50 protein-coding genes (1 of these 50 running past the window's edge) are annotated in these 57,671 nt (G+C 52.0%); 36 read left to right on the plus strand and 14 right to left on the minus strand.

Translation table 11 applies throughout. From position 1 onward, the window contains the following. From dnaA to gyrB, 4 genes are read left to right on the plus strand one after another with little or no spacing between them, the layout of a single operon-like run. Positions 1-1,398: a chromosomal replication initiator protein DnaA gene (gene dnaA, locus E2566_RS00005; protein WP_107168571.1), complete on the plus strand. Its 1,398-nt coding sequence runs from the start codon at positions 1-3 to the stop codon at positions 1,396-1,398. A gap of 4 nt (positions 1,399-1,402) precedes the next feature. Next, positions 1,403-2,503, plus strand: a complete 1,101-nt coding sequence (gene dnaN, locus E2566_RS00010; RefSeq protein WP_005976672.1) for a DNA polymerase III subunit beta — start codon at positions 1,403-1,405, stop codon at positions 2,501-2,503. 49 nt (positions 2,504-2,552) lie between these two features. Continuing rightward, positions 2,553-3,638, plus strand: coding sequence for a DNA replication/repair protein RecF (gene recF, locus E2566_RS00015; protein WP_107168572.1), 1,086 nt, complete (start codon positions 2,553-2,555; stop codon positions 3,636-3,638). Positions 3,639-3,656: 18 nt separating this feature from the next. Continuing rightward, positions 3,657-6,074 (plus strand): DNA topoisomerase (ATP-hydrolyzing) subunit B, encoded by a 2,418-nt coding sequence (gene gyrB / locus E2566_RS00020; RefSeq protein WP_107168573.1) that lies wholly within the window; start codon positions 3,657-3,659, stop codon positions 6,072-6,074. Between the two features lie 140 nt (positions 6,075-6,214). Here the strand turns inward: gyrB and E2566_RS00025 are convergent, their stop codons facing one another. Continuing rightward, positions 6,215-7,405 carry an MFS transporter gene (locus E2566_RS00025; RefSeq protein ID WP_107168574.1) on the minus strand — a complete coding sequence of 397 codons (1,191 nt, stop codon included), beginning with the start codon at positions 7,403-7,405 and terminating at the stop codon, positions 6,215-6,217. A gap of 155 nt (positions 7,406-7,560) precedes the next feature. Here E2566_RS00025 and E2566_RS00030 point away from each other — a divergent pair, with 155 nt between their 5' ends. Next, the gene (locus E2566_RS00030) at positions 7,561-7,929 is read left to right on the plus strand and encodes a GFA family protein (protein ID WP_107168575.1); all 369 of its coding nucleotides are present in this window, start codon (positions 7,561-7,563) and stop codon (positions 7,927-7,929) included. A gap of 52 nt (positions 7,930-7,981) precedes the next feature. Here the strand turns inward: E2566_RS00030 and E2566_RS00035 are convergent, their stop codons facing one another. Further along, the gene (locus tag E2566_RS00035) at positions 7,982-9,985 is read right to left on the minus strand and encodes a methyl-accepting chemotaxis protein (protein ID WP_107168716.1); all 2,004 of its coding nucleotides are present in this window, start codon (positions 9,983-9,985) and stop codon (positions 7,982-7,984) included. Positions 9,986-10,291: 306 nt separating this feature from the next. Beyond that, complete coding sequence (locus E2566_RS00040; RefSeq protein ID WP_107168576.1) at positions 10,292-11,305, minus strand: LacI family DNA-binding transcriptional regulator; 1,014 nt, start codon at positions 11,303-11,305, stop codon at positions 10,292-10,294. A 214-nt stretch (positions 11,306-11,519) separates the two neighbouring features. Here E2566_RS00040 and E2566_RS00045 point away from each other — a divergent pair, with 214 nt between their 5' ends. From E2566_RS00045 to yidA, 5 genes are all read left to right on the plus strand, one after another. Further along, entirely contained in the window at positions 11,520-11,825 is a 306-nt protein-coding gene (locus E2566_RS00045; protein WP_107168577.1) for a PTS sugar transporter subunit IIB, read from the plus strand. A gap of 16 nt (positions 11,826-11,841) precedes the next feature. Continuing rightward, positions 11,842-13,155, plus strand: coding sequence for a PTS sugar transporter subunit IIC (locus tag E2566_RS00050; protein ID WP_107168578.1), 1,314 nt, complete (start codon positions 11,842-11,844; stop codon positions 13,153-13,155). Continuing rightward, complete coding sequence (locus E2566_RS00055) at positions 13,145-13,477, plus strand: PTS lactose/cellobiose transporter subunit IIA (protein ID WP_107168579.1); 333 nt, start codon at positions 13,145-13,147, stop codon at positions 13,475-13,477. Before E2566_RS00050 ends, E2566_RS00055 begins: the two co-directional genes overlap by 11 nt. 12 nt (positions 13,478-13,489) lie before the next feature. Then, positions 13,490-14,932 carry a 6-phospho-beta-glucosidase gene (locus tag E2566_RS00060; protein WP_107168580.1) on the plus strand — a complete coding sequence of 481 codons (1,443 nt, stop codon included), beginning with the start codon at positions 13,490-13,492 and terminating at the stop codon, positions 14,930-14,932. Between the two features lie 155 nt (positions 14,933-15,087). Further along, on the plus strand, positions 15,088-15,903 hold the full coding sequence (gene yidA, locus E2566_RS00065) for a sugar-phosphatase (protein WP_107168581.1): 816 nt from the start codon (positions 15,088-15,090) through the stop codon (positions 15,901-15,903). Positions 15,904-16,047: 144 nt separating this feature from the next. On the opposite strand, the gene E2566_RS00070 is transcribed toward yidA, so the two are convergent. Continuing rightward, entirely contained in the window at positions 16,048-16,944 is an 897-nt protein-coding gene (locus E2566_RS00070) for a LysR family transcriptional regulator (protein WP_107168582.1), read from the minus strand. Between the two features lie 142 nt (positions 16,945-17,086). On the opposite strand from E2566_RS00070, the gene E2566_RS00075 reads away from it, so the two are divergent. From E2566_RS00075 to E2566_RS00110, 8 genes are all read left to right on the plus strand, one after another. Next, the gene (locus tag E2566_RS00075) at positions 17,087-18,637 is read left to right on the plus strand and encodes an ABC transporter substrate-binding protein (protein ID WP_107168583.1); all 1,551 of its coding nucleotides are present in this window, start codon (positions 17,087-17,089) and stop codon (positions 18,635-18,637) included. A gap of 68 nt (positions 18,638-18,705) precedes the next feature. Continuing rightward, positions 18,706-19,590 (plus strand): dihydrodipicolinate synthase family protein, encoded by an 885-nt coding sequence (locus E2566_RS00080; RefSeq protein ID WP_107168584.1) that lies wholly within the window; start codon positions 18,706-18,708, stop codon positions 19,588-19,590. 130 nt (positions 19,591-19,720) lie between these two features. Beyond that, complete coding sequence (locus E2566_RS00085) at positions 19,721-20,674, plus strand: nucleoside hydrolase (protein ID WP_107168585.1); 954 nt, start codon at positions 19,721-19,723, stop codon at positions 20,672-20,674. 4 nt (positions 20,675-20,678) lie between these two features. Next, a complete protein-coding gene (locus E2566_RS00090) occupies positions 20,679-21,683 on the plus strand; it encodes a nucleoside hydrolase (RefSeq protein ID WP_107168586.1) in 1,005 nt (334 codons plus the stop codon). Then, entirely contained in the window at positions 21,683-22,660 is a 978-nt protein-coding gene (locus tag E2566_RS00095; protein WP_012821879.1) for an ABC transporter permease, read from the plus strand. Before E2566_RS00090 ends, E2566_RS00095 begins: the two co-directional genes overlap by 1 nt. Continuing rightward, positions 22,657-23,565 carry an ABC transporter permease gene (locus E2566_RS00100; protein ID WP_107168587.1) on the plus strand — a complete coding sequence of 303 codons (909 nt, stop codon included), beginning with the start codon at positions 22,657-22,659 and terminating at the stop codon, positions 23,563-23,565. The genes E2566_RS00095 and E2566_RS00100 overlap by 4 nt, the downstream gene beginning before the upstream one ends. A 39-nt stretch (positions 23,566-23,604) precedes the next feature. Beyond that, positions 23,605-25,404 carry an ABC transporter ATP-binding protein gene (locus E2566_RS00105; protein ID WP_107168588.1) on the plus strand — a complete coding sequence of 600 codons (1,800 nt, stop codon included), beginning with the start codon at positions 23,605-23,607 and terminating at the stop codon, positions 25,402-25,404. A 101-nt stretch (positions 25,405-25,505) separates the two neighbouring features. Beyond that, positions 25,506-26,003: a GNAT family N-acetyltransferase gene (locus E2566_RS00110; protein WP_107168589.1), complete on the plus strand. Its 498-nt coding sequence runs from the start codon at positions 25,506-25,508 to the stop codon at positions 26,001-26,003. Positions 26,004-26,202: 199 nt separating this feature from the next. On the opposite strand, the gene bhsA (E2566_RS00115) is transcribed toward E2566_RS00110, so the two are convergent. From bhsA (E2566_RS00115) to E2566_RS00135, 5 genes are all read right to left on the minus strand, one after another. Beyond that, the gene (gene bhsA, locus E2566_RS00115; protein ID WP_107168590.1) at positions 26,203-26,460 is read right to left on the minus strand and encodes a multiple stress resistance protein BhsA; all 258 of its coding nucleotides are present in this window, start codon (positions 26,458-26,460) and stop codon (positions 26,203-26,205) included. Between the two features lie 172 nt (positions 26,461-26,632). Then, entirely contained in the window at positions 26,633-27,433 is an 801-nt protein-coding gene (ssuB, locus tag E2566_RS00120; protein ID WP_107168591.1) for an aliphatic sulfonates ABC transporter ATP-binding protein, read from the minus strand. Continuing rightward, entirely contained in the window at positions 27,430-28,224 is a 795-nt protein-coding gene (gene ssuC, locus E2566_RS00125; RefSeq protein WP_107168592.1) for an aliphatic sulfonate ABC transporter permease SsuC, read from the minus strand. Before ssuC ends, ssuB begins: the two co-directional genes overlap by 4 nt. 10 nt (positions 28,225-28,234) lie before the next feature. Then, a complete protein-coding gene (gene ssuD, locus E2566_RS00130; RefSeq protein ID WP_107168593.1) occupies positions 28,235-29,377 on the minus strand; it encodes an FMNH2-dependent alkanesulfonate monooxygenase in 1,143 nt (380 codons plus the stop codon). Between the two features lie 57 nt (positions 29,378-29,434). After that, positions 29,435-30,445 carry a sulfonate ABC transporter substrate-binding protein gene (locus E2566_RS00135; protein WP_420892588.1) on the minus strand — a complete coding sequence of 337 codons (1,011 nt, stop codon included), beginning with the start codon at positions 30,443-30,445 and terminating at the stop codon, positions 29,435-29,437. Positions 30,446-30,876: 431 nt separating this feature from the next. Between E2566_RS00135 and E2566_RS00140 the strand changes: the two genes are divergently transcribed. The 3 genes from E2566_RS00140 to E2566_RS00150 are packed head-to-tail and all read left to right on the plus strand — an operon-like array spanning position 30,877 to position 33,957. Beyond that, entirely contained in the window at positions 30,877-31,200 is a 324-nt protein-coding gene (locus E2566_RS00140; protein ID WP_107168595.1) for a PTS sugar transporter subunit IIB, read from the plus strand. Next, positions 31,197-32,519 (plus strand): PTS sugar transporter subunit IIC, encoded by a 1,323-nt coding sequence (locus tag E2566_RS00145; RefSeq protein WP_107168596.1) that lies wholly within the window; start codon positions 31,197-31,199, stop codon positions 32,517-32,519. Before E2566_RS00140 ends, E2566_RS00145 begins: the two co-directional genes overlap by 4 nt. A gap of 25 nt (positions 32,520-32,544) precedes the next feature. After that, positions 32,545-33,957: a glycoside hydrolase family 1 protein gene (locus tag E2566_RS00150; RefSeq protein WP_107168597.1), complete on the plus strand. Its 1,413-nt coding sequence runs from the start codon at positions 32,545-32,547 to the stop codon at positions 33,955-33,957. A 183-nt stretch (positions 33,958-34,140) separates the two neighbouring features. Here the strand turns inward: E2566_RS00150 and bhsA (E2566_RS00155) are convergent, their stop codons facing one another. After that, complete coding sequence (bhsA, locus tag E2566_RS00155; protein WP_107168598.1) at positions 34,141-34,398, minus strand: multiple stress resistance protein BhsA; 258 nt, start codon at positions 34,396-34,398, stop codon at positions 34,141-34,143. Positions 34,399-34,634: 236 nt separating this feature from the next. On the opposite strand from bhsA (E2566_RS00155), the gene E2566_RS00160 reads away from it, so the two are divergent. Continuing rightward, a complete protein-coding gene (locus tag E2566_RS00160) occupies positions 34,635-35,921 on the plus strand; it encodes a YidR family protein (RefSeq protein WP_205942458.1) in 1,287 nt (428 codons plus the stop codon). 36 nt (positions 35,922-35,957) lie between these two features. Here E2566_RS00160 and E2566_RS00165 read toward each other — a convergent pair whose 3' ends face one another. Then, entirely contained in the window at positions 35,958-36,314 is a 357-nt protein-coding gene (locus E2566_RS00165) for a YceK/YidQ family lipoprotein (protein WP_107168599.1), read from the minus strand. Positions 36,315-36,700: 386 nt separating this feature from the next. On the opposite strand from E2566_RS00165, the gene ibpA reads away from it, so the two are divergent. The 8 genes from ibpA (at position 36,701) to E2566_RS00205 (ending at position 45,443) form a co-directional block, all read left to right on the plus strand. Continuing rightward, complete coding sequence (gene ibpA, locus E2566_RS00170) at positions 36,701-37,114, plus strand: small heat shock chaperone IbpA (RefSeq protein WP_005976748.1); 414 nt, start codon at positions 36,701-36,703, stop codon at positions 37,112-37,114. Positions 37,115-37,271: 157 nt separating this feature from the next. Beyond that, a complete protein-coding gene (gene ibpB, locus E2566_RS00175) occupies positions 37,272-37,724 on the plus strand; it encodes a small heat shock chaperone IbpB (protein ID WP_107168600.1) in 453 nt (150 codons plus the stop codon). 175 nt (positions 37,725-37,899) lie between these two features. Then, positions 37,900-39,558, plus strand: coding sequence for a putative transporter (locus E2566_RS00180; RefSeq protein ID WP_107168601.1), 1,659 nt, complete (start codon positions 37,900-37,902; stop codon positions 39,556-39,558). Between the two features lie 526 nt (positions 39,559-40,084). Then, positions 40,085-41,497 carry an anion permease gene (locus E2566_RS00185; RefSeq protein WP_107168602.1) on the plus strand — a complete coding sequence of 471 codons (1,413 nt, stop codon included), beginning with the start codon at positions 40,085-40,087 and terminating at the stop codon, positions 41,495-41,497. Positions 41,498-41,690: 193 nt separating this feature from the next. After that, on the plus strand, positions 41,691-43,319 hold the full coding sequence (locus tag E2566_RS00190; RefSeq protein WP_107168603.1) for a sensor histidine kinase: 1,629 nt from the start codon (positions 41,691-41,693) through the stop codon (positions 43,317-43,319). Continuing rightward, positions 43,312-44,034: a two-component system response regulator DcuR gene (gene dcuR / locus E2566_RS00195; RefSeq protein WP_107168604.1), complete on the plus strand. Its 723-nt coding sequence runs from the start codon at positions 43,312-43,314 to the stop codon at positions 44,032-44,034. Before E2566_RS00190 ends, dcuR begins: the two co-directional genes overlap by 8 nt. 555 nt (positions 44,035-44,589) lie before the next feature. Beyond that, positions 44,590-44,931 carry a type II toxin-antitoxin system PrlF family antitoxin gene (locus E2566_RS00200; protein WP_107168605.1) on the plus strand — a complete coding sequence of 114 codons (342 nt, stop codon included), beginning with the start codon at positions 44,590-44,592 and terminating at the stop codon, positions 44,929-44,931. A gap of 23 nt (positions 44,932-44,954) precedes the next feature. Beyond that, the gene (locus E2566_RS00205; RefSeq protein ID WP_107168606.1) at positions 44,955-45,443 is read left to right on the plus strand and encodes a type II toxin-antitoxin system YhaV family toxin; all 489 of its coding nucleotides are present in this window, start codon (positions 44,955-44,957) and stop codon (positions 45,441-45,443) included. Between the two features lie 132 nt (positions 45,444-45,575). Here E2566_RS00205 and E2566_RS00210 read toward each other — a convergent pair whose 3' ends face one another. Then, entirely contained in the window at positions 45,576-46,919 is a 1,344-nt protein-coding gene (locus E2566_RS00210) for a 2-hydroxycarboxylate transporter family protein (protein WP_107168607.1), read from the minus strand. A 606-nt stretch (positions 46,920-47,525) separates the two neighbouring features. Then, positions 47,526-48,209: an SH3 domain-containing protein gene (locus tag E2566_RS00215; protein WP_107168608.1), complete on the minus strand. Its 684-nt coding sequence runs from the start codon at positions 48,207-48,209 to the stop codon at positions 47,526-47,528. A gap of 999 nt (positions 48,210-49,208) precedes the next feature. Between E2566_RS00215 and dppA the strand changes: the two genes are divergently transcribed. The 5 genes from dppA to dppF all read left to right on the plus strand — a co-directional run bounded on the left by dppA (position 49,209) and on the right by dppF (position 54,963). Continuing rightward, entirely contained in the window at positions 49,209-50,816 is a 1,608-nt protein-coding gene (gene dppA, locus E2566_RS00220; protein WP_107168609.1) for a dipeptide ABC transporter periplasmic-binding protein DppA, read from the plus strand. 211 nt (positions 50,817-51,027) lie between these two features. Continuing rightward, positions 51,028-52,047: a dipeptide ABC transporter permease DppB gene (gene dppB / locus E2566_RS00225; RefSeq protein WP_012772789.1), complete on the plus strand. Its 1,020-nt coding sequence runs from the start codon at positions 51,028-51,030 to the stop codon at positions 52,045-52,047. 12 nt (positions 52,048-52,059) lie between these two features. Continuing rightward, positions 52,060-52,962, plus strand: coding sequence for a dipeptide ABC transporter permease DppC (gene dppC, locus E2566_RS00230; RefSeq protein ID WP_107168610.1), 903 nt, complete (start codon positions 52,060-52,062; stop codon positions 52,960-52,962). Between the two features lie 13 nt (positions 52,963-52,975). Further along, positions 52,976-53,956, plus strand: coding sequence for a dipeptide ABC transporter ATP-binding protein (dppD, locus tag E2566_RS00235; protein ID WP_012821905.1), 981 nt, complete (start codon positions 52,976-52,978; stop codon positions 53,954-53,956). Beyond that, positions 53,953-54,963 carry a dipeptide ABC transporter ATP-binding subunit DppF gene (gene dppF, locus E2566_RS00240; protein WP_107168611.1) on the plus strand — a complete coding sequence of 337 codons (1,011 nt, stop codon included), beginning with the start codon at positions 53,953-53,955 and terminating at the stop codon, positions 54,961-54,963. The genes dppD and dppF overlap by 4 nt, the downstream gene beginning before the upstream one ends. Positions 54,964-55,017: 54 nt before the next feature. Here dppF and E2566_RS00245 read toward each other — a convergent pair whose 3' ends face one another. After that, positions 55,018-56,268 (minus strand): valine--pyruvate transaminase, encoded by a 1,251-nt coding sequence (locus E2566_RS00245; protein ID WP_107168612.1) that lies wholly within the window; start codon positions 56,266-56,268, stop codon positions 55,018-55,020. Between the two features lie 392 nt (positions 56,269-56,660). On the opposite strand from E2566_RS00245, the gene E2566_RS00250 reads away from it, so the two are divergent. After that, positions 56,661-57,671, plus strand: the 5' portion of a protein-coding gene (locus E2566_RS00250; protein WP_107168718.1) for an aldose 1-epimerase family protein. Its footprint extends 198 nt past the window's final position; only the first 1,011 of its 1,209 coding nucleotides appear in the window; it begins with the start codon at positions 56,661-56,663; its stop codon lies off the right edge, out of view.

Consider the following 57,671-nt stretch of genomic DNA (forward strand, 5'->3'; position numbering starts at 1 on the left):
GTGTCACTTTCGCTTTGGCAGCAGTGTCTTGCCCGTTTGCAGGATGAGTTACCTGCCACAGAATTCAGTATGTGGATACGCCCGTTGCAGGCGGAGCTGAGTGATAACACTCTGGCGCTCTACGCCCCCAATCGCTTTGTGCTGGATTGGGTTCGTGATAAATACCTAAATAATATCAATGTCCTGTTGAATGATTTTTGCGGGATGGATGCTCCTTTACTGCGTTTTGAAGTGGGCAGTAAGCCGCTGGTTCAGGCCTTAAGCCAGCCAGCGCAGTCGCACCACAATCCTGTCAGCGTTGCGCGGCAACAGCCTGTACGCGCGGCACCGGTACGACCAAGTTGGGATAACTCGCCGGTACAGGCAGAGCATACCTACCGTTCCAATGTGAACCCGAAACATACGTTTGATAACTTCGTTGAAGGTAAATCAAACCAGCTAGCACGCGCAGCGGCACGTCAGGTGGCTGACAACCCCGGCGGCGCGTATAACCCGCTGTTCCTTTATGGCGGCACGGGCTTGGGTAAAACGCACCTGTTGCACGCGGTGGGGAACGGCATCATTGCCCGCAAACCCAACGCGAAGGTGGTTTACATGCACTCCGAGCGTTTTGTGCAGGATATGGTAAAAGCGTTACAGAACAATGCGATTGAAGAGTTCAAACGCTACTATCGCTCTGTTGACGCGTTGCTGATCGATGATATTCAATTCTTTGCTAATAAAGAGCGCTCGCAGGAAGAGTTCTTTCATACCTTCAACGCGCTGCTGGAAGGCAACCAACAAATCATTCTGACGTCTGACCGCTACCCGAAAGAGATCAACGGCGTGGAAGACCGTCTGAAATCCCGCTTCGGTTGGGGGTTAACGGTTGCGATTGAACCGCCAGAGCTGGAAACCCGTGTGGCGATTCTGATGAAAAAGGCTGATGAAAACGACATCCGTCTGCCTGGTGAAGTGGCGTTCTTTATTGCCAAACGTCTGCGTTCTAACGTGCGTGAGCTGGAAGGCGCACTGAACCGTGTTATCGCGAATGCCAATTTTACTGGCCGCTCGATTACCATTGATTTTGTGCGTGAGGCGCTGCGCGATCTGCTGGCGTTGCAGGAAAAACTGGTTACTATCGACAATATTCAAAAGACTGTGGCGGAATACTATAAAATCAAAGTAGCCGACCTGCTGTCTAAACGTCGTTCCCGCTCGGTGGCGCGTCCGCGCCAGATGGCGATGGCGCTGGCGAAAGAACTGACGAATCACAGCCTGCCGGAAATCGGCGATGCTTTTGGCGGGCGCGATCATACGACGGTGTTGCATGCCTGCCGCAAGATTGAGCAGTTGCGTGAAGAAAGCCACGACATCAAAGAAGATTTTTCCAATTTAATCAGAACATTATCTTCATAACACTATGAAATTTATTGTTGAACGCGAACGTCTGTTAAAGCCATTACAACAGGTCAGCAGCCCGCTGGGCGGTCGGCCGACTTTACCGATCCTGGGCAATCTGCTGATTCAGGTGACGGAAGGCGCGCTGTCGTTGACCGGTACCGATCTGGAAATGGAAATGGTGGCGAAAGTGGCGCTGACGCAGCCGCATGAGCCGGGTGCCACGACCGTTCCTGCCCGTAAACTGTTTGATATTTGCCGGGGTCTGCCGGAAGGCGCAGAAATTACCATCATGCTGGATGGCGATCGCATGCTGGTGCGTTCTGGCCGCAGCCGTTTCTCGCTGTCCACGCTGCCCGCAGCGGATTTCCCTAATCTGGACGACTGGCAGAGCGAGGTTGAATTTTCTCTGCCACAGGCGACGATGAAGCGGTTGATCGAAGCGACGCAGTTTTCGATGGCGCATCAGGACGTGCGTTATTACCTCAACGGCATGCTGTTTGAAACCGAAGGCGAAGAGCTGCGCACGGTCGCGACTGATGGCCACCGTTTGGCCGTTTGTTCGATGCCGGTTGGGCAATCTTTACCGTCACATTCGGTGATCGTGCCGCGTAAAGGCGTGATGGAGCTGGTGCGCTTGCTGGATGGTGGGGATACGCCGCTGCAACTGCAAATTGGCAGTAACAACATTCGCGCGCATGTCGGCGACTTTATTTTCACGTCGAAGTTGGTAGACGGTCGTTTCCCTGATTATCGCCGCGTGTTGCCGAAGAACCCGGATAAAACGCTGGAAGCCAGCTGCGACTTGCTCAAGCAGGCTTTCTCTCGTGCAGCGATTTTGTCGAATGAAAAATTCCGCGGCGTTCGCCTGCATCTGATTCAGAATCAGCTCAAAATTACCGCTAACAACCCAGAGCAGGAAGAAGCGGAAGAGATTCTGGATGTGCAGTACGACGGCACCGAGATGGAAATTGGTTTTAACGTCAGCTACGTACTGGATGTGCTTAATGCGCTGAAGTGCGAAGGGGTGCGTTTGCTACTGACCGACTCCGTATCCAGTGTGCAGATCGAAGATAGCGCCAGCCGGGCGGCGGCCTATGTCGTCATGCCAATGCGGTTGTAGAATTATCGGGCAAGTTTACTTGCCCTTTCATCATTAAGATAACTGCAACATGGCCCTCACTCGTCTTCTCATTAAAGATTTCCGCAATATTGAGGCGGCCGATCTGGCGCTGGTTCCCGGCTTTAATTTTTTGGTCGGGGCCAACGGCAGCGGTAAAACCAGCGTGCTGGAAGCGATTTATACGCTAGGGCACGGGCGGGCGTTTCGTAGCATTCAGGCGGGGCGCGTGATTCGTCACGATCAGTCGGAATTTGTGCTGCATGGTCGGATTGACGGCACAGAAACAGAGCGGTCTGTCGGGTTAAGCAAAAACCGTCAGGGCGATAGCAAGGTGCGGATTGACGGCAGCGACGGTCATAAAGTCGCTGAACTGGCGCAATTGCTGCCAATACAGTTGATCACACCTGAAGGGTTTACCTTACTTAACGGTGGCCCGAAATTTCGGCGCGCCTTTCTCGACTGGGGCTGCTTCCATAATGAACCCGGCTTTTTCGCGGCCTGGAGCAACATGAAACGCCTGCTGCGCCAGCGAAATGCGGCGCTACGTCAGGTGAGTCACTATGGGCAGCTCAGGGCTTGGGATCAGGAACTGGTGCCACTGGCGGAACGTATCAGCGAGTGGCGTGCGCAATACGCTAAGGCGATTGCCAATGATATCGCTGCGACCTGTACGCAATTTTTGCCTGAATTTTCTCTCGGTTTCTCTTTCCAGCGTGGCTGGGATAAAGAAAGTGAGTATGCAGAACTGCTGGAACGGCAGTTCGAGCGCGACCGTATGTTAGGTTATACGGCGCTGGGGCCGCATAAAGCCGATTTCCGTATTCGCGCCAGCGGCGTGGCGGTCGAGGATATGCTGTCCCGTGGCCAGCTCAAGCTGCTGATGTGTGCGCTGAGACTGGCTCAGGGTGAATTTCTCACCCGTCAGAATGGACTGCGCTGTCTGTATCTGATCGATGATTTTGCTTCCGAACTGGATAGTACCCGCCGCCGTTTGCTGGCAGAACGGTTAAAAGCCACTCATGCACAGGTGTTTGTCAGTGCGGTTAGCGCTGAACAGATAGAGGACATGATTGGCGAAAAGGGCAAGATGTTCCGCGTAGAACAGGGTAAAATAACGGTTCAATCACAGGACTAAAATGAGCGAGAAACGTTGATGTCGAATTCTTATGACTCCTCAAGTATCAAGGTATTGAAAGGGCTGGATGCGGTACGTAAACGCCCAGGTATGTATATCGGCGATACGGACGACGGTACCGGCCTGCATCACATGGTATTCGAGGTTGTGGACAACGCTATCGACGAAGCACTCGCTGGCTATTGTAAAGACATTATCATCACCATCCATGCCGATAACTCGGTGTCGGTGCAGGATGATGGCCGTGGTATTCCGACCGGCATTCACGAAGAAGAAGGGATCTCCGCGGCTGAAGTCATCATGACCGTGCTGCATGCGGGCGGCAAGTTTGATGATAACTCGTATAAAGTCTCCGGCGGCCTGCACGGCGTAGGGGTTTCCGTGGTTAACGCCCTGTCGGAAAAACTGAAACTGGTTATTCACCGCGACGGAAAACTTCACGAGCAGACCTATAAACACGGCGTGGCACAGGCACCGCTGGCGGTCACGGGTGAAACCAATAGAACGGGTACGACGGTGCGTTTCTGGCCGAGCCACGAAACGTTCACCAACGTGGTGGAATTCGAGTATGAAATTCTGGCTAAGCGTCTGCGCGAGCTGTCGTTCCTGAACTCTGGCGTCTCTATTCGTCTGATCGATGAGCGTGAGAAAGATAAAGCCGATCACTACCATTATGATGGCGGTATCAAGGCATTCGTTGATTACCTGAACCGTAACAAAACCCCAATCCACCCGAACGTGTTTTATTTCTCGACGGTGAAAGATGACATCGGCGTGGAAGTGGCATTGCAGTGGAACGATGGTTTCCAGGAAAACATTTATTGCTTTACCAACAACATTCCGCAGCGTGACGGTGGTACACACTTGGCCGGTTTCCGTGCCGCGATGACCCGTACGCTGAATACCTACATGGATAAAGAAGGCTACAGCAAGAAAGCCAAAGTCAGCGCTACCGGTGACGATGCGCGCGAAGGGCTGATTGCTGTGGTTTCCGTGAAAGTACCCGATCCGAAGTTCTCCTCGCAGACCAAAGACAAGCTGGTTTCTTCCGAAGTGAAAACCGCGGTTGAATCGCTGATGAACGAAAAGCTGGTGGATTACCTGATGGAGAATCCGTCAGACGCCAAAATCGTGGTGGGTAAAATTATTGATGCCGCACGTGCTCGTGAAGCAGCGCGTAAAGCACGCGATATGACCCGTCGTAAAGGTGCGCTCGACCTGGCTGGTTTGCCGGGCAAACTGGCGGACTGTCAGGAACGTGACCCGGCACTGTCTGAACTGTACCTAGTGGAAGGGGACTCAGCGGGCGGCTCTGCCAAGCAGGGGCGTAACCGTAAGAACCAGGCGATTCTGCCGCTGAAAGGTAAAATCCTGAACGTTGAGAAAGCCCGTTTTGACAAGATGCTTTCCTCACAGGAAGTGGCGACGCTGATCACCGCGCTGGGCTGCGGCATTGGCCGTGATGAATATAACCCGGACAAACTGCGCTACCACAACATCATCATCATGACCGATGCTGACGTGGATGGTTCGCACATCCGTACCCTGTTGTTGACTTTCTTCTATCGTCAACTGCCTGAAATCGTTGAGCGTGGTCACGTGTATATTGCGCAGCCGCCGCTGTACAAGGTGAAAAAAGGCAAGCAGGAACAGTACATCAAAGATGATGAAGCGATGGACCAGTACCAGATCGCACTGGCGCTAGACGGCGCGACGCTGCACACCAATGCACAGGCTCCTGCGCTGGCGGGTGAACCGCTGGAGAAACTGGTTTCTGAACATTACGCCGTACAGAAGATGATTGGCCGTATGGAGCGTCGCTTCCCGCGTGCGTTGCTGAATCGTCTGATCTATCAGCCTACGCTGTCCGAAGCGGATTTAGGTGAGCGCGAGAAAGTACAGGCGTGGGCGGAATCACTGGTTAGTGGCTTGAACGCCAACGAATTGCACGGCAGCACATACAGCTTTGTGATTCACCACGATGAAGAGCGTGGCGTATTTGAACCGGCGCTGCGCGTGCGTACGCACGGTGTGGATACCGATTACCCGCTGGGCGCAGGCTTCGTTGCAGGTAGCGAATATCGCAAGCTGAATCAGCTGGGCGAAAAACTGCGTGGCTTGATTGAAGAAGATGCGTACATCGAACGTGGCGAGCGTCGTCAGCCAGTGGCCAGCTTTGAACAGGCGCTGGAATGGCTGGTGAAAGAGTCCCGCCGTGGTTTGAGCGTGCAGCGTTATAAAGGTCTGGGTGAAATGAACCCAGATCAGTTATGGGAAACCACGATGGACCCAACCAGCCGCCGCATGCTGCGCGTGACGGTGAAAGACGCGATTGCTGCTGATGAGCTGTTTACGACGCTGATGGGGGATGCCGTTGAACCGCGTCGTGCGTTTATCGAAGAGAACGCGCTGAAAGCGATGAACATCGATATCTGATTCGGTCTACGGTGTTATCGTTATCTGAGCCAGCTCCCTACGGAGCTGGCTTTTTTTATGGAGAGCTTCCTGCCCGCCACCCTTTGGGCCGTCGCGAGCGACGTTGAAAAACGTTCCCTACGTTTTTTTATATCTTTTTATCAGGCTAATGCCCGGCGTTTGGCGCTGCGCATTTCCTGTAGCAGCGTGATGAACGCGGTGATCAGCATAAAAATAACGGCAGACCAGAAAATCGCGTGAGGGTGACCGTGGTCCAGCATCCAGCCGAACAGCACTGGCCCTGCGGCCCCGCCCAGATTAAAGCCGGTGGATACAATACCAAACACCCGTCCTTCCGCTCCCGGTGGTGAGGCAGCGCGCACCAGCATATCCCGAGACGGAGCGATCATCCCGGAGAGGAAACCCGCAGCAGCCAGCAACGGCACTAGCGCGATGGTAGGCAAGGAATACATAGCAACGATACTGACCAGCACGGCGGTGAGAGCCAACGCCGCCGTCGCCACCAGCCCATGGCGTTTGGTTTTATCTGCTAGTGAGCCGCCAGCCAATACGCCAAAGGCGCTGGCGAACAGGAATGCGGTAAGCGCCACGTTAGCCTGTGAAAGCGACAAATCGTAGCCTGTGACTAACGCCGTAACCGAGAAGTTCTGGATCGATCCCGTACTCAAATTCAGCAGCAGGAACAAAATTAGCAGCGCTAAAATCGGCAACGTGAAAACCGGTGCGCGCAACTTGCCCGGTTGAGCGCTCGTAGCCGCCGCAGGTTTCACCCGGCTAGGTTCATCACGGTCTGTCATAAGTAGTGGGATCGTTAGCAAGCCGATAACGCCAGAAACGATGAATGCGCTGTTGATGCCAGAAAAGGCGGCAACGGACAGCAAAATCCCAGGGGCAATGGCCGTGCCCAAAAAGCCGGAGAACGTATGCACCGAGAAGGCGCGACCCATGCGTTTTTCATCAATTCCGCGCGACAGTAAGGCATAGTCTGCCGGATGATAAACCGCGTTCGCCACCCCTGCGAGCCCCATTGCGGCGACTAACCAGGTGTAGCTTTCTGAAAATCCTAGCGAAAGAAAACAGAGGCTTCCGAGTGCTAAACCTGCGGTTAACGTGCGACGTGCGCCGATGCGGTCTACCATAAAACCAATTGGCGTCTGCACGCAGGCGGAGACTATGTTGAATACGCTGAGTGCAAACCCGAGTTCAACAAAGCTGATATCGCGTTGAGTTGATAGCAACGGAATGAGTGCAGGCAGCACCATCATATGGAGGTGACTCACCAGATGAGCGGACGAAATTTGCGCCAGTAACGGTAGTTTTATGAGTTTCATGTTGTTTTTGCAGCTTACAGGTCTGTAGATTTTATTATCGTGAGAGCCGGCGCAGGAACAGGGCGTCACTCCCTGGTAAATGGATCATAAGGTTAACATATTACTTATATCATCTATGGCGAATATTGATACTGGCAGGATAGGGAGTGCGTGGAATGACGATGAAATCATACTTGGGGGGATGTTTATGTGGCCAGATTCGTTTCCGGGCCACGGGTGAGCCGGGCAATCCCCATGCCTGCTCTTGTACTCATTGCCAGCAACACTCCGGTGCGCCAACGCTGCTGTGGGTTGAGTTCCCCAAAGCGGCGGTTGAGTGGGTTGGTGAAGGCGGCGAGCCCGCACGTTATCGTTCGTCTGATTACTCCAGTCGGGCTTTTTGCCCACGCTGCGGCAGTACGCTGGGGGCGATTGATGACGAACCGACCATTGCACTGACGATTGGGAATTTTGATGAGAAAAACAGCCCAGAGCTGAAGCCAACGTCACATTCGTTCGAGGATTGCTGCCCACGTTGGGAATAACTCACAGGCTGTTGCCAGCCTGTGAGGGACTATCGGTTGTGAAATACGTTGATTACGAGAGCTTGAATACCAGTACGGTTTGTGCGAGCTGTCTGGCCTGCTCTTCCAGCGACGCGGCAGCAGCAGTCGCTTCCTGTACTAGCGCGGCGTTTTGCTGGGTAACACCGTCCATCTCGTGAACGGCCTGCGTGACCTGACTGATACCACGCGATTGTTCGTCCGATGCGGAGACGATCTCATCCATGATGTCTTTTACCGAGGTGACGGCATGCAGCATGTCCTGCATGGTTGAGCCTGCACTCTGAACCAGCGTGACGCCGCTGTCGACACGGCTGGCGGACTCCGTAATGAGTGCGGTGATATCTTTTACGGCACTGGCGCTGCGCTGCGCGAGGTTACGCACTTCGTTGGCAACAACCGCGAAACCGCGCCCTTGTTCGCCCGCTCTGGCGGCTTCTACCGCCGCGTTGAGTGCCAGAATATTGGTCTGGAATGCGATGCTGCTGATGATGCTGGTAATGTCGGCAATCTTCTTCGAACTGTCGTCGATCTCACTCATGATGTGGACAACCTGACCGACTATCTTGTCGCCTTTCTGAGCGATGTGCGCGGCATTCTGCGCCAGTGTTGTTGCATTATGGGCGTTATCCGCATTCTGTTTCACCGTTGCCGTAATCTGTTCCATGCTGGCGGCGGTTTCTTCCAGCGCCGCGGCCTGCTGCTCGGTACGAGAAGCCAGATCGATGTTGCCTGCTGCAATCTCTGTCGCACCATGGCTGACGGATTCACTGGTGTTAATCAACTGCTCGGCGATATCTCTCAGCTGCGCCTGCATCGCGTTCATGGCGTAGAAAATACTGCTGTCGTCCTTCGGCTGTACGGGGATGGTCTGCGTTAAATTTCCCTGCGCGACGGACAGCGCGATTTGGGCTGCCTGAACAGGTTCGCCACCGATAGGACGGGCGACCTTGCGGTTAAAGATGATGCCCAACACACCGGAAACCACCACGATACTCAGCACCATAAGCAGTAGCGCCATGTTGCGCTGCTGTGCGGTTTCCGCCATCACCACATTGACGGGGGCGGATAGACCGAGCATCCAGGGCGTATCGGTATCGCCGATCTTGACCGGTACATACACGGTAAACGCGGGCGTGTTCAGCACGGCGTTGTCACGTTCGATCTGATAAGGCTGACCGGTGGTGACACGCTCAAGCAGCGTCGCATCGTTTTCAATTTTTTTGGTTACCCGCGCTTTTTCAGGATGAGAAATATAGGCGCCAGTATGGGACAGTAACTGCGCGTAGCCCGTGCCTTGATAGGGTTTTATGCGGTTGGTGAGCTGTTGCAGCGTATCCAGTGAGAAATCCGCGGTGACGGAGCCGTAAAACTTATTGTTGATGATGATGGGCACGGCAATGGAGGTCAGCAGGACATCAACGCCGTTGTAAGGGTAGCTGTATGGTTCCAGAATCACTTCTTTCTGGCGCTTCTTCGGCAGCAAATAGTAATCGCCGCTGCCCGGTGTTTCATAGTCCACCAGATTATGCAGAGTAACGTTGCCTGCGGTATCGCGGTCAACATAACGAACAAAGCGACCTTGCGGGTCTTGATCGGGCTGACCGACGTACTCCCGATCTTTGCCGTCAAACGCATCGGGCTCCCATGCCAGCGACATGGAAAGGAAATCGGGGTGACTCTTCAACGCATTTTTCAGCAGTGTTTCTGCGGTTTTCCGATCGGCGTTACCCGCTTCTTGCAGGCTGACCACGCTTTGCACCAGGTTACGCGCCGCATGGAGTGCGACATCCAGCTTTTGCTGAATGAGGTAGCTATTGGTATATGCGGTTTGCTCAAGATACTGCTGGGCGATGGATTTTTGCTGCTGGCCAGATTGCCAGATTAACAGGCCGATAGTGAGAATAAAACCGAGTGCGATAGTGGTGACGCCAGCGAGTAACATCAGCGTACGTGTGCTGAGCTTTTTTTGTGGCGCGGTCGATGAAGAGTGAATCGGTAGATTGCTGTGGCGAACTGGTAACCATGTTGTAGACATATGCGTAATATCCCCTGAGATATAAGCGCTGATACCCGTCATACTTCAAGCTGCATGTGCATCGTTCAAAATGCTAACGTTTTGTCCTGCAACCCGAATTATTTAGAGTACATAGGTGCTTTTTTCATAAAAAAATCAATTGATTGTCTTCCTGTCTGTTTTATGGTCATTCCCTTGCGTGATTCGTCATTTTTTGTGATGCAAATCACAATTAAATTATCGGCGAGAAACCACATCTCTTTAGGGGGTTCACGAAAACGTCATAAAGCGGCGGAAGATGATTACACCACACGCATAAGTGGGGGATCAGGCCGCAGGACCTTTGCTAACGGAATCGCGGATGATTAATGTGCCTTTGAAGGCAGGTGCAGGTACGACGGTTTCCCCCTCTAGCCGACACAGCAGTTTCTCAAGGGTGTAGTTGATCATCTCGGCGACGGGCACGTGCACGGTAGTGAGGGGCGGGTAGAACCATGATGCCATTGGTAAATCATCGAACCCCAGCAGTGAAACATCCTGCGGAATCGCGAGGCCGTGTTCACGCAGCGCTTTTGCCGCACCAATCGCCATGTCGTCATTGCTGGCAACCAGCGCACTGAAGGAGACCGCTCTTTGAAGCAGTGCTTTTGCTGCCGCATAGCCGCTGTCATGGGTCCAGTCGCCTGGCGCAATCAGCCTGTCATTATAGGGAATCTCGTTGTCCACTAACGCCTGTCGATAGCCTGCCAGCCTGCTTGTGCCGGTGGGGGAGTTTGACGATCCACAGATAAACGCGATATCACGGTGACCCTCTGCGATGAGGTAATTGACAGCATCATGACTGTGTTGCTGGTGATCGGTGCAGATACCGTTATCACTGTGTTGATGCAGCGTGCGGTTCACGACCATGATCGGCTGTTCATGCTGTTTGATAATACTTTCCAACGCGTCGATAGAAAGAAAGCGCGGATAGATAATGACGGCATCGCAGCGTAAATCGAGCAGGAACTGGATCGCTTCTTGTTCTTCTTCCGCGCTGTGTTTGCCATCTGCCATGATGAGTTGACGACCATATTTTTCCGTCATGGTTGCCGTTTGGAACAATAATTCGCTGAAATAGGGGCCGCTGTACAGCGTATTGGTTACGACCAAACCAATAATTTGCGATTTGCTTGTGGCGAGCTGGCGGGCCAGTAGGTTGGGTCGATAACCAATCTCTTCAATGGCCTGGAATACCCGATCCCGCGTGGTTTTACTGACATAATTATTCCCAGTCAGCACGCGTGATACGGTTGCCTTGGATACACCGGCTTTTTTCGCTACATCGAGCATGGTTACCATCGTACTTTCCCGTTCTCCTTTTTGCACCGCCCTATCTCGACATTATAGGGATATTTCCTCTTTTTTATCACCAATAGAGAGTATAGGGATAAAAATATGCCTCGGTTGCGCTATTTATGATCGCCTTCAAAAAATAGTAAAAACAATATGAAACCGGTTGCATATTATTTTATGTCTTGCTTGAATAATAAAAAAACGGACGATGAGGTGCAGTATGAATAAGATTTTACTCTGTTGCGCAGCAGGAATGTCTACCAGCATGCTGGTACAGCGAATGGAAAAGGTCGCCGAGCAAAAAGCGATCGCTGTTGAGATAAAAGCCGTGGGTTTTGAAGAGTTTAATGAATTGATTGATGAATATGATTGTTGTCTTTTAGGGCCGCAAATCAAATATAAATTGCCTGAATTCAAGGCGATAGCCGATGAAAAAGAGAAGCCAATCGCGGTAATTAATATGGTTGATTACGGCATGATGAATGGGGAAAAAGTCCTCAACGATGCCTTGGCGATGATTGCATAGCATAGCGGGAGGAATAATGAGTAAATTAAGCGAGTCATTATTCAGCGTTATCGAAAATCGTATTAGCCCGATTGCGGCAAAGCTCTCCAGCCAGCGCCATGTTGTGGCAATTAAGGATGGATTCATTGCATCCATGCCCTTTTTAATTGTCGGTTCTTTTATGATGTTATTCGCCCACCCGCCTTTTAGCCCGAATAGTGAATGGGCTTTCGCGCAGTGGTGGCTGGGAATGGTGGAACGCCACAGCGAACAAATCATGATGCCTTACAATATGACGATGGGCATTATGGCGGTGTATATCACCAGCGCCATCGCTTATAACCTGGCACAGAGCTATAAAATGAACGGTTTTATGGCCGCCAGTCTGGCGCTGATGTCGTTTATGGTGGTGGCCGCGCCGCAAGTCGATAAAAGCCTACCGGTCGGGTCGTTGGGCGGCGAGGGGATTTTCACCGCGATTATCGTGGCGATCTACTCGACGGAGTTGATGCACTTTTTGCAGAAGCGGAATATTGGTATTCGCCTGCCCGAACAGGTGCCGCCGAAAATCCGCCAGTCTTTTGATTTGCTGATCCCGATCCTTGCCATCTTCCTGACGCTTTTCCCGCTTAGCCTGTTTATGCAGAACCAGTTCGGTATGTTGTTACCACAGGCGATTATGGCGATCTTTGCACCGATTATCTCAGCATCCGACTCACTGCCAGCGATCCTGATCGCGGTGCTGCTTTGTCACCTGCTGTGGTTTGCCGGGATTCACGGTGCCGTTATTGTGACGGGGATTTTGCAAGCGTTCTGGCTGACCAACTTAGGCATCAATCAGGAAGCGTTTAACGCAGGCGCACCGATCACCAAAATCTTCATTGAACCCTTCTGGCAGTTCTTCATTACGGTGGGGGGATCGGGGGCGACCATGGGGCTGGTCTTTCTCTATCTGCGCAGCCGCTCTGCCCACCTGCGTTCTATCGGCAAGCTGGCCGTGGTGCCGAGTATGTTCAACATCAACGAGCCGGTGATTTTTGGTTCACCCGTCGTAATGAATCCGCTGCTGTTTATCCCGTTTATTACGGCACCGTTGGTGAACGCCACAATCGCCTATATCGCGTTAAAAACCGATTTGGTGCATCGCGTGATTTCTCTTGCGCCCTGGACAACGCCGGGCCCGATTGGCGCAGCCTGGTCTACGGGGTGGGACTGGCGTGCGGTGGTGCTGGTGGGGGTACTGATTATCGTGTCGTCCTTAATTTATTACCCCTTCTTCAAAATGTATGAACGCCAACTGATCGCACAGGAAGTGGGTACAGCAGAGGAGGCCGTGAGTGATGCTCGATGAAACGACAGTGATGGAACTGATTATCTATGCGGGAGAGGCGCGATCCAGCTCGATGGAAGCGTTGAGCGCCGCCAGAAAATACGACTGGGACAAGGCTGAGGAATTGCTGAACACGGCTTCCGTAGCGGCGCGCAAAGCGCATCAAATCCAGACGGCTTTGATTGGTGCCGATGAGGGCAGCGGAAAAATCCCGGTCAACCTGATTCTGGTTCACGCGCAAGATCACCTAATGAACGCGATGCTATGCCGTGAACTGGTGGAGGAGCTGATTCAACTGCATCGGGAAATCTCCTCCCTGAAACAACATGTTTACCCTAAATAAGAAGGAAATAAGATGTCTATTGAACAATTACCGAAAGACTTTCTGTGGGGCGGCGCGGTAGCGGCGCATCAAGTTGAAGGTGGTTGGGATCAAGGTGGCAAAGGTGCCAGCATTTGCGATGTTCTGTCCGGTGGGGCGCACGGCGTTGATCGTGTGATTACCGATGGCGTACAGCCTGGTGTCAGTTATCCAAACCATCAGGCAGTGGAATTCTATTCACACTATAAGCAGGATATCGCCCTATTCGCCGAGATGGGTTTCAAATGCTTCCGTACTTCGATTGCCTGGACGCGTATTTTCCCCAATGGCGATGAACTGGAGCCGAATGAAGCGGGTCTGCAATTCTATGACGACCTGTTCGATGAACTGTTGAAGTACAACATTGAGCCAGTGATTACGCTGTCTCACTTTGAGATGCCACATCACCTGGTCAAACAGTACGGTGGCTGGCTGAACCGCAAAGTGGTGGATTTTTTTGTGCGCTACAGCGAAGTGGTCATGAAGCGTTATCAGTCCAAAGTGAAATACTGGATGACCTTCAATGAGATCAACAACCAGCGTAACTGGCAGTATCCGCTATTTGGCTACTGCTGTTCCGGTGTGATTTTTACCGATCACGATAAGCCGGAGCAGGCGATGTACCAAACGCTGCACCACCAGTTTGTCGCCAGTGCGAAAGTGGTGAAGCTGGGTCATGAGATTAACCCGAATTTCAAAATTGGCTGCATGCTGGCGCTGGTGCCACTCTACCCGTGGTCATGCCACCCGGATGACGTGATGTTTGCACAGGAAGCGATGCGTGAGCGCCACCTGTTCGGTGACGTGCAACTGCGCGGTTACTATCCGTCTTACATCCTGAAAGAGTGGGCGCGTAAAGGCTATCAGATTGATATGCAGCCGGAAGATGAACAGACGCTGCGCGAGGGTTGCACGGATTATCTGGGCTTCAGCTACTACATGAGCAACGCGGTGCAACTGGCGGCGAAAGGTCGTAAAACGGAAGACGCGATCGCAGGTTTTGACGGTGGCGTGAAAAACCCGCATGTGAAAGCATCGGAATGGGGCTGGCAGATCGACCCGGTCGGCCTGCGCTATACGCTGAACAGTTTCTACGAGCGTTATCAGAAACCGATGTTCATCGTCGAAAACGGCTTTGGTGCGGTAGATAAGGTGGAAGCCGACGGTAGCATTAATGACGATTACCGTATCGAGTACCTCAAAGCGCATATCGATCAGATGAAGAAAGCCGTCGTGGAAGACGGTGTGGAACTGATGGGTTATACCCCATGGGGCTGCATCGACTGTGTGTCGTTCACCACCGGTCAGTACAGTAAACGTTACGGTTTCATCTACGTGGATAAACATGATGATGGTACTGGCACGTTCAATCGCTCGAAGAAAAAGAGCTTTGACTGGTATAAGAAAGTGATCTCCAGCAACGGTGCTGAGCTATAACGGCGATTATAGGAAACGCTAGTCGCAGAGCCGTGCTTAACCGCACGGCTTTTTACGTTGCGCGTCATACGCCTGTCACCCTGCCGTATTTCACTAACGACTTCATCGCTGAATCGCGTTAGCATGAAAACAGATAACTTGATGCTGGAAAAACTATGTCTGTAAAACTGATCGCTATTGATATGGACGGGACGTTGCTGACGCCCCAAAATCAAATTTCACCTGCGGTAAAAGCCGCGATTGCCGCTGCCAGAGAGAAAGGCGTGCAGGTCGTGTTGGCTACCGGTCGCCCCTACATCGGCGTCGAACGCTACCTGATGGAGTTAGATTTACAGCAGGAAGGCTGTTACTGCATCACCAACAACGGTGCGCTGGTGCAGCGTACGGTCAATGGCGACTGTGTGGCACAAACCGCATTGAGCTTCGACGATTATCTCTATTTCGAAGCGCTAGCCTGCAAATTGGGCGTCCATTTCCATGCGCTGGACTTCAATTTCGTCTATACCGCCAATAAAGACATCAGCCCTTACACCATTCACGAATCTCACCTGACCGGGATGCCGCTGAAGTATCGTGCGGTAGAAGAAATGGATCGTAGCCTGACGTTCCCGAAAGTGATGATGATTGATGAGCCGGAGCTATTAGACCGTGCCATCAGCCAACTGCCGGCGGAAGCCTTTGAACGCTACACCATCATGAAGAGCGCCGAATACTATCTGGAAATTCTGGATAAGCGCGTGAACAAAGGTGAAGGCGTGAAAATGCTGGCGGAGCACCTCAACATTCCGCGTGAAAGCGTCATGACGCTGGGCGATCAGCAGAACGATCTGGCAATGATTCGCTATGCGGGCATCGGCGTCGCGATGGGCAACGCCATCGATGAAGTGAAAGAAGCCAGCCAGTTTGTCACCAAAACTAACATGGAAGATGGTGTCGCTTACGCGATTGAAAAATTCGTTCTTAATGCCTGATGAGAAAAATATAATATTAAATAGCCATCATCGATGGCTATTATTATTTAAAATAATAATCACGCTATCTATTTTAAATAAATCTATTCCCCAGTAGTCATTATTCAATAAATACATTAATAAAAATAAAGACTTTGGTCGATATTATTTCAACGCCAAACTCGCTGCGAGTTTTTCTTTCATCACCTGAGTGATGTGATTCACTACTTGGCTGCGAGGAATTTGCGGGGGATAGACCGCGCAATACGCCATTTTTATATCAGGATTGAATGGTTTTACGATAACGGGAGAAGGGCTGTTCAGCGCGGTAATAAAATCCACCACGCCGATGCCGACATTTCTTGATGCCAGCACGCAGCAGTTAACCATCGAGGTTTCGATAGGGTTGTGCAGATAGATTTGCTCTTTTCTGGCTGAAATATCGATTTGTGCCCGCAGCGGTGTGGTTCTGCCGGGCAAAATAGCGCGGGTGTTGGCCAGATCGGCCAGCGTAATTTCATCCGCCGTGGCGAGGGGGTGATCCACCGCTAACACCGCGACAGCACTGGCATCCGCCAGTGGTTCAGCCTCCAGCCCTTTGATACCCGTCTGGCCAAAAATAAACCCAACGTCATAGTGATTTTCAGCAATCGCGTCCGTAATGCGGCTGCTGCTTTCGATGTCTAAAAACAGGGAAAGATCGGGGTATTTCTTGAGTAAGGTAGGGAGAACCTGGTCTGAGCAAAGAAACGAGAGTGCCTGAACGGCGGCGATGCGCAGGACGCTGCCTTTAGCGTGGCGAATTTCATCGGCAATTAGCCCGATGTGATCCAACCCCAAATAAAGACGTTCAACCTCCCGATACAGCTTCATTGCCTCGGCGCGTGGGATCAGGCCGCGTCCGTCTCTATCAAACAGCTTCAGATTCAGTGCGTCTTCAAAGTCCTTAATGAGTCGGCTAACGGCTGGCTGGGTGATGTACATCATGTTGGCGGCAGCGGTGATGCCTCCGGTGAGGATGACTTTATGGAAGGCTTCAACCTGACGGGGATTGATACGCATGCTAGTCACCTTAAAACATAACATTTAGTTATCAATTTAACACAAAATGCAATTTTTCATTATCCAATCTGACGCATAGACTCACAATCATAAGATTTAATACACTTCATTAGTACTCAATCATGGAATAGAGGGTTAGTGAATGAAGAAATCAACGCTGGCGTTATTGTTTACCGTTTTATTTTCATCTTCACCTTTGGTTTATAGCGCGGACCTGAATATCGGTTTGGCTTCCTCCACCACATCAATGGACCCGCAGTTTTATGTGGGTGGAGCGAATAGCGCAATGGCGCGCAATATTTTTGACGGTTTGGTTGTACAGGATGAAAAACAGCAGATTGCACCTGCCCTGGCAACCAGTTGGAAAGTGATTGACGACAAGACGTGGGAATTTACCTTGCGTTCTGGCGTTAAGTTTCACGACGGCAGTGATTTTACGGCTAAAGATGTGATTGCCAGCATTAAGCGTGTTGCGCTGGCATCCAAAAACAGCCCAAGTTCTTACGCACCTTACGTCAGCGACATTGCTGAAGTAATAGAAGTGAATCCATTAACGGTGCGGATAAAGACAAAAGAGGCTTCGCCGCTGCTGCTGAATAATTTAAGTCGGGTTTCCATTTTGCCCGCCCGACTTGAGAACGTCCCGACGGAAACGTTGAATTCAGGAAAAGATGTGATTGGTACAGGGCCATTCAAATTTGTTTCCTGGGTGCCGGACGACCGGGTAGTCCTTAGTCGTAATGATGATTACTGGGGAGGAAAAGCAGAGTGGGACAACGTAACTGTCCGTGTATTTAAAAACAGTAGTGCACGTGTAGCAGCAGTATTATCCGGTGATGTGGACATGATTGAAAACGTTCCAACAGCCGACAGCAGTAATATTGAAAAAAATCAGCAGTTAAAAACGATTTCAACACCAGGGAATCGTGTTATTTACCTTCACATGGACCAGCAGCGAGATGAATCACCGTTCGCCAAAGGTCCTGATGGTAAAAACCCATTACTAAAAAAAGAAGTACGCCAGGCGATGTCTTTAGCACTTAATCGTCAGGCAATCGTCGACCGTGTGATGGAGGGGCAGGCTGTTGTCGCCTCTCAGCTTGTACCGAAGGGGTATCTCGGGTATTCCGCTTCCATTCCTGCGCCGGTTTACAATCCGGAGAAAGCCAAACAGGAACTGGCGGCGGCGGGTTACCCCGACGGCTTCACGCTGACCTTCCACGCGTCGAACGATCGTTATCCTAATGATTCTAAAATTGCTCAGGCCATTGGCCAAATGTTCACACGCGTCGGCATCAAAACCGAAGTGGTTACGATGCCCGGCAGTGTGTACTTCTCACGCGCATCCCGTCTCGAATTCAGTTTGATTATGGGCGGAGCCGCGATTGAAACCGGGGAAGCTTCTGGAGTATTGGGGCCATTGCTAGAAACCTTTGGCCCCAATGCAGGACAGGGGAATCGTGGTCGCTATTCCAATCCTGTCTTTGATAAAACGCTGAACGAAGCGCGCGCCACGTTGGATGATACCAAGCGTGATGCGCTGCTGGCTGAGGCAATGAACATCGGCATGAACGATCTGGGGGTGATTCCGGTGATGTTCCTGTCCAACACCTGGGCGATGAAAAAGCAGTATACCTACGTGGGCCGTTCCGATGCCTACACGCTGCCGTACTTTGTCCGTTCCGCGAAATAGTCACCTTTCAGTCATGATCCAAAAGGGGTGAGGCTTCACCCCTTATTACCGATAACAAGGAGAGCGGTGTGAATACATTTAGCGGTGTTTTTCCCTATCTGGTGTCACCCGTCAGGCCCGATGGTCAGGTCGATAAGCCTGTGTTGGCACAGCTCACCGAGCATCTGATTCAGTGTGGCGTACATGGCGTAGTGCCACTGGGTAGTACCGGTGAGTTTGCCTATCTCTCTGCGGTTCAGCGCCTCGATGTGGTTAAAACGGTGATCGAGACGACAGCAGGCCGTGTGCCCGTTATCGCGGGTGTTGCGTCGACCACCATTCAGGATGCCGTTGAGCAAACGAAACGCTACGTCGAATTGGGTGCGGATGGCATTCTCGCGGTGCTGGAAGCCTATTTCCCTTTGAACGATGACGGCGTCGAACAGTATTTCCGCGCTATTGCCGAGGCTGCACAGGGTAAACCCGTGGTGCTCTACACCAATCCTCAGTTCCAACGCTCCGATTTGAGTTTGCCCGTCATTGAACGCCTCAGCCATGTCAGCAACATCCTCTATATCAAAGATGCATCGACCAATACCGGACGTTTGCTCTCCATCATTGAACGCACCCGTGGCCGGATGGAGGTCTTCTCCGCGTCCGCGCATATTCCCGCCTGTGTGATGCTGATTGGCGGCGTGGGTTGGATGGCTGGCCCGGCGTGTATCGTTCCCAAACAGAGTCTTGCTTTGTATGAAGCCGCCCGCGCGGGTGACTGGAACAGGGCAATGGAGCTTCAGCGTCCGCTGTGGCGCATCAATGAAATCTTTGCCCGTTATTCCATTGCCGGCTGTATTAAAGCGGCGCTGCAATTGCAGGGATTTGCGGTGGGCGATCCGTTGCTGCCTCAGCAGCCGTTGGATGAAAAAGCGCGTAAAGAGATCGCGGACGTTTTAGCGTCTGTTGGTGCCCTTTAACACGTTTTTCCTGAAACTTTAATTAGTTAGAGTATGGATGTTGTTATTTTTAACGCGGTAGCCGTGCGGGCTTTCTGCACTTTGAAATCTGTCAGTACCGATTAAAAAAGAGAAAAGGGATAACCATAGGATGAGCGTCCTACCTATTATTATTGATTGCGATCCGGGGATCGATGACGCGATTGCGTTATTAAGTGCATTTGTGGCACCCGAGCTGGATATTCGCGGTATTTGCGCGGTGTGTGGCAACCAGCCAGTGGAAAAGACGGTGCGTAATGCGCTGCAAATTGTTGAACTGGGGCAGCGAACGGATATTCCGGTCTTCGCCGGGTGTCACCGCCCGCTGTTACGTGAACCGATCCACGGCCAGTTTCATGGTGAAAGTGGATTAGGTCAGACCGTGCTGCCAGTGCCGCAAAAGCAGGCCGAATCGCAGCACGCGGTGAATTTTATTATCGAACAGTGTCAGCAGGCGATTGCCAATGGCAAGCCCATTACGCTCTGTACGCTCGGGCCATTAACTAATGTGGCGACAGCGTTGCGTATGGTGCCTGCGATTGCCAACGGGATTGAGCGCATCGTGATGATGGGCGGCGCGTATCGGGAAGCGGGTAACCGCAGCCTGACGTCTGAATTTAATATGATCGCCGATCCGCAGGCGGCAAAAGTGGTATTTGATTCGTCGATTGCCATTGTTGCACTCCCGCTGGATGTCACGCATCGGGTGATTTTGACGCCGGAATTAGTCGCGCGTTTCATTGCGCTCTCTGGGCGTATTTCCGGCCCGCTGGGCGAAATGATGGCGTTTTGGGATCGCAACGATATTCGTCGCTATGGTTCACGCGGTGGCCCGTTACACGATCCGTTGGTTATCGCCTGGGTTCTGGCGCCACACTGCTTCACGACCGAAAAAGCCAGCGTCTACATTGAGCAGGACAGCGAGCTGTGTATGGGGCAAACCGTTGCTGACTGGTACGGAAAAACCGCGCGTCAGCCTAATGTGGATGTGGTGACGGGGGTGGATGCCAAACAGGTGGTTGAACTGTTTGCTGACCTACTGAGCCGCTACGGGAAGGGGGCCTGATAGGATGCGAGAACGTATTATTATTGATACCGATCCCGGTGTTGACGATGCGATAGCTATTTGGCTGGCCTTGGCTTCACCTGAACTGGACGTACTCGGTATCACCGCCGTGGCGGGTAATGTCCCGCTTGAGGCGACGCTGGCGAATGCCTGTAAAGTCGTTGGCCTGACGGGGCGAACCGATGTGCCGATTTTTGCCGGAGCGTCGCACCCGCTGATCCGCGAGCAGGTGTTTGGTAAATATGCACATATCGGTGCGTTTTCCCCTGAGTGGGTGCCAGATAGCACACTGTTGCCGGAGCAGGAACACGCCGTCGATTTTCTGGTGCGAACGACGCGACAGGCCGCGGCTGACAATAATCCGATCACGCTCTGTTCGATAGGGCCGATGACGAATGTGGCATTGGCGCTGCGTTTTCATCCCGATGTGGCGCGCGGCATCAAACAGATTGTCTCTATGAGCTGTGCTTTTACCGCGTTGGGCAATCGTGTGCCGTGGGCAGATTTTAACGTTTATGCCGATCCGCATGCGGCGGACATCGTCTTTTCCTCCGGCGTTCCCCTTGTCATCATGCCGTTAGATATGACGTTTCAGGCGCTGATTCAGGCGGAACAGGTTGATGAGATTGAGCGCAGCGGCGGTGAACCGGGCAAGGCGATGGCGGCGCTATTACGCACGTTCGATCGTAATGAAGTGGCACGTTTTGGTCGTGAAGGTGGTCCGATTCATGATGCGACCGTCATTTCATGGCTACTAAAACCTGAGCTGTTCCAAGCGGCATCTGCACGTGTGGGAGTGGAAGTCACCGGCAAGACGGCGGGTTACGTGTTTGCCGATTTTTATCACAAACTGGATAAACCGGATAATGCGCTGGTCATGCGGGAAATCGACGAACAAGGGTTTCTCGGCCTGATTGCCGATCGCCTGCGCCGCTATGGCTCTGGCACCATAATGGGTTCAGAAGCAATAACGAGCCCTGAAGCGCTAAACGGTTCTGAGGAGCGCTAATGATAGCCTACCTGCTAAGCCGAATCGGACAAACGCTGCTGACGCTGGCTGTTATGTCGGTGCTGGTGTTTGTGGGTGTCTATCTGGTCGGTAATCCGGTCGATATGCTATTGGGCGCGACAGCCACGCCAGCGGAACGGCTGGCGGTGATTCAGTCCTTCGGTCTGGATAAGCCCGTCTGGGAACAGTACGGGCTGTTTGTCTGGAACGCCTTTCAGGGCGACATGGGTAAGTCTTTTATCTTTAACCAACCCGCGCTGACGCTGATTTTTCAGCGCATGCCTGCCACGCTCGAACTGGCGATGGTGGCATTCGTGATGGCGCTGGTTGTCGGTATCCCGCTGGGAATTTACGCGGGTCTAAAGCCGGACAGCGCGGTGTCCAAATCCATCATGACCTTCTCCATTCTGGGCTTTAGCCTACCCACGTTCTGGATCGGGTTGGTAATGATCATGCTGTTCAGCGTAAAGCTCGGCTGGCTGCCCTCATCGGGCAGAGGCGATACTCACGATCTGTTCGGTATCCCATTCAGTTTTCTCACCCGCGATGGCCTCGAACACCTGCTTTTGCCCGCGTTTAATCTCGCGCTGTTTAAGATCTCGCTGGTCATTCGCCTGATGCGGGCGGGTGTGATGGAGTGTCTGCAACAGGATTATGTGCAGTTTGCTCGCGCGAAAGGGCTGTCGGAAACCCGCATTGTGCTAGTGCATGTGCTGCGCAATACGCTAATTCCATTGATTACTGTGCTGGGTCTGGAACTGGGATCGCTGATCGCGTTCGCGGTGGTTACGGAAACTATTTATGCCTGGCCGGGAATGGGTAAGTTGATTATCGATTCGATCGCCGTGCTCGACCGTCCGGTCATCCTGGCTTACCTGATGATTACCGTCGTGATGTTCAGCGTGATTAACCTGCTGGTGGATTTACTGTACGTGCTGGTTGATCCGCGCGTGCGGTTGGGAGGGGACAAAGGATGACGGAGAAGACGCTACACCAGCCCACCGCCGTGAAAAAAACGTCGCATCCGGCAGTGCGCGTCATGATGGCGCTGGTTAACGATCGGTTGGCGTTGTGTGGGCTGATCATGCTGGCGATTTTTGTGCTGCTGGCGCTGTTTGCCCCGCTTCTGTCGCCGCAGAACCCGTACGATCTCATGCAGCTCGACATCATGGATGGCCGGCTTGCGCCGGGCTCCTCCAGTATGGCGGGGATGAGCTACTGGCTGGGAACGGACGATCAGGGGCGCGATTTGTTCAGCGCTATTCTTTATGGCACCCGCATTAGCCTGATGGTCGGCTTCTCCAGTGCGGTACTCGCGCTGCTGATTGGCGCGTCGCTGGGACTGATTAGCGCCTACGTTGGGGGAAAAACGGATGCGACGATCATGCGCATCGTTGATATCCAGCTCAGTTTCCCCCCTATCCTGATTGCGCTGATTTTGCTGGCGGTGCTGGGACAAGGGGTCGATAAGATCATTATGGCGCTGGTGGTGACCCAGTGGGCGTACTACGCGCGCACGATTCGCGGTTCAGCGCTGGTGGAGCGCCGTCGCAGCTACGTGGACGCGGCACGCAGCATGGCACTGTCCAACCGCCGCATCCTGTTCCGCCATATTTTACCGAACTGTCTGGCACCACTGATCGTGGTAGCCACGATGCGCATCGCCTACGCCATCATGCTGGAGGCCACGCTCTCGTTTCTGGGCATCGGACTGCCCGTAACGGAACCGTCGCTGGGGCTGCTGATCTCAAACGGTTTTGAGTACCTGATGTCGGGTGATTATTGGATCAGCTTCTTTCCTGGGCTGACGCTATTGCTGCTGATTGTGGCGATCAATCTAGTGGGGGATGCGCTGCGTGACATCCTCAACCCGCGGAATTAACCGGTGGGAACGTCCGTGGGAATAAGGGGTAATGAACACATGACAGCGCCGATTATGTCTGTTTCGCATCTGACCACCGCCTTTCAGGTAAACGGCGAGTGGATGAACGTGGTGCGGGATTTATCCTTTACGATTGGCGAGAAAGAGACGGTCGCCGTGGTGGGGGAGTCCGGTTCAGGGAAAAGCGTGATGGCGAAATCCATCATGCGTTTGCTGCCGCCCGGCCAAAGTCGGGTTGAGGGACAGATTCATTTTGGCGACACCGAGCTGCTGTCGCTCCCCAATAAAGCGATGCAGGATGTGCGCGGCAACCGCATCGGCATGATTTTTCAGGAACCGATGACCAGCCTGAATCCGGTCTTGCCGATTGGCTACCAGATTACGGAAGTGCTACGCCGCCATCGCGGCATGGGTAAAGCGGAAGCGCGCGCCGAAGCGGTACGCCTGCTGGAAAAGGTACGCATTCCGGCGGCGAAATCACGGCTGAACGAATATCCGCAAAGTTTCTCCGGCGGGATGCGCCAGCGTGTGGTGATTGCGATTGCGCTGGCCTGTCACCCGACGCTGCTGATTGCCGACGAACCAACAACGGCGCTGGACGTTACGATTCAGGCGCAAATTCTGACGCTGATAAAAACCCTTCAGGAAGAAGAAGGGATGTCGGTGTTGTTTATTACCCATGACATGGGCGTCGTGGCGGAAGTGTCCGACCGTACGCTGGTGATGTATCAGGGCGAAATGGTGGAAAATGCCGTCACGCGGGAAATCTTTCATCATCCGCAACAGCCTTATACCCGCATGTTGTTATCCGCCGTGCCCAAATTAGGTTCGATGTCCGGCAGCGCGTGGCCGCAGCGCTTTCCGCTGGTCGATCTCAAAACGGGAGAGCGCCAGCCGGTGCCTGAAGCGGTGAATACTGTGTCGGGCGAGAAGCCAGTGCTGACGGTAAAAAATCTGGTCACCCGATTTGATATCCGATCAGGTTTTTTCCGGCGACTGTCTGGGCGGGTTCACGCGGTGGAGAATGTCTCGTTTGATCTCTGGCCGGGAGAAACGCTTGCGCTGGTTGGGGAATCAGGCTGTGGTAAATCCACCACGGGTCGATCGATTATTCGCCTTAACGATGCCGTCAGCGGCAATATTCAACTGCTGGGAAAAAATATCCTGACGGCGGATAAGCGTGAATTGACTGATTCACGGCGGCAGATTCAGATGGTGTTTCAAGACCCGTATGAAAGCCTGAACCCGCGTATACGGATAGGGGAAGCGATTGCCGAACCGATGCTGTTGCATGGGCTGGCGACCCGGCAGAATGTGAATGCGAGGGTGAGTGAATTGTTGGAACAGGTGGGGTTATCCAGCGATATGGCCTCGCGTTTCCCGCACCAGTTCTCCGGCGGGCAGCGCCAGCGTGTGTGTATTGCACGTGCACTGGCGCTGGAGCCAAAAGTGATTATTGCCGATGAATCGGTATCGGCGCTGGATGTGTCCGTTAAGGCGCAGGTGATCAACCTGATGTTGGATCTCCAGCAGACGCTGGGGCTGTCATTTTTGTTTATCTCGCATGATATGGCGGTCGTCGAGCGTATCAGCCACCGCGTGGCGGTAATGTATCTCGGCGAAATTGTGGAGATCGGCCCACGTTCGGCGATCTTCGACAACCCGCAGCATGACTACACCCGACGTCTTATTTCAGCGGTGCCTGTGCCTGACCCAGACACCCGCCCGGTGCGTAATATCACCAATGATGAACTGCGCAGCCCAGTACGCGCCCCCGATTTCCATCCTCCTGAGCGTCGCTATAAGCAAGTCGGAGAAGGGCATTTCGTACTGGAGTGAAATTAAGTGCGCGGAGTGTGCAACTGAGGTTTTAAGCTAACGCTCTATTTCATAATGCGATGGTATAGTCATTCTTTCACGGTGACAGGGAGGCGGTAGGAATGGCAACGTTCGTGGTGCGTCATATAGGCAATAGCGATATTGACGATTTCAGGAGAGTACGGCTTGAAGCACTCAAGCTACATCCAGAAGCATTCGGTGCGTCTTTTGAAGAGGAATGCCAGCAACCAGAAACGTTCTTTGCTGAACGCCTCCGTCTAAACCTGGTTTTTGGCGGATATGACCTGCAAAACAGGTTGCAGGGTATCGTAGGGGTAAGCATTAACACTGCACCGAAGCTACATCATGTCGCCATGATTTGGGGAATGTATGTCCGAGCTGAAATGAGAGGAGCCGGCCTGTCTCGATCGCTTTTGGAAACGGCATTACAGGCATCTTGCAAGGCCAAAACAGTGAAACTTTCAGTAGCGGCAACCAACAAATCGGCACGAGCCCTTTATTGTTCTTTCGGGTTTAGAGAATGGGCAACGGATACTGCTGCTCTATACATTGATGGTGAATATCATGACGAAATTTTGATGAGACTTGATATTAATTAGATAAGTCGTAACTCCAGACGTCTTTGCACTGGCTACTACGTACTTGCTAAAACACGCATAGAGACACGTCGTGCCGCACCACCGAAGTATTTACAGGATCGTCTCAGAGCGAATTTGACATCATTTTCCCATAAAAAAACGGACTTTCCTCTTGAGTGAGGAAAGTCCGTTTAATTTTTTGATTGTCTATCAGCAAGCATTATTTGTAGATGACGGCGACGCCGCGCAGCTGGTTGTCACCAGTGGCAGACGTGATGGTGAAGGCGTTGGCACCGGCTTTTTCTGCTTTCTGAGCCAACTGGGATTGCAGTGAATCCAGGCTGTGTGCAGTTGCGGTAACTACCCCCACTTTTTCCAGATGCTGTGCCTGTTGTGAAGAAACCTGATCGGCAGCAAACGCACCAAAAGACAGAGTAGAAAGTACGACAGCAGCGGCGAAGAATTTTACGTTTTTCATGTGATGTATCCTATTCAATGTTGTTCGGAGTGAAAGGTCATTTCCTTTCGATGAAGAGGATATTACGCCGATGCTGATAGAAGGAAAAACGGAGTGTTTTGAGAATATCTGTCAATATTTTTGATGTTATTTCTGGCGATAAGATGCACTATCTCGATCGCCAGAATGAAGGTTATATCGCCGCTTGCTGAGGTAAGGGAGATGAGGTTGGAGCCAGCACGCGTTCTAGCACGCGGGCTTCCAGTTCCGCCAGCTTTGCCGACCCGCGGCGTCGTGGTCGTGGCAAATCCACCGTAATATCCAGCCCCACACGACCTTCTTCGATCAGAATAACCCTGTCAGCCAGCGCAATGGCTTCGGAGACATCGTGCGTCACCAGCAGTACGGTGAACCCGTGCTGGAGCCACAGATTTTCGATCAGGCTTTGCATCTCGATGCGGGTCAAGGCATCCAGTGCCCCCAGCGGTTCATCCAACAGCAGCAGACGCGGATGGTGAATGAGCGCGCGCGCCAACGCAACGCGCTGTTTCTGGCCACCGGACAGCGCCGCTGGCCAATCGTTGGCGCGATCCGCCAGCCCGACAGAAGCTAGTGCGTCCTGTGCTTTCTCACGCCAGTCGCCACGTAACCCCAGCCCGACATTATCGATCACCTTCTTCCATGGCAGCAGTCGCGCTTCCTGAAACATCAGCCGCGTGTCGTCTTTCGCGCTGCTGAGTGGTGCGGTACCTGTCAGAAGCTCACCGCTGCTGGCGGCTTCCAGCCCGGCGAGCAGGCGCAGCAGGGTACTTTTGCCACAGCCGCTGCGGCCAACGATGGCCACAAACTGCCCGGAAGGAATGCGTAGCTGCACGTCATTCAGTACCGTACGGTGGCCGTAGTGCTTGGTGATGGCATCCAACGAGAGCGGCGTCCCCTTGGTGAGCGGCGACGGTGAATGGGATGGTATTGCAGAATCGGTAAAAGCGGTCATGATGCGTCCCCCGATGAGGTTTGATAAGCCGGATTCCAGCGCAGCCAAATGCGTTCCAGCCCTTGAGCGCTGACATCAGCTAGCTTGCCGAGCAGCGCGTAAAGGATGATGGCAACCACCACCACGTCAGTTTGCAGAAATTCACGGGCGTTCATGGCGAGATAGCCGATGCCGGAGTTGGCAGAAATGGTTTCCGCGACGATCAGCGTCAGCCACATAAAGCCCAACGCGAAACGGATACCGACCATGATAGACGGCAACGCACCGGGCAGTACCACCTGATAGAACAGGCTAATGCCGGACAGACCGTAACTGCGCGCCATTTCCAACAGGCCGCGATCGATGTTTTTAATACCGTGATAAGTGTTGAGATAAACCGGAAACAGCGTGCCTAGCGCGACCAGAAAAATCTTGGCCGCCTCGTCAATGCCAAACCATAGAATCACCAGCGGAATCAGCGCCAGATGGGGGACGTTGCGGATCATCTGCACTGAGCTGTCCAGCAGACGCTCACCCCAGCGCGACAGCCCAGTAATAAAGCCGAGCACTAATCCGATACTGCCGCCGATAGCAAACCCGATCAGGGCGCGCCAACCGCTGATCGCCAAATGCTGCCACAGTTCGCCGCTATAGATGAGTGACCACCCTGCGGTAATCACCGAACTGGGCGCAGGCAGAATCCGGTTGGATAGCCAGCCGAACTCGACGGATATTTGCCACGCGACCAGCAGCGTCACGGGGAGTAGAAAAGGCGCAAGCCGTTTTGCCAGCGAGGAGAGCGTTCTTGCCATGATCGATTCCTCAGCTTTGTGAGACCTTGCGCGGTACATAGCGGTTTGCCACCACTTCTCCCGCGTTATTCACGGCATGCAGCGGCGTCGGCTGTTGCGCCAGATTGAGGTGCGGGAACAGCAGTTCACCTACGCGATACGCCTCTTCCAGATGCGGATAGCCAGACAAGATAAAGGTATCAATCCCAAGATCGGCGTATTCCTGAATGCGTTCGGCAACCGTCGGACCATCGCCGACCAGCGCTGTACCCGCACCGCCACGAACCAGACCGATACCGGCCCACAGATTTGGACTAATCTCCAGCTTGTCCTTTTTGCCGCCGTGCAGGGCCGCCATCCGCTGTTGTCCGACAGAGTCGAAGCGCGCCAGTGCCGCCTGTGCATCGGCGATAGTCTTTTCATCCAGATGGGAAATCAGCCGATCGGCAGCCTCCCAAGCCTCTTCGGTGGTTTCCCGCACGATGACGTGCAGACGAATACCGAAGCGAACTTCACGTCCCTGCGCCGCTGCTTTAGCGCGGACTTCCGCTAGCTTTTCTTTCACCTGCTCAGGTGGTTCCCCCCACGTTAGGTAGAGATCGACCTGCTCTGCCGCCAGATTCTGTGCTGCCTCAGACGAACCGCCAAAATAGAGCGGTGGGCGTGGCTGCTGCACGGGTGGGTAAAGCAGCTTGGCGTCTTTGACCTGAATGTGTTTACCAGCAAAATCAACCGTTTCGCCTTCCAACAGCCTGCGCCAGATGTGGGTGAATTCCGCCGAGGCTTCATAGCGTTCTTCATGGCTGAGGAACAGACCTTCGGCGGCCAGCTCTTCCGGGTCGCCGCCGGTTACCAGATTGAACAGCGCGCGACCGTTAGACAGTCTGTCCAGCGTAGCGGCCTGACGTGCGGCGATGGTGGGGGAAATGACGCCGGGGCGTAGGGCGACGAGAAACTTAAGCCGCTGCGTCACCGGAATGAGTGATGCCGCAACCAGCCAGGAATCCTCGCAGGAGCGGCCTGTCGGCAGTAAGACGCCGCCAAATCCCTGCCGCTCGGCGGCTTGCGCCACCTGTTGTAGATAGCTGTAGTCAACATGACGTGCGCCCTCGGTGCTTCCAAGATAGCGACCGTCTCCATGGGTGGGCAGAAACCAGAATACGTTAAGACTCATGGTATTAACTCCTTGAACAGTCTTGTTTGGGTAAACAAAATATGTGTGGTAGGTAGGTTAAGGCGTTTGGGGATGCCAGACGCGCTCCGCGATGTTGACCTTCACCGGCACCAGACGGTTTTCATAAAACAGGTCGGCCGTGGATTGCTGTGCCTTGATCGTGGCGGCATCCAGCGGTTCGATGGTGGTTGGTGGGCGATGATCGAGTGCCGTTTCAATCACTTTTTCCGGCAGCCCTACCGCGTTGGCTAACAGCGTGACGCTTTGTGCCCGGTCGCTGATTGTCAACGCATCGGCTTTGGTCAGTTCGTCCAATACCTGGCGAATAAAGCTGCCGTGTGCCTCAGCGTAAGGGCGACCCGCCAGATAGAAAGAACCGGTTTTATCGAGCCCGCTGCTATCAACCAGCACCCGAACGCCGCCTTCCAGCAGCGCAGCAGAATAGTAGGGGTCCCAGATTGCCCAGGCATCGACATTACCTTGCTGGAAGGCCGCGCGGGCGTCAGCGGGGGTTAGGTAGGTCGGTTTGATATCGGTGAATGTTAGCCCGTCGCGTTGCAGCGCACGCAGCAGCGTGTTATGCGCGCTGGAGCCTTTCTGGAAGGCGACTTTACGACCTTTCAGATCGGCAACGGTTTTCACCGGGCTGTCTTCCCGCACCAGAATCACTTCGGCCTGTGGTTTCGGTGGTTCCACGCCGACATACAACAGGTCCGCGCCAGCGGCTTGCGCAAAAATAGGTGGGATATCACCTGTGCCGCCGAGATCGATACTGCCAACATTCAGCGCTTCCAGCATCTGTGGACCCGCAGGGAATTCAACCCAGCTGATTTTGGTGTTAGGGAACTGTTTTTCCAGCAACTGGTGGGATTTTGCCAGCACCAGGCTGACCGAACCTTTCTGATAGCCGACCCGTAGCTGCGTGGGTACGCTGTCCTGTGCATAAGCGGTGGACATGAACAGCACGGTGCTGGCAGCGAGAATCGTAGCGATCTGGCGTAGCCGCACCGTCACGTTTTGCCATAACGGTGTGCGCTTTCCACGTCTTTCCGTGACCGATCGGTTCATCATCAATGGCATGCGTGTGACCTCTCCCTTATAACGAAAAATTAAAATACAGTGAGAAAATGCAACATCAGGTGATAACCATAACAGGCAGGCGATGGGCTTTTTAAATCTCAATTTGTCGTTTTTATAGCCAAAAGTAGGAAATGCCTGAAATCAGCACACTTAGCGTAATAAGCGCGGCAATAGTCGGGTTTATCCGTCTTTCATGTCTGAAACACGTTTTCCATGACCTGCCTCACATTGTTTCCCGCAATGTCTATCATTTCGTGAACCTATTCTCATATATTGTTTTTTTACATGGAAAACGGTTTCCGTTTTGTTTCCAATGGCGGTGTTTCCACTGATTGTGTGTTCACTGGACGTGTTTATTCACGACGCTTTTATTGATGACGTTTTTTGATTCATAACGCACGTACGACGGGGTGTTGAAAATGAAAAGGATCATGCTTTGTTGTTCCGCTGGGATGTCCACCAGCCTGTTAATGAGAAAGATGAAGGAGGCGGCCGATACGCGTGGTCTGGACGTTGAGATTGCCGCCTACGCCGCCCATGAATTTGATGAACAAGTCGGGAAGTACGACGTTGTGCTGCTGGGGCCGCAGGTGAAATACATGCTGGCGTCATTCAAGGAGAAAGCCGAGGGAAAAGGCGTGCCTGTGGCCGCGATAGATATGATGGATTACGGTATGCAGCGCGGTGACAACGTGCTGGATTTTGCATTTTCACTGATCGAAAAATCAGGACAACCGCTATGAGTGGCCTCTATCAATCGATGGTTAATGTCATCGAACAAAAGATTACCCCGCTGGCGGGTGTGGTGGGACAACAGCGCCACATCATCGCGATTCGTGATGGCTTTATCGCCGCGCTGCCTTTTATGATCATCGGTTCATTCATGCTGGTGTTCATCTTTCCACCGTTCTCGCCGGATACCACGCTGGGGTTTGCCCGCGCGTGGCTCGATTTCTCCGTTGCCTACCGCGAACAGCTGATGCTGCCGTACTACCTCAGTATGGGGGTCATGACCTTCTTTATCTCCGTGGGGATTGGTGCCAGCCTGGGTAAGCATTACAAGCTGGACCCGATCATGACCGGCCTGCTGGCGCTGATGGCATTTTTGCTGGTGGCTGCGCCTTATCACGATAAGCAGATTTCTACTCAGTATTTCTCCGGTGAGGGGATTTTTACCGCGATTCTGACGTCAATTTATGCAGGTGAGGTGTATGCCTGGCTGAAGAAGCGAAACATCACCATTCGCCTGCCGAAAGAGGTGCCGACCGGCGTGGCGCGCTCGTTTGAAATCCTCATCCCTGTGCTGGTGATCGTCGCGACGCTGCACCCGTTTAACCTGTTCATCCAGTCTGCTACCGGCATGATTATCCCGGAAGCCATTATGCACCTGTTGGCACCGCTGATTTCGGCGTCGGATTCGCTGCCTGCGATTCTGATTTCGGTATTTATTTGCCAGATTCTGTGGTTTGCCGGGATTCACGGCGCGCTGATCGTTACCGGGATCATGAACCCGTTCTGGATGACCAATCTGGCGTTGAATCAGGCTGCACTTTCAGCGGGTGCACCGCTGCCGCATATTTATTTGCAGGGTTTTTGGGATCACTACCTGCTGATTGGTGGGGTCGGTTCTACGCTACCGCTGGCCTTTTTGTTACTGCGTAGCCGTGCGGTTCATCTACGTACGATTGGCCGGATGGGCGTGGTGCCGAGCTTTTTCAATATCAACGAACCGATTCTGTTTGGTGCCCCGATCATCATGAACCCGCTGCTGTTCCTGCCGTTTATTTTCGTGCCAATGGTCAATGCGGTTATTGCCTATACGGCGACGAAACTCGGCTGGATCGCACAGGTGGTTTCCCTTACGCCGTGGACGACGCCCGCACCGATTGGTGCATCGTGGGCGGCGAACTGGGCTTTCAGCCCGGTGATCATGTGCTTGTTGTGCATGGTGATGTCGGCCGCGATGTATTACCCGTTCCTGAAAGTTTATGAGCGCACGCTGCTCAAACAGGAGCAGGAGAAACAGCAGCAGGCGGCAGGCGAAGCAAGTGCCAGCGCATAAATACGAGTGAAACAGAGAGGAACGTATGCACGATCATCTTCAGAACGATTTCCGCTTTCCCGCGAATTTCTGGTGGGGCAGTGCCAGTTCGGCACCGCAAACGGAAGGCGAAAGCCTCAATTATGGTAAAAGCGCCACCGTGTGGGACGAATGGTTTGCCACGCAGCCCGGCCGTTTTCACCAGCAGGTTGGGCCGGCGGATACTTCCACGTTTTATCAGCACTGGCGTGAAGATATCGCGTTGCTGAAGACGCTAAATCACAACACGTTCCGAACGTCGATCTCGTGGGCGCGGCTGATTCCCGACGGCGTGGGTGAACCTAATCCGCAGGCAGTGGCATTTTATAATCAGATCATTGATGAAATGCTGGCGCAGGGCATCACGCCGTTTATCAATCTGTTCCATTTTGATATGCCAATGGTGATGCAACGCCTGGGCGGCTGGGAAAATCGGGCGGTGGTCGTGGCGTATGCGGGTTATGCGGCGACCTGTTTCCGCCTGTTTGGTGACAGGGTAAAACATTGGTTTACGTTTAATGAGCCAGTGGTGCCAGTGGAAGGCGGGTATTTGTATGATTTCCACTACCCGAACGTGGTGGATTTCAAGCGTGCGGCGACGGTGGCGTACCATACGATGCTGGCGCATTCGCTGGCGGTGAAAGCCTATCGCGAGCAGTCTCAGGGCGGAGAAATTGGCATCATCCTCAACCTGACGCCTTCCTACCCGCGTTCCCAGCATCCGGCCGATGTTAACGCTGCCAACATCGCCGATCTGATGTTTAACCGCAGTTTCCTCGATCCCGCTTTGAGGGGCGAGTACCCACAGGAACTGGTCGATCTGCTGCATCGCTATGGCCAACTGCCGCATTGTCAGCCTGACGATCGTGCGCTGCTGGCCGATGGTGTTGTCGATTTACTGGGTATTAACTATTACCAGCCGCGCCGTATTCAGTGCCGTGACAGTCTGGTCAATCCCGATAGTCCGTTTATGCCCGAATGGTTCTTCTCCAGCTATGAAATGCCGGGACGAAAAATGAATCCCTATCGCGGCTGGGAAATTTATGAACCGGGCATCTATGACATTCTGACTAACCTGCGGGTGAATTACGGCAATCCGCGCTGCTTTATTTCGGAAAACGGCATGGGGGTGGAGAACGAACAGCGTTTCGACGCCAACGGCCAGATTCAGGATGATTACCGCATCGATTTTGTCCGCGAACACCTGAAATATGTACACAAAGGTATCGCGGAAGGCAGTCACTGCCTCGGCTACCATATGTGGACGTTTATCGATAACTGGTCGTGGTCGAATGCCTATAAGAATCGCTATGGTTTCGTGCAGTTGGATTTGGCGACGCAGACGCGCACGGTGAAGAAAAGCGGGAAATGGTTCGCGGCGGTGGCGGCCGAAAATGGTTTTCAAGGTTCAACGTTGTAAGTCTATCCACGTCGGTGTGGCACTCTGCTACACCGAATTCATCGCCTTTCCTGCTTTCCCATGCCCCCCTTTCGCATAAATAAAAAAACCGGCTTGCCCTGATGAGGAGGCAAGCCGGAAAGAGGGTAATACAGGTCTATCTATGATGACTTATCGGGACAAACAGCTCAGGCTCAACAACACTTAGTTGAAGATTACCGCAGAGCCACGCAGCTGATCGTTACCGGTCGCAGACGTGATGGTATAAGATTTAGCGCCTGCTTTTTCTGCTTTCGCTGCGAGCTTAGATTGCAGTGAGCTTAGGTCTTGAGCAGTAGCAGTAACAACACCCGCTTTTTCCAGGTTCTGTGCCTGTGAAGGAGACACGTATTCAGCAGCAGAAGCACCGAAAGCAACGGTAGCGAGAACAACAGCAGCAGCGATGGTTTTTACGTTTTTCATGATGTCTTATCCTTTTCTTATTTGATAGGTGAAAGGGGGCTTCCCTTTCGATATGAAGAATGTTACGCCAATGCTAATAAATTAAAAAACGGATGTTATTGAGGAAGTCTTTCTATTTTTTTGAATGATAATATTCGTTGTTGTTTGTTTTTTTTAAATTTAAAACAATGACTTATACATAAAGCTGAATTTTATTTACAAACTATTGACTGATATTGAATAAATGGGGTGATGTCTTGTCTGTTGAAAAACAACTAACCTTTAATGCTGCTGGTCATCAAATTACCAATATTAACTGCTGGTCATGCGATGGAAATTGGCTGGTTTATGACATAAGGCCCTATGGATCTTCATTCACAGGGCTGACCATTGAGCGCATACACCTGAAAAGTCGTAAAACCGAGGTTGTTTATCGAGCAGCGGCGGGTGCACATGTGGGCGTGGTGACCTGTAGCCCGCGGGAGCCGCTGCGCTATGTCTTTATCCACGGGCCGGAAAATCCGGATAGCGAATGGCAGTATGATTTTCACCATCGCCGTGGAACGATAGTGGCGGATCGCCAGCGCGATGAGGCGAGCACGCTTGACGCTCTCTCTATTACGCCGCCTTATCAGGCCGGTGCGCTGCGCGGCGGTACGCATGTCCATGTCTTCAGCCCGGATGCCAGTCGTCTGAGCTTTACCTATAACGACCATGTGCTGCATGAGCGCGATCCGGCATTAAACTTGCGCAATGTAGGCGTGGGCGTGCCGCTACAGGCCGTCACCGTTGAGAAACGCCATCCGCGTGAATATGACGGCAGCCACTATTGTGTTCTAGTCAGCAGAACGACACCGCAACCGCAACCCGGCAGTGATGAAATCAATCGCGCTTATGAAGAAGGCTGGGTGGGCACCACGGGCTATATTCGACAGGACGGTTCGCACCAGCGCTGGGCGCTGGTATTTATTGGTGATACGCGATCGCTGAACGGGACAATGGTTCCTGAGATTTTTATCGTCGATTTGCCGGAGGCGCTGGAAGATTACGCCAAAGAGGGTGATGCGCCACTGGCGGGGACGGCAACCTCGATGCCTGCGCCGCCTGCGGGCGTGCATCAGCGGCGTTTAACCTTTACGCACCAACGCCATTATCCTGGTTTGGTGAATCAGCCGCGCCATTGGCTACGTTCCTCGCCCGATGGCAGCGAGATCGCATTTTTGATGCGTGACGAGGCTGGTGTGGTGCAATTGTGGACGCTTTCCCCGAATGGCGGTGAGCCAAGACAGGTAACGCATACGGAACACGGTGTACAGTCTGCTTTTAACTGGCACCCGGATGGGCGTTCTCTGGCATTTGTGTGTGACAACAGTATCATGCTGTGTGATGCGAAAAGTGGTGAGCTTGTTCGGATGACGGCGAGGACGGACAGCGCGCCGAGCGCGGATGCCGTGGTCTTTTCCCCTGATGGGAAACACGTTGCGTATATGCGGGAAATTGACGGTTTTAATCAGCTTTTCGTCGTGACCTGCTTGCGATCATGACTGCGGCGTAGCGGGTTCACGGCGAATGCGGTGCTATCAAAGCTGATTATGCGGTGTGGTGGCAAATTGTGAGTTGGCAGTTTGGTTTTGCTCTTCGCTTTGCGAAATGCGCTCACGCGTCGACAGTTTGCTCTTCTCGCTGCCCGCGCGATAGTAGTCGTAGGGCAGCAGCAGCGTATCGGCCACCGCGGAGAACGGCAGATCGAGCGCAACCAGTGGCATCATGGCCCAACTGGTGTCGTCGTCACGCAGCATACCCACGCTGGCGCGTGTGCCGGAATAGTATCCCTGATCGCTTCCAGTATGCGTCATCACGCTGGAGCAGCCGCCGGTTACTACCGCGCCGCTACCGGTAATAATGAAAGAGAACAACGCACTTTTCAGTAAAGTCATATTACTTATCCATTAAGAACCTGCTGCCAGAGCGGGTCGAAGCCTAGTACTGGCCACTTAAGTCCGTTGTTAGGGGAAACACAGGGGAGGTTCCCGCAGGGACGCCTCACCCCTGTGGCCGCCCCGTGTATCTCAATGCTTAAACGATCGGCACTAGGCCAAACCTACCTATCTTGAGTGTATGTGATAACGACCACTGTGTGAGTGAATATTGCATGAAACACAGCGATTTTTCTTTTTTGCCTCTTGAAAGTCTGAGGGGGGTCACCATATTGATCGTAAGCCGGAAGAAAACGATATGCCGTCAGGGTATCTGTCCCGGCTGTGAGCCTGTCCTTAGGGAAGGTAAAGAATAAATCCTCGCTGCATGTTTAGGAGGCTGTTTTATGCGTAACCCCGATTTTTCCCCACTGTACCGTTCCGCTATTGGTTTCGATCGCCTGTTCAATCTATTAGAAACCGGCCAGACCCAGAGCAACGGCGGCTATCCTCCCTACAACGTCGAACTGGTTGATGAGAACCAATACCGCATCGCGATTGCCGTCGCTGGTTTCGCCGAGCAGGAGCTGGACATCACCGCGCACGACAATTTATTGATTGTTAAAGGTGCCCACGCTGGTGAGCAGGTTGCCCGCAACTACCTGTATCAGGGCATTGCCGAGCGCAATTTCGAACGTAAATTCCAGCTGGCCGAACATATTCAGGTAAAAGGCGCCAATCTGGAAAACGGGCTGCTGTATATCGATCTCGAACGTATCGTGCCGGAAGCGATGAAGCCGCGTCGGATTGAAATTAAGTAAACCAATATCAAATTAATTGAGCACTGCCTGAAACGGCAATGCCATGAATGACTATATCGTCTGCCGAATGGGGACGACGCCAGCGATTGAAACGTGGCTGGCATAAGCTATGCCCACAGGGGCATCATTAATCTCGCTTCTTAGAAGGAGTCATATTATGCGTAACTACGACTTATCACCTTTACTGCGTCAGTGGATCGGTTTTGACAAATTAGCTAGCTCAATGCAGGGCAGCCAGGAACCGATTGATTTTCCTCCGTATAATATCGAGAAAAAAGACGACAACCACTACCGCATTACGCTCGCACTGGCAGGTTTCCGACAAAGCGATCTGGATATTGAAGTCGAAGGCCCACGCCTGACCGTGAAAGGCAGCCCGGCACCGACCGAGAAAGCCGTGGAATATCTGCATCAGGGGCTGGCGTTTAAACCTTTCACGCTGAGTTTTACGCTGGCTGAGCATCTGCATGTGTCCGATGCGCATTTTGAAAATGGCCTGCTGCACATCGATCTGGTACGTGACGTACCGGAAGCCTTGCAGCCGCAGCGTATCGCCATCGGCGGTGGCCGCCCGGCATTGAACCAGCAGTCTGCCGAAGATGCGTCATAACGCGGCATCTGCGTTATTAACCTGATAACTTCCCGCGCTCGTCTCATTACGGGCGCGGTTTTGTGTTGCCCACCACGTTTCTCTCCCCAGCATTCTGCCAGAATCAAAATAGACTCGTCGTAGAGTATGGCAGCAGTGGCATTTCCCAATAAAAACGTCCGCAAAGGATACGGGTATGAGTGATATCGCACTTACCGTGAGTATGCTGGCGCTGGTTGCCGTTCTGGGGTTATGGATTGGCAACTGGCGGATTTATGGCGTCGGGTTAGGGATTGGCGGGGTTCTGTTCGGTGGGATCATCGTCGGGCATGTTGCCCATCAGTACCAGATTCAACTGAATGATGACATGTTGCATGTGATTCAGGAATTTGGGCTGATCCTGTTTGTCTACACCATTGGCATTCAGGTTGGGCCGGGCTTCTTTTCCTCTCTGCGCGTATCTGGCCTGCGCCTCAATGCGTTCGCTCTGCTAACGGTGTTCCTCGGCTGCGTGGTGACCGTCCTGCTACATAAACTGCTTAATATCCCTTTGCCCATTATCCTCGGTATTTTCTCCGGTGCGGTGACCAACACGCCGTCGCTGGGTGCGGGTCAGCAGATTCTGACCGATCTCGGGTCGAGTTCCGCATTGGTGAACCAGATGGGGACGGGCTACGCGATGGCGTATCCGCTGGGGATCTGCGGCATTTTACTGGTGATGTGGCTGATGCGTGTCTTGTTTCGTGTCGCGGTGGATAACGAGGCAAAACAGTTTGAAGCCAGTAATGGTCAGCACCATGAACAACTGCACACGATGAATGTGTCGGTGACGAATACCAATCTGCAAGGGCTGGCGATTCAGGCTGTGCCGATTCTGAACCGCGACACCATCGTCTGCTCCCGCCTGAAACGCGGTGATGAACTGATGGTGCCGTCGCCGCAGACGCTGATTCAATTGGGCGATTACCTGCATCTGGTGGGGGCGAAAAACGATCTTGAACAGGCACGTCTGGTCATCGGTAATGAAGTAGAGACATCGCTCTCGACGCGGGGCACGGATCTACACGTTGAACGTGTAGTCGTGACGAATGAGAAAGTGCTGGGGCGCAAGATTCGTGAGCTTAATCTGAAGCAAAATTATGATGTCGTGATTTCGCGCCTGAACCGTGCGGGTGTCGAGCTGGTTGCCAGTAATCAGGCCAGCCTGCAATTTGGCGATATTCTGAATCTGGTCGGGCGAAAAGCGGCGATCGATGCCGTCGCGGATATCGTGGGCAACGCACAGCAAAAACTCCAGCAGGTACAGATGCTGCCCGTCTTTATCGGCATTGGGCTAGGTGTGTTGCTGGGTTCTGTGCCGCTGGTGATCCCTGGGTTTCCTGTGGCGCTGCGGCTTGGGCTGGCTGGCGGACCGCTAGTGGTGGCGTTGGTGCTAGGGCGCATCGGCAGTATCGGTAAACTTCACTGGTTTATGCCGCCCAGTGCGAATCTGGCACTGCGCGAACTCGGCATTGTGCTGTTCTTATCGGTCGTAGGGCTGAAATCCGGCGGCGACTTCGTCGATACGTTATTAAACGGCGACGGCGTGTGGTGGATTGGCTACGGTGCACTGATTACCATTGTGCCGCTGCTGCTGGTCGGCATACTGGCGCGCACGCTGGGTAAGATGAACTACCTGACGCTGTGTGGCATGCTGGCGGGTTCTATGACCGATCCGCCTGCGTTGGCGTTTGCCAATGGGCTTCACCCGACCAGCGGTGCGGCGGCGTTGTCTTATGCGACGGTTTATCCGCTGGCAATGTTTCTGCGAATTATGTCGCCGCAGCTTTTAGCCGTACTTTTTCTTACCCTTTAAATGTTATCAGCTGGATAAGAAATAATATTTTCTCGCCAAATCATGATTATTTTGTTTTTTATTTTTTAATAAAAAATACCTGAGTAAATAAATAAGGAATAGATAACTCACTGTCTAGGAAAGAATTATATTACCACTATTAGGTATAAGGTTTTTTTATCATTGATGTGTCGTTAATTTCGTTAATTTTATGTTTGTAAAATGTCAATTATTATTGAATTTAAAGGATTTTTTATCTGGAAATTAAAACCACGAAAGTTTCTTAAATAAATTAATGAACCTATTTAGTAACTAAAGTAACGCTATTTTGCAGGCGCATTATAATACTATCTCTTCATTAATCACTTGATTTGATCAGACGAGAGAAGCACCCTGAACCCTTGTTTTCTCGTCTTTTTTTCCGCAGATGATTCCTGTTGCGTGGTTTCAGCAGGGTGACGAAGGAAGAATAACGTAATACCCACTCCTCCGCACGGGACATCCGTCGTGAATACAGCATTCCGTTTTAATGAAGAGTGGTGTTCTTATGTCTGCGAATAATAGCAGGTTGATAAAGCTTCTAGTTATCCTTTGTATTGCCGGTGGCTTATGGTTATTGCCGGTTCCTGATGGCGTTAAACCTGATGCCTGGCATCTGATGGCGATTTTTATTGCCACGGTTGTCGGTCTGATTCTTTCTCCTTACCCGCTTGGCGCGATGGCGATGTTCAGCCTGACCTCGGTCGCCATATTAGGGTTATTATCCATTAAAGACGTGTTGGCGGGTTTTAGCGATCCCACTATTTGGATGATCGCCTGTGCCTTCTTTATCTCGCGCGGCTTTATTAAAACCGGTTTTGGTCGACGTATTGGCCTGCTGTTCATCAGCAAGCTGGGAAATAGTTCCCTCGGTCTGGCGTATGGTCTGGTGTTTACCGACCTGCTATTCGCTCCAGCGATGCCTTCCACGTCTGCACGCTGCGGTGGGATCATCACTCCGCTGTTCCGGTCAATCGCCGAAGCCTATGATTCCACACCGGAAAAAGGCACACAGCGTCGCATTGGTGCGTTTCTGGTGCAGTCCATTTTCCAGTGTAACGCCGTGACTTCCGCGATGTTCATGACTTCCATGGCGGGTAACCCGATGGTGGCCAAGCTGGCTTCCCAGTTTGGTATCCACATCAGTTGGACGGATTGGGCGTTAGCAACACTGCTGCCGGGCTTCCTGTCTTTGGCGCTGATTCCTTATCTGATCTACCGTTTCTACCCGCCTGAACTGAAGAAAACCTCAGAAATGCGCGCCATCGCCGTCGAAAGACTGCGTGAGATGGGCAAAATGACCCGCGATGAATGGGTGGTGCTGGGTGTGTTCCTTGGGCTGGTGACGTTCTGGGTACTGGGCTCTACGCTGAATATCGACGCGACGCTGACCGCGTTGGCTGGCCTGAGCGTGCTGTTGCTCAGCCGCGCGCTGACCTGGGACGATGTGGTCAGTGAGAAAGAAGCCTGGCACACCGTGGTGTGGTTTGCCGTACTGATGACGCTGGCTGGCCAGCTTAACAAAATGGGTCTGATTGCCTGGCTGGGCGGATTGGCCGGTAATGCGGTTAGCGGAATGCACTGGCTGCCGATGCTGGGTCTGCTGCTGCTGGTTTACTACTACAGCCACTACCTGATGGCGAGTGCGATTGCCCACATCAGCGCCATGTACGCAATTTTCGTCTCTATTGCACTGGCAGCTGGTGCGCCGCCAATGCTGACCGTACTGGTATTCGGTATCTTCAGTAACCTGTTTATGTCTACAACTCACTACTCCAGTGGCCCGGCACCCATTTTGTTCGGCACAGGCTACGTGCCGTTGGCAACCTGGTGGAAGATCGGTTTCTTTGTCAGTCTGGTCATTATCCCTATCTGGCTGGGTGTTGGCGGCATGTGGTGGAAACTGCTCGGTTTCTGGTAATGCATTGATACCCGATGGCTTTCCTGATGCGAGACATTCCTGACACACAAAATGTACCGCGATAGGTTAAGCCTGATTCCCTTTCTTTAAGCTTACGCCCTGTCCTTGTGACGGGGCGTATGCATCACGACACGCGAAACGCGGCGAAACAGTATAAGATAACGGTGTGATGATGTTTGTTTCGGAGAGTGACATGGGCAAGAAAAAGGCACCGCTCAAGCTGGGAACATCGGTGTTTTTGATGGTATCAGTGGTACTTGGCGCGGTGTTGTTGGTGGTCTATTCTCTGCTGTTTTTTCGCATTAATCAGCTGTCGGAAGATCATCTGCGAGAAAAAGCCTTTGCCATTGCTCGCACATTTGCGGCTTCCCCTGTTGTTATTGATGAACTTAAAGGGATTGGGCGGCCGGAGGAAGTGCAGATTGCTGCGGAGACGATCCGCCAGCGTAATCAACTGCTCTTCGTCACCGTCACCGATATGGATACGGTGCGCCATAGCCACCCTGAACCGGAAAGAATTGGCGAACATTTTGCCGGTCGGGATATCTACCCGGCGCTGTTGGGGATGGAAAATACCTCAATCAACCGGGGGACGCTCGATCCGGCACTGCGGGTATTTACGCCGGTTTTCGACAATAACCACAAGCAGGTGGGCGTTGTCGCGTTGGGGATTGCTTTAACCAGCGTGCAGAAGGTGATTAGCGATAACCGCTGGATGATTCCCTGGACGCTATTGGCGGGGGCGCTGGTGGGTTGGCTCGGTACGCTGATTTTGGTGAAGGTGCTCAAGCGTATTATGCTGGGATTCGAGCCGTTTGAGATATCGAACCTGTTTGAACAGCGCAACGCGATGCTCAAACATATTAAAGAAGGGGTTATTGCGGTCGATCAGCATGGTCGGATTACGGTAATCAATGATGAGGCGCGACGGCTTTTCCGGCAGAATAAGCCGCAGGGCAGTGAAGCGTCGGCTCTGAAGCCGGCCGAACGCGTTAGCGAACAGTGGCTTGAACACCTGCACCTGAAACAGGTGTTGGAAAGTGGTACGCCACGGCGCGATGAAGAGATTAACTTTAACGGGCACCTGCTGCTGACCAACACCGTTCCCGTTTTTGTGAAAGGCGATATTATCGGCGCGATTGCGACGTTCCGTGATAAAACGGAGATCAGCCAGTTACTGCAACGGTTGAGTGGGATGTCCTACTACGCAGATGCACTGCGGGCGCAGTCGCACGAGTTTATGAACAAGCTGCACGTCATCTTAGGGATGCTGCACTTAAAATATTACTCGCAGTTGGAAGATTACATCCTGAAGACCGCCAATAATTATCAGGCGGAAATCGGTTCGATTATTCGTAAAGTGAAGTCGCCAGTGATTGCCGGCTTCCTGTTGGGTAAAATTAATCGCGCGCGCGATCTCGGTATTACACTCTCCATCAGCGAGGAGAGTCTGCTACCGGATACCGATGATGTTGATGCTACGAATGAATTGATTACCGTGTTGGGTAATCTGATTGAGAATGCGATGGACGCGATTGATGAACAGGAAAACTGTGAAATCAGCGTGAGCTTCCATCATCAGAATAACCGCCTTCACTGTACCGTGGGGGATGACGGCCCCGGCATTTCGTTGGAAAGCCAGGCGCGTATTTATGAACAGGGATTCTCTACCAAAGGCAGCGGGCGCGGTATTGGCCTGTACCTGACCAAACAGAGTCTGGAGAAGATTGGCGGCACTATCGAGTTTGAATCAGAACCTGAGGTGTACACCCAGTTTTTCGTTACTATTCCTTATCAAGCAAGGCTGTTTGACCATGATTAATGTACTGATTGTTGATGACGATGCCATGGTTGCAGAGCTTAACAAATCTTATCTGAACCAGGTTTCTGGATTTAGCTGCTACGCGACCGTCCCCACGTTGCAGCAGGCACGGAACCTGTTGATGCAACCTGACTCGGAAATCGATTTGGTACTGCTGGATATTTACATGCAGCAGGATAATGGACTGGATCTGTTACCGACTATCCGTGAATTTAGTGAAAAGACGGATGTCATCATCATCTCTTCTGCCAGCGACGTGTATACCATCAAAAAAGCACTGCACTACGGCGTGGTGGACTACCTGATTAAACCTTTCCAGTTCTCGCGTTTTGAACAGGCGCTGACGGCCTATCGCGAAGAGGCGAACTTGTTCAAGCACCGTGATTTTGTTGCGCAGTCGGACATTGATAGCCTGATTCGCCGCACCAGCGGTAGCACGGCCAGCGAGCGCAAGAAATTGCCGAAAGGGCTGACCAGCCTGACGTTGCGTACCGTATGCGAGTGGATTGAAGGCAATCAGGGTATTGAATTTTCTACCGAAATGCTGGCGAATGCGATTGGCATCTCCCGCGTATCCTGCCGTAAATACCTGATCTACCTGTCCGATACCGGAATCCTGACCACCAATATTCTGTACGGTTCGACAGGGCGACCGGTGTACCTATATCGTCTGCTGCCAGAAAAACAGGACTCATTGCGTCAATACTGTGAATAAATCGCTGTGAATCGCTAGCGGTAATGTCATGTACTACTGCAAAATTCACCAGCCTTTTGAATAAAGATGATAGTGACTCAGGGCTGAAAATCGCCCTGAGCGCGTCTGAGGTTGCATTAATCATCAAAGAGCATGGTGTGTAAGCACCTGCCACCTGGCGCATCCATCGTGGTTTTTCCTGTGATGTGGCTGTTCAGGCGCGTTCCTCTTCGTCATTCTCGTCGTACCACTCGCTATACATAGTCCTCTCTCAATTATTGCCGATAATTTATGCTGGATTATATCCAGCTCTGAACTACGGTCGGTTCAGCGTATGTTTTTCAGTCAGTATAATGCATTTGCATTGTTCAATGCGCCTGCATTATAATTACCGTACTCATGCGAGTCATCGTAGATGATGCGACTTAAACTTGAGAGCAGAAATCCCAGCGGCTTAGCTAACCGATGACTCCGCCGTATGGGAAGTTCTGTTGCATATGGCAATGAATATATTCCCGGCGAGCTAGGCATTCGCCCCTCGTGATGTAGGAAGTGGGGATAAAGAGGGTTCAATCAATGGCTATTCAAATTAATACGGCAGATGTGTCACTGCGCGCTGAGTCTCGACTCACCGAACGCAGCCAGACAACGATTCCGGCAGCAATACGCGATGCTTTGCATCTCAAGCCAGGTGAGTACATTAAGTACACCTTGCTTGCAGGTGGCAAAGTCATCATGTCTCGACAGGAAGAAGAACAGGACGACCCCGTTGTATCGCAGTTTCTGACTTTTCTCGAAAACGACATGAAGAAAAACCCACAAAACATTCACCCCGTACCTGTGGCGTTCTGGGAAAGCATCAAAGCATTAACTGCTGGAGTTGAGGTCGATCTAGACGCGCCGCTTACTGATGACTAACTAAAAAAGCCAGGCGGTGAAACATGGAGTATTTAGAAGTAAATGGCTGGAGAATCTGCTTTCACTTATGCTTTTTGCAGCAGATTGCAGAACTTGCTCAAAAGGTTGCTGAATTAAAGGCTGCAAAGCCCGGTGAATACCTTGGCAAGAAAGAAACAAAGCTCCTACGTGCGATTGAGCGAGTGATTGAGGAATGGATAGCCGTCGATCCTCTCAACGCGCAATACCGTCAGGGAGACACGTTAGGCGATGAATTCAAACATTGGTTCCGCGCAAAGTTCTTGTCGCAGTTCCGTTTGTTCTATCGTTGCAGCGCAGAGCATAAGACTATCATTATCGGTTGGGTAAATGATTTTGATACGCTTCGTGCTTACGGTTCAAAGACAGATGCCTATAAGGTGTTCGCAGGGATGTTAAAAGCAGGCGACCCACCAGATGACTGGGAGAAACTTCTCAGTGAGGCAAAAGCCGCTACCGCCACAACTTCTATTTCAGGTTTCCTTGGAAAATAGACCTAACACAGAGTCCGTGATGACAGGCTTTGTTTGTCGTTTCGCCAAATGAACCATCACACTGCTGGTGGTCGCGCTTAATAATTTAGGTTTCCCCCTGATTGGGGGAAACCGTGATACTAGAGAGTGAAATCAGGCAACCCAGCCCAGCAGCAACGTTGCGGCGATGACGGTAGACGCGCCGCCGATGCGGGTAGCGATCTGTGCGAACGGCATCAGAGACATACGGTTAGAGGCAGACAGAATTGCTACGTCACCTGTGCCACCCAGCCCGCTGTGGCAGGTGGTCACGATGGAGGCCTCAATCGGGTACATGTTCAGATAAGGCGCAATCAGGAAGCTCACCAGCGCCATGGACAGCACCACAGAACCACAGACGATGACGTAGCCCACGGAGAATACCGCGACGACGCTCTCCAGTGGGATATACAGCATGCCAAGCCCGATCATCAGCGGCCACACCAGAGAGCTGGATACGAATTTGTAAACGCTGTGCGCACCCGTTTCCATGATGGCAGGAATAACGCGTCCGTATTTGCAGAAAACGGCGATCAGAATCATCAGCACTGGACCTGGGATATGTACCAGTTTTTCAAACAGCCCACCGACGATGAAGAAGGCGCAAATCATCAGCAATCCGCCGCCCATCAGGTGAAAATCGACCGGCTTTGGCGCGTCGTTGACGGCAAACATCGCGTTGTCTTCATCGCTGCGAACCAGACGACCTTCACCGTTCAGATCCTTGCGGCGCATACCGAGACGGGACAGCACCCCAGCACACAGAATTGCGAAAATGTTACCGACAACGGCTGCGGGCGCTAACTGAGCGACATAAACGTCTGGGCTTTGTCCCAAAATAGCTGAATAGGCGAGGGACAACGGCAGGATACCTTCACCAATACCGCCACCGATGATAGGCACGATAATGAAGAAGAAGGTGTGATAGAAGCTGTAACCGCACAGTTTACCGACCAGCAAACCGGTTGCCAGCGCTGTCGCGGTGCCGATGACCAGAGGGACGAACATACGCACCATCCCCTGAATCAGGATTTTGCGATTCATACCCAAGATACTGCCGACCACCAGACAGGCGATGACGAAATACAAGAAATTCGCCTCTTTCATCAACAGGTGTACGGTTTTCATGGTGTTGTCATTAAATAAATTAAAATACACCATAATGGAAGGCACCATCAGGCATAGAATTGCCGGGCCGCCGATATCTTTGAACACAGGAATGTTGCTACCAATGTGCGCCAGTAAAAAACCCATTGTCATGATGACGGCGAAACCGCCAATCATATTTTTAGGTAAATATCCTTCATAGGCAGCGATCGCAACAATAGCGGTAATCGCCATAAACAGAGCAACGGGAACGGAGCCAATTTTCTTTTTAAAGAAGTCGCCGATAAACGATGACTGTGTTTCCAGAGCGAGATCGTTCTCACATAAAATATCAGTTTCAGTTTTTTTCATTATATTCACCCTGCTAGGACAGTTGGTACAGAAAGAAATTACATCCCTGCCGTTTCATATCGTTACTATATTGATAGTGCATCGTTATCGACGTAGGTTATTGCCTTTTTTATCACCAGTATCGGTGTGATTATCGAGCGTCGCTAATGCCATTGGCGGTAGAATGTTTATTATCAGAAAGAAGAAAAATACTCTTTTTTGTTTTTTATCAATTACTAACAAAAAGATAAAGAATGATGGATGTTATTTAACAATGAATCAATTCTGAGGGTAATCTAGCATGATGAAATGTTAAAAATAATACGTTAATTACGTATTTGTGAAGTTATCAGCAACTCCATTTTAAATAACTTACGTCATTTTTTTGTAATTAAAATAATTTTTCAAAAAAGAAAGTGAGATAAAACAGGAGGGGAAATAAATCGTAGAGTGAAAATACCACGTTGTGAGAATAAGTAAATAATGTAATTCCATTTTAGTGAAAATATTTATTTAACTAAAATAGCCACTTTATTATTGAGCCATGTCATTTTCTTGCGAGTATATGAAGAGATCGTCAGTGAAGCATGAAGGGACAAGTACGTCCCTACCAGATAGGCTGCTACATTACTTTTTCAAACGATAAATGCCATTAAAACGGACGTTCATTCCACCACATTGACCATTATCTTCCACGATCAAATTGCCGTTAATCAGCTGCATCACGCCGCTACATTCAATCACGTCACGTGAATCATTCCATTGAAGCCGATTGCCGTTTGGCGTTGCTGAGGCAGAAAAACTGCCAAAATGCGCAATTTGCTCGCCATAACTCGATCTACCTCCATGCCAGATGGCGCGTCCTCTAAGATTCAGCGTACCGTTTTTCCCACGGGTAATCGTGATGCTATCGCCGAAATTGCGCCACGTGCCAAGCCAGGTATTGATGTCTGCCGTTTTGATGGGCTGTTTTTTAAGATAAGTCGATTCCACCCAACCGACAAATTCGGATTTTTTGCCAAAATGCCACACGCAGGACCAGCCGTTTTTTTCCTGCGCCACCAGCACGCGGTCACCTGCTTTCAAGCTGGTTTTACTCTGGCAAGCCGCCTTATTATCCGGGCATCCATTCCTTATATCATCATCGTAAAAGTGGACTTTATCGCCATGCACCGCCGTGATTTTGGCGACAGAGTACTGGTCTGGATAATCAGGAAACGCGCCATTACGGCACATCGTCATCTCATAACCCCAGCCTGCAAAACAGGGAAATGAAGTACATAACAACACAACGCTCACCATTCCTTTCATTGCTTAGTTTTCCTTGTCAAAAACACGACCAATACAACCCATGCCAATGGCTATTTTAATTAATTATATCAAAATCTTATATGATATTCAGCACCAATAAATGAAGGATAACATCTTGTCTGATATCGGTGAGAAAGGGGGCGATATCAGTGTATATGGCAGATCAGGTAAAAGCGGAGCGAGTGTTGCATGGAATCATGTGCGCTGTTGACCCGTCGAAGAGGGGAAAGCAAAGTTTTTTTATGTAGCGTAGATAGTCATTCACCTGCTTATCACACCATGGTAAATATCAGAATTTCTTATCATCCGTCAGAGTTTTCACCTGCTGTTAACGTTTTTAACAAAAAATAGTGCTCAGATCTTGGACATGTAAGACCAGATGACTATAGTTTTTTTAATGGTGATAATTTCTTTTAGTAGACAATGAATCGGTTTTTATCGCTGTTTTTTAAAATAAATGCAAAATATACGACTTAAATTATGTGATAGAGCTGTATTTTATATATTAATAAAATGTAAGGAATTTTTGTAAATCCTTACAGCTTATATTGACGTCACCGCCATCTGTTGAGAAATTGAAGCCGTCATAGGGATATAAGGAGGAAAGCAGCGGTTTGCCTGAATGATTCTACGTCTTCATCCAGCATCCGTGAGCGGGTTGTGACGTTTCAAGATATAGGTGGTAGTTATTATGACTATATCCCATAGCGTGACGGCAGTTTGCTCTGGTGACCACGATTCCTCCCCCAGTATTTTAGTTTTGCCTTCGGGCGACAGGGTACAGACCGCAGCACATAAAAATACAGGTCTGGCCAACCATATCCAATTGATTTCGAGATGCAGGACAGGATATCCGCGTTGTTAACATCTGCGTTTTTCGCGATCGCGCGTTTAACGATCGTGTTTTAACACTTATGTTTTAACAACAGGATTAACGCGTATGCAGCTTGGTGTCGGACGGGTATAGCACACAACATCATCCACAATGGAGCATAAGTAATGGAAAAATCCCTGGTTAAATCAAGGGTGTTGAAGTTCGGCCTTGGTTTGCTCGCCCTGTCCGTCGCGGCAGGTGTTCAGGCAAAAACGCTGGTTTACTGCTCAGAAGGCTCCCCGGAAGGTTTTAACCCACAGCTATTCACCTCCGGTACGACGTTTGATGCCAGCTCTATCCCTATTTATAACCGTCTGGTGGAATTTAAAGACGGTACCACGGACACCGGTCCGGGTTTGGCTGAAAAATGGGATATTAGCGAAGACGGCAAAACCTATACCTTCCATTTGCGCAAAGGCGTGAAATGGCAAGACAGCAAGGATTTCAAACCTTCTCGTGAGTTCAATGCTGATGACGTCATTTTCTCCTTCATGCGTCAGCAGGATGCTAACCATCCGTACCATAAAGTTTCTGGCGGCAGCTATGAATACTATCAGGGTATGGGTATGCCGGAATTGGTCAGCAAAGTCGAAAAAGTAGACGACTATACCGTCCGCTTTGTGTTAAGCCGCCCTGAAGCGCCGTTCCTGGCAAACCTGGCGATGGACTTCGCTTCTATCTTATCTGCGGAATATGCGGACAACATGCTGAAAGCCGGTACGCCGGAGAAGATTGATCTGAACCCAATCGGTACAGGCCCATTCCAGCTACAACAGTACCAGAAAGACTCGCGCATTCTGTATAAAGCTTTCGAAGGCTTCTGGGGCAGCAAGCCGGGCGTCGATCGTCTGGTCTTCTCCATCACGCCAGATGCGTCTGTGCGTTACGCTAAGCTGCAAAAAGACGAATGCCAGATCATGCCGTATCCAAACCCGGCCGATCTTGCCCGCATGAAAGAAGACAAAAATATCACGTTGCTGGAACAGCCAGGCCTGAACGTTGGCTATCTGGCCTACAACGTTGAGAAAAAACCGCTGGATAACGTCAAGATTCGCCAGGCGCTGAACTATGCGGTGAACAAGTCTGCCATCATCGATGCGGTCTATCAGGGCGCGGGTCAAGCAGCAACCAACCTGATCCCACCGACTATGTGGGGCTACAACAACGACGTTAAAGACTACAGCTACGATCCTGAGAAAGCGAAAGCCCTGCTGAAAGAAGCGGGTATGGCTGACGGCTTCTCTATCGACCTGTGGGCAATGCCGGTACAGCGTCCGTACAACCCGAACGCGCGTCGTATGGCGGAAATGATTCAGTCCGACTGGGCGAAAGTGGGTGTGAAAGCCAAGATCGTTACCTACGAGTGGGGCGAGTATCTGAAGCGTGCGAAAGACGGCGAGCACCAGACGGTGCTGATGGGTTGGACTGGCGACAATGGGGACCCAGATAACTTCTTCGCGACCCTGTTCAGCTGCGACGCAGCTAAAAATGGCTCCAACTACTCCAAGTGGTGCTACAAGCCGTTTGAAGACCTGATCCAACCGGCGCGTGCCGTTTCCGATCACGAAAAACGTATTGAGCTGTACAAGCAGGCTCAGGTTGTGATGCACGATCAGGCTCCGGCGCTGATTGTCGCGCACTCCACCGTGTACGAGCCTGTGCGTAAAAACGTGAAAGGTTATGTGGTTCAGCCGCGTGGCGTGCATAGCTTCAACAACGTGACGTTGGATTAAGTCAGCCACTCGATTTTCACGGACATTGAAAACCCCGACCTTGCGGTTTCTCGTTAGAGGAGCCGTGGAGGCGGGGTTTCTTGCCCGTTAAATATTTATGGCGGACCGTCGCATACGACGTTTTAAAATCGCTCCTGGCGATTTTTTGGCTGTGAGCAATGATAAGCCTGATGGCCAATGAGCCAACGGGCATGAATAGAGAGTTCGGGATATGTTGCAGTTCATACTCCGGCGTTTGGGACTCGTTATCCCAACGTTTATTGGTATCACCCTGTTGACGTTTGCCTTCGTGCACATGATTCCGGGTGACCCGGTGATGATCATGGCGGGGGAGCGTGGTATTTCCGCTGAGCGCCATGCGCAATTGCTGGCTGAAATGGGGCTGGATAAGCCGCTTTGGCAGCAATACATCCACTATATCGGCGGTGTGTTACAGGGCGATCTGGGGATCTCCCTCAAGAGCCGCATCCCCGTGTGGGAAGAATTTGTTCCTCGCTTCAAAGCGACGCTGGAACTGGGTATCTGCGCGATGCTGTTTGCTATCGCGGTTGGGATTCCGGTTGGTGTGCTGGCTGCGGTTAAACGCGGTTCTATTTTCGATCATACCTCTGTTGGCCTGGCGCTGACGGGCTACTCCATGCCTATCTTCTGGTGGGGCATGATGTTGATTATGCTGGTCTCCGTTCAACTCAACCTGACGCCCGTCTCGGGGCGCATCAGCGATACGATTTTCCTCGATGACAGTATGCCGCTGACTGGCTTTATGCTGATCGATACCTTGTTCTGGGGCGAAAAAGGCGATTTTATCGACGCGGTTGAACACATGATCCTGCCAGCTATCGTGCTGGGCACCATTCCGCTGGCGGTGATTGTGCGTATGACGCGTTCCGCGATGCTGGAAGTGCTGGGAGAGGACTACATTCGTACCGCTCGCGCCAAAGGGCTGAGTCGTCTGCGCGTCATTGTTGTGCACGCGTTGCGTAATGCGATGCTGCCGGTGGTAACAGTGATTGGCTTGCAGGTCGGCACCATGCTGGCCGGGGCGATCCTGACGGAAACCATCTTCTCCTGGCCGGGCTTGGGGCGGTGGTTGATCGATGCATTGCAGCGTCGTGACTATCCGGTGGTTCAGGGCGGTGTGCTGCTGGTGGCAACCATGATTATTCTGGTTAACCTGCTGGTCGATGTGCTCTACGGCGTGGTTAACCCACGCATCCGTCACAAGAAATAAGGGGAGGCTAAGATGACACACGTCACTGAACCGGTTGTAAACAACGCGCCGAAGCCGATGACCCCGTTACAGGAATTCTGGCACTATTTTAAACGTAACAAAGGGGCGGTTGTTGGCATGGTGTATGTCGCACTGATGCTGATTATCGCTATTGGTGCCAACGTGTTGGCTCCGCACTTACCTGCCGAGCAGTTCCGCGATGCACTGCTTCGTCCGCCTGTCTGGCAAGAGGGCGGAAGCTGGCAGTTTATTCTGGGAACGGATGACGTCGGGCGTGATGTCCTGTCCCGTCTGATGTACGGCGCGCGCCTGTCGCTGTTGGTCGGCTGTCTGGTGGTTGTGCTATCGCTGGTGCTGGGGGTGATTTTCGGCCTGCTGGCGGGATATTTCGGCGGGGTGGTCGATGCGTTCATCATGCGTATCGTCGATATCATGCTGGCACTGCCAAGCCTGCTGTTGGCGCTGGTACTGGTCGCTGTCTTTGGACCTTCGATTGTGAATGCCTCACTGGCGTTGACCTTCGTGGCGTTGCCGCACTATGTCCGTTTGACTCGCGCCGCGGTACTGGTGGAAGTTAATCGCGATTACGTCACCGCTTCACGCGTGGCGGGTGCTAGCTCGGCACGCCAGATGTTCGTCAACATTCTTCCTAACTGCCTGGCACCACTGATTGTGCAGGCTTCTCTCGGTTTTTCTAACGCCATTCTTGATATGGCTGCTTTGGGTTTCCTCGGTATGGGCGCACAGCCGCCAACGCCAGAGTGGGGCACCATGCTGTCGGACGTTTTGCAATTTGCGCAAAGCGCCTGGTGGGTGGTGACGTTCCCCGGTCTGGCAATCTTACTGACGGTATTGGCGTTTAACCTGATGGGGGACGGCTTGCGTGACGCTCTCGACCCCAAACTCAAGCAGTGATAGAGGTAGAGAGATGGCGTTGCTCAATGTAGATAAACTGTCGGTTCACTTTGGTGATGAGGATCTACCGTTTCGTGCGGTCGATCGTATCAGCTACCAGGTTGAACAAGGTCAGGTCGTCGGTATCGTCGGAGAGTCTGGTTCTGGTAAATCCGTCAGTTCGCTAGCGATTATGGGGTTGATTGATTACCCCGGAAAAGTGATGGCCGACAAGCTGGAGTTTAACCAGCGTGATTTAACGAAAATTTCTGAGAAAGAACGGCGTAATCTGGTGGGCTCGGAAGTCGCGATGATTTTCCAGGACCCGATGACCAGCTTGAACCCGTGTTACACCGTCGGCTACCAGATCATGGAAGCCATCAAGGTGCATCAGGGGGGTAACCGCAAAACGCGTCGTCAGCGAGCGATTGATCTGCTGACGCTGGTTGGGATTCCCGATCCGGCTTCGCGTCTTGACGTGTATCCACACCAGCTTTCCGGTGGGATGAGCCAGCGCGTGATGATCGCGATGGCGATTGCCTGTCGGCCAAAGCTGTTGATTGCGGATGAACCTACCACGGCACTGGACGTGACTATTCAGGCGCAGATTATCGAACTGCTGCTCGAATTGCAGCAGCGCGAGAATATGGCGCTGATCCTGATTACGCACGATTTGGCGCTGGTGGCCGAAGCGGCGCACCACATCATCGTGATGTATGCCGGGCAGGTGGTGGAATCGGGTAAAGCGGCGGATATTTTTCGTGCTCCCCGCCATCCGTACACTCAGGCGCTGCTGCGTGCGCTGCCGGAGTTTGCGGTGGATAAAGCCCGTCTGGCATCGCTGCCGGGTGTGGTGCCGGGTAAATACGATCGCCCAAATGGCTGTCTGTTAAACCCGCGCTGCCCCTATGCACAGGACCGCTGCCGTCAGGAAGAACCTGGGCTGCGCGATATTCCTGGTCGTCAGGTGAAATGTCATACACCGCTGGATGATGCGGGGAGGCCAACCCTATGAGTGAACTGAATGCCACATCGCAGCCGTACTTGCTGCATGCGATCGATTTGAAAAAACACTATCCGGTGAAAAAGGGTTTTTTTGCGCCGGAACGGATGGTGAAGGCGCTGGATGGCGTGTCCTTTACGCTGGAGCGTGGTAAAACGCTGGCGGTGGTGGGAGAATCCGGTTGTGGGAAATCTACGCTGGGCCGCCTGCTGACAATGATCGAAACCCCGTCAGAAGGCGAGCTGTACTATCAGGGGCAAGATCTGCTGAAGCCGGACCCCGCAGCGCAGAAACTGCGTCGGCAGAAGATCCAGATCGTTTTCCAGAATCCTTACGGATCGCTGAATCCGCGCAAGAAAGTCGGCCAGATCCTGGAAGAACCACTCCAGATCAATACTGAGTTGTCGAAAGCCGAACGCCGTGAAAAAGCGCTGGCGATGATGGCGAAAGTGGGGCTGAAAACGGAGCATTATGACCGCTATCCGCATATGTTCTCCGGCGGTCAGCGTCAGCGTATTGCTATCGCCCGTGGGCTGATGCTAGACCCAGACGTGGTGATTGCCGATGAACCCGTTTCGGCGCTGGATGTGTCTGTGCGTGCACAGGTGCTGAACCTGATGATGGACTTACAGCAGGATTTGGGGCTGTCTTATGTTTTCATCTCGCACGATCTGTCTGTGGTCGAGCATATTGCTGATGAAGTGATGGTAATGTATCTGGGTCGCTGTGTTGAGAAAGGCAGTAAAGATGCCATTTTCAACAATCCGCGTCACCCTTATACGCAGGCGTTACTGTCCGCGACGCCGCGCCTGAACCCGGATTTACGCCGCGAGCGCATCAAGCTGACGGGGGAGTTGCCTAGCCCGCTGAATCCACCGCCGGGCTGCGCGTTTAACGCCCGCTGTCAGCGCTGCTTCAGCACCTGCACGCAGTTCCAGCCGCAGCTGAAAACCTACGGCGAACAGCAGGTTGCCTGCTTTGCCGTCGATCAGGACGAACAAGGCACCGCAATCGCCTAGTTTTCCTCTGATGCCCCACGCGGTTAAAGCGTGGGGCATCCTGCCAGTGGCGCATTACCCTTCCTGCATTGCCTTTTCAACTTCTTCCGCCAGTATCGCAATACCCTGTTCGATTTTCTCCGGTTCCGGCACATAGTTCATGCGCATGCATTGATGAGCGTGTTGCCATTCCTGCTCCATGCCGGGGAAGAAATAGTGGCCCGGCACCATGAGGACGCCGCGTTTTTTCAGGCGCTGGTATAGGATTTCTGTCGTGATGGGCAGATCCTTAAACCACAGCCACAGGAAGATCGCCCCTTCTGGTTTATGAATCAGGCACTGCTCTGGGGACAGGTAGCGACGGATAATGGCGATAGTTTCTGTCACGCGCTGCTGGTAGAACGGGCGTATGACATCATTAGATAAGCGCAACAGATCGCCACGCTGAATCATCTCATGCGCCAGCGCCGGGCCGACCGCGCCTGGTGACAGACTAATGATGCCGTTCATGTTGCCGATCGCTGAAATCACCTTTTCATCTGCAATCACGATGCCGCAGCGCGAACCGGGTAGACCCAGTTTGGACAGACTCATGCACAGGATGATATTTGGGTTCCACAGCGGCGTGGCATCACTGAAAATGATACCGGGGAAAGGCACGCCATAGGCGTTATCAATCAGCAGAGGAACCTTGTGCTGCTGCGCCAGAATATCCAGACGCATCAGTTCGTCGTCGGTCAGCACGTTACCGGTTGGGTTGGTTGGTCGGGATACGCAAACTAGCCCGATATCATCGGTAATCGACAGATGATCGAAATCGACGTGATATTTAAATTGTCCTTCAGGCAACAGTTCGATCTGGGGACGAACAGAAACGAACATGTCTTCGTCCAGCCCGGAATCCGAATAGCCGATATATTCCGGTGCCAGCGGAAACAGCACTTTTTTCAGACTGCCATCGCTATGGCGACCAGCAAACAGGTTAAATAAGTAGAAAAACGCGCTCTGGCTGCCATTTGTCAGCGCAATGTTCTGTGGTCCAATCTGCCAGCCTAATTCACTACTCAGGAGTTCGGCTAACGCATTAAGCAGCGTATCCTTACCTTGCGGGCCGTCGTAGTTACACAGCGCTTCCGTTAATTTTCCTTGTTCCAGCATGTCCTGACACAACTGCTGGAAGTAACTATCCATCTCTGGAATGTGCGCCGGATTGCCGCCCCCCAGCATGATTGCGCCTGGCGTACGCAGCCCTTCGTTCAGATCGTCCATTAATTGGGTGATGCCAGCGTGACGCGTGAATTTCTTGCCGAAAAGAGAAAAGTTCATAGTTTATTTATCAGTGATCGTACACAGGTTAGCGGCAACCATAGCGCTTGCGCTAATAGGGTGCAATGTGGTCAAAAAACAATCCAATAATCTTTTATCCTGCAATGATTAGATATTTCAGTATTAATCGCTAATGTTATCGTTATCGGCAAAATGCTTTTAGTCGACATGCGTTATTTTGCTGAAACGATGTCAGCATTTACCGATCAACATCTCAATAATTATGCAATAACAGTATCTATTTCCAGATGATAAGTGATGTTAATCAGATAAATGGCGCGATAATGCTGAATTTCTCTATCTGGTGATAGCTATCACATTCTGACCATCCGCTGATTTGTAGTCTTTAGCTCGCATTAGCTAAAACAATTCAGCAAAGAGGGATGGGTAACATGAAAAAATTACTGGCTATAGGAATTACACTGGCGCTGACATCATGGCAATTATCGGCGCAGACGTTTGTGCTGACAGATGCTGAAAGCAGTGTGGAAAAGGGAAACTGGCAAATCAGCAGTGATGCTCTGAAGATCAAGAATCAGCATTTCAGCATTGAACAAAAAGTCCTGCACGGTGGACGTCAGGAAGGCAGTAAAGTGATTACGATTACCAGTCAGGATGGACTGAAAATTGCTCTCAGCCCAACGCGAGGGATGAATTTACTGCATGCGGTAGGTAAAAACATTCGTTTGGGGTGGGATTCGCCGGTTGATGAGGTCGTCAATCCGAATACCATCAATCTGGAAAGCCGTAATGGACTGGGTTGGCTGGAAGGTTTCAATGAGATGATGGTGCGCTGTGGCTTCGAGTGGACGGGGCACCCGGTTGTCAGCGATGGCATGATCTACACCCTGCACGGTCGTGCGGGTAATACGCCTGCCTCAAAAGTGGTGGTGGAAGTCAGCGATAGCGCGCCGTATACCATTACGGTACGGGGTTTGCTGAAGGAAAACAGTTTTAAGAAGTCGAATCTGGAAACCTGGACCGAGCTGCGTTATGTCCCTGGCAGCGAGTCGTTTACTGTGCATGATGTACTGACTAATAAAGCCGACTACCCGCGCGACTATCAGATTATCTACCACAGCAATTTCGGTACGCCGATTCTTGAAGAAGGCGCGCGTTTCCTCGCGCCAGTAAAAGAGATTTCTCCGTTTAATGACCACGCCAAAGCGGGTCTGGCAACCTGGCAAACCTACAAGGGGCCGACAAAAGACTTTGATGAGATGGTGTTCAACATTACGCCGTATACGGATGCACAAGGTAAAACGCTGGCGGCGCTGGTGAACAAGGCGGGAGATAAGGGCGTGTCGATTGCCTTTGACACCCATCAACTGCCGCTGCTGACGCTGTGGAAAAATACGGATACGGAAAAACAAGGCTACGTGACAGGGATCGAACCCGGCACC

It is taken from the genome of Pectobacterium punjabense (assembly GCF_012427845.1).
Lineage (GTDB): Bacteria > Pseudomonadota > Gammaproteobacteria > Enterobacterales > Enterobacteriaceae > Pectobacterium > Pectobacterium punjabense.

What these genes read in the sequence shown, in the direction of transcription:
- dppA (WP_107168609.1), top strand. Translation starts at nt 49,209, where the DNA reads ATGGAAAAATCCCTGGTTAAATCAAGGGTGTTGAAGTTCGGCCTTGGT.
- E2566_RS00090 (WP_107168586.1), top strand. Translation starts at nt 20,679, where the DNA reads ATGCGAGAACGTATTATTATTGATACCGATCCCGGTGTTGACGATGCG.
- E2566_RS00075 (WP_107168583.1), top strand. Translation starts at nt 17,087, where the DNA reads ATGAAGAAATCAACGCTGGCGTTATTGTTTACCGTTTTATTTTCATCT.
- E2566_RS00105 (WP_107168588.1), top strand. Translation starts at nt 23,605, where the DNA reads ATGACAGCGCCGATTATGTCTGTTTCGCATCTGACCACCGCCTTTCAG.
- dppB (WP_012772789.1), top strand. Translation starts at nt 51,028, where the DNA reads ATGTTGCAGTTCATACTCCGGCGTTTGGGACTCGTTATCCCAACGTTT.
- E2566_RS00045 (WP_107168577.1), top strand. Translation starts at nt 11,520, where the DNA reads ATGAATAAGATTTTACTCTGTTGCGCAGCAGGAATGTCTACCAGCATG.
- E2566_RS00210 (WP_107168607.1), bottom strand. Translation starts at nt 46,919, where the DNA reads ATGAAAAAAACTGAAACTGATATTTTATGTGAGAACGATCTCGCTCTG.
- E2566_RS00030 (WP_107168575.1), top strand. Translation starts at nt 7,561, where the DNA reads ATGACGATGAAATCATACTTGGGGGGATGTTTATGTGGCCAGATTCGT.
- E2566_RS00040 (WP_107168576.1), bottom strand. Translation starts at nt 11,305, where the DNA reads ATGGTAACCATGCTCGATGTAGCGAAAAAAGCCGGTGTATCCAAGGCA.
- E2566_RS00185 (WP_107168602.1), top strand. Translation starts at nt 40,085, where the DNA reads ATGTCTGCGAATAATAGCAGGTTGATAAAGCTTCTAGTTATCCTTTGT.
- E2566_RS00100 (WP_107168587.1), top strand. Translation starts at nt 22,657, where the DNA reads ATGACGGAGAAGACGCTACACCAGCCCACCGCCGTGAAAAAAACGTCG.
- E2566_RS00180 (WP_107168601.1), top strand. Translation starts at nt 37,900, where the DNA reads ATGAGTGATATCGCACTTACCGTGAGTATGCTGGCGCTGGTTGCCGTT.
- E2566_RS00110 (WP_107168589.1), top strand. Translation starts at nt 25,506, where the DNA reads ATGGCAACGTTCGTGGTGCGTCATATAGGCAATAGCGATATTGACGAT.
- gyrB (WP_107168573.1), top strand. Translation starts at nt 3,657, where the DNA reads ATGTCGAATTCTTATGACTCCTCAAGTATCAAGGTATTGAAAGGGCTG.
- dnaN (WP_005976672.1), top strand. Translation starts at nt 1,403, where the DNA reads ATGAAATTTATTGTTGAACGCGAACGTCTGTTAAAGCCATTACAACAG.
- bhsA (WP_107168598.1), bottom strand. Translation starts at nt 34,398, where the DNA reads ATGAAAAACGTAAAAACCATCGCTGCTGCTGTTGTTCTCGCTACCGTT.
- E2566_RS00060 (WP_107168580.1), top strand. Translation starts at nt 13,490, where the DNA reads ATGTCTATTGAACAATTACCGAAAGACTTTCTGTGGGGCGGCGCGGTA.
- dppF (WP_107168611.1), top strand. Translation starts at nt 53,953, where the DNA reads ATGAGTGAACTGAATGCCACATCGCAGCCGTACTTGCTGCATGCGATC.
- ibpA (WP_005976748.1), top strand. Translation starts at nt 36,701, where the DNA reads ATGCGTAACCCCGATTTTTCCCCACTGTACCGTTCCGCTATTGGTTTC.
- ibpB (WP_107168600.1), top strand. Translation starts at nt 37,272, where the DNA reads ATGCGTAACTACGACTTATCACCTTTACTGCGTCAGTGGATCGGTTTT.
- E2566_RS00150 (WP_107168597.1), top strand. Translation starts at nt 32,545, where the DNA reads ATGCACGATCATCTTCAGAACGATTTCCGCTTTCCCGCGAATTTCTGG.
- E2566_RS00035 (WP_107168716.1), bottom strand. Translation starts at nt 9,985, where the DNA reads ATGTCTACAACATGGTTACCAGTTCGCCACAGCAATCTACCGATTCAC.
- E2566_RS00200 (WP_107168605.1), top strand. Translation starts at nt 44,590, where the DNA reads ATGGCTATTCAAATTAATACGGCAGATGTGTCACTGCGCGCTGAGTCT.
- E2566_RS00055 (WP_107168579.1), top strand. Translation starts at nt 13,145, where the DNA reads ATGCTCGATGAAACGACAGTGATGGAACTGATTATCTATGCGGGAGAG.
- E2566_RS00050 (WP_107168578.1), top strand. Translation starts at nt 11,842, where the DNA reads ATGAGTAAATTAAGCGAGTCATTATTCAGCGTTATCGAAAATCGTATT.
- E2566_RS00145 (WP_107168596.1), top strand. Translation starts at nt 31,197, where the DNA reads ATGAGTGGCCTCTATCAATCGATGGTTAATGTCATCGAACAAAAGATT.
- E2566_RS00190 (WP_107168603.1), top strand. Translation starts at nt 41,691, where the DNA reads ATGGGCAAGAAAAAGGCACCGCTCAAGCTGGGAACATCGGTGTTTTTG.
- bhsA (WP_107168590.1), bottom strand. Translation starts at nt 26,460, where the DNA reads ATGAAAAACGTAAAATTCTTCGCCGCTGCTGTCGTACTTTCTACTCTG.
- E2566_RS00085 (WP_107168585.1), top strand. Translation starts at nt 19,721, where the DNA reads ATGAGCGTCCTACCTATTATTATTGATTGCGATCCGGGGATCGATGAC.
- E2566_RS00095 (WP_012821879.1), top strand. Translation starts at nt 21,683, where the DNA reads ATGATAGCCTACCTGCTAAGCCGAATCGGACAAACGCTGCTGACGCTG.
- dppC (WP_107168610.1), top strand. Translation starts at nt 52,060, where the DNA reads ATGACACACGTCACTGAACCGGTTGTAAACAACGCGCCGAAGCCGATG.
- ssuD (WP_107168593.1), bottom strand. Translation starts at nt 29,377, where the DNA reads ATGAGTCTTAACGTATTCTGGTTTCTGCCCACCCATGGAGACGGTCGC.
- dcuR (WP_107168604.1), top strand. Translation starts at nt 43,312, where the DNA reads ATGATTAATGTACTGATTGTTGATGACGATGCCATGGTTGCAGAGCTT.
- E2566_RS00025 (WP_107168574.1), bottom strand. Translation starts at nt 7,405, where the DNA reads ATGAAACTCATAAAACTACCGTTACTGGCGCAAATTTCGTCCGCTCAT.
- ssuC (WP_107168592.1), bottom strand. Translation starts at nt 28,224, where the DNA reads ATGGCAAGAACGCTCTCCTCGCTGGCAAAACGGCTTGCGCCTTTTCTA.
- E2566_RS00070 (WP_107168582.1), bottom strand. Translation starts at nt 16,944, where the DNA reads ATGCGTATCAATCCCCGTCAGGTTGAAGCCTTCCATAAAGTCATCCTC.
- yidA (WP_107168581.1), top strand. Translation starts at nt 15,088, where the DNA reads ATGTCTGTAAAACTGATCGCTATTGATATGGACGGGACGTTGCTGACG.
- E2566_RS00205 (WP_107168606.1), top strand. Translation starts at nt 44,955, where the DNA reads ATGGAGTATTTAGAAGTAAATGGCTGGAGAATCTGCTTTCACTTATGC.
- ssuB (WP_107168591.1), bottom strand. Translation starts at nt 27,433, where the DNA reads ATGACCGCTTTTACCGATTCTGCAATACCATCCCATTCACCGTCGCCG.
- E2566_RS00165 (WP_107168599.1), bottom strand. Translation starts at nt 36,314, where the DNA reads ATGACTTTACTGAAAAGTGCGTTGTTCTCTTTCATTATTACCGGTAGC.
- E2566_RS00135 (WP_420892588.1), bottom strand. Translation starts at nt 30,445, where the DNA reads ATGAACCGATCGGTCACGGAAAGACGTGGAAAGCGCACACCGTTATGG.
- E2566_RS00215 (WP_107168608.1), bottom strand. Translation starts at nt 48,209, where the DNA reads ATGAAAGGAATGGTGAGCGTTGTGTTGTTATGTACTTCATTTCCCTGT.
- E2566_RS00140 (WP_107168595.1), top strand. Translation starts at nt 30,877, where the DNA reads ATGAAAAGGATCATGCTTTGTTGTTCCGCTGGGATGTCCACCAGCCTG.
- dppD (WP_012821905.1), top strand. Translation starts at nt 52,976, where the DNA reads ATGGCGTTGCTCAATGTAGATAAACTGTCGGTTCACTTTGGTGATGAG.
- recF (WP_107168572.1), top strand. Translation starts at nt 2,553, where the DNA reads ATGGCCCTCACTCGTCTTCTCATTAAAGATTTCCGCAATATTGAGGCG.
- E2566_RS00245 (WP_107168612.1), bottom strand. Translation starts at nt 56,268, where the DNA reads ATGAACTTTTCTCTTTTCGGCAAGAAATTCACGCGTCACGCTGGCATC.